We start from the raw sequence: 55,681 nt of genomic DNA, 5'->3' as shown, positions 1-55,681 counted from the left end.
CCTTGGAGCTGCATCCGGTGGCGGCGAGCAGCAGGGCGAGGGTGCCGGCGAGGACGGCCCCGGCGGCGCGGACGCGGGGGCGGCGGGTGTGTCTGGTGGTCACGGGGTGTGCTCCTTGGGTCGTGCGGCCGCGGCCGGCGGCGGGGGCGAGGGAACGGCGGTGTCCGGGGCGGTGGTCGGGGTGCGGCGGCGCCGCAGGCGGTCACGGGCCCGGCGGGCCAGACCGTGCAGCCCGTCGGGGGCGTACAGCAGGACGAGGACGATGGCGGCGCCGTAGAGGTAGCGGGCGGCCTCGGTGGGGCCGACGGCGCCGTCCGCGGAGCCGGGCGCGGCGACCAGCGGAAGCTGGTCGGCGTAGCGGGTCATCAGCAGCGGCAGCGCGGTGACGAACACGGCGCCGGCGGTGGCTCCGGCGACCGAGCCGAGGCCGCCGATGACGATCATGGCGAGGTAGTCGACGGACAGCACCAGACCGAAGTAGTCGGGCACCACCCGGCGGAAGGCGAGCGCCAGCAGCACCCCGGCGAGGCCCGCGTACATCGACGACACCACGAACGCGGCGGAGCGGTGCCGGGCCACGTCGACGCCCATCACGGCGGCGGCGGTCTCGCTGTCGCGCAGGGCCGCCAGCGCCCGGCCGGGGCGGGAGCGGAGCAGGCCGCGCGCGGTGAACCAGGTGAGCGCGAACAGCGCCAGGCCCAGGAACCACAGCCGTTCCTCCGCGCCGAACGGCACGCCGAGGACGTTCAGTCCACCGTCCGAGTCGAAGGTGAAGCCGCCGAGGGACAGCGGAGGCACGGAGCGGCCGTTGAAGCCGCCGGTGACCGACTCGGCGGTGAGCAGGACGTGGTGGCCGAGGAAGACCAGGGCGAGGGTGGCGATGCCCAGGTAGATGCCCTTGACCCGGCCGGCGACGGGACTGAACAGCCCGCCGGCGAGGCCCGCCATCAGCACCGCGAGAGGTACGGCGAGAGCGGTCGGCAGGCCCGGTCCCGGGTCGCCGGCCAGCCAGGTGTAGCCGTAGGCGCCGACGGCGAGGAAGAAGGCGTGGCCGAGGGAGAGCTGTCCCGCGGTGCCGCTGAGCAGAGCGAGTCCGACGGCGCCGATCGCGGCCGCCATGGAGAACAGGCCGATGCGCAGCCAGAAGGCGTCCAGGTAGAACGGCGGCAGGCACAGCAGCACGGCGACGACGAGCAGGGTGGCGCGGCGGCGGGTGAGGAGCGCGCGGATCCGGTCAGACACGGGCCGCCCCCTTCGCGCCGAACAGCCCGTTGGGCCGCACCAGGAGCACCAGCAGCATCACGGCGTACGGTGCGACATCGCCGAACCCGTCGCCCAGCACGTGCAGTTCGGACTGGTAGCCGACGACGAGCGCCTCGGTCAGCCCGATGACGAGACTGCCCGCGAGGGCGCCCGCCGGGGAGGCGAGCCCGCCGAGGATGGCGGCGGGGAAGGCGTTGAGCGCGATCTGGCCGGTGGTGCGCTCCAGGCCCGGGGCGGGGAACGCGGCGAGGAACACGGCGGCCAGCGCGGCGAGCGCGCCGGCCAGGCACCAGGCGCCCGCCCGCACCCGGCCGAGGCGTACGCCCATCAGCGCGGCGGCCTCCATGTCCTCCGCCGCCGCCCGCAGCGACAGGCCCCAGGAGGTGAACCGGAACAGGGCGAAGACCCCGGTGATGACGACGGCCGACACGGCGATCGCGGCGAGCCGGCTGTCCGCGACGGTCACCGGGCCGAGTTCGGTCACCGCGTCGCCCCACGGGTCGCCGAGCGTCAGCAGGTCGCCGCCGATGCGCCGGGCCAGTTCGGTGAGCAGCACGATGTCGATGCCGATGGTGACGATGGTCTGCACATGCGCGGAGTGGGCGTCGTGGCCGCCGCGCTGCAGGAGGAACCGGTCCAGCGCCCCGGCCAGGGCGGCCGTGACAACGACCGCGAGGGCGAGTGCCCCGGCGAAGCCCAGGTCGTCGTGGAGGACGGCGACCAGATAGCCGCCGAACAGCAGCAGGGAGCCGTGGGCGAAATTGAGGACGCCCGAGGCCTTGAAGATGACGACGAAGCCGAGGGCGACCAGCGCGTACACCGCGCCGAGGGCCAGTCCGCCCAGCAGGCTGTCCAGGAGATCCGTCATGCCGCGTCCTCCCCGGTCGCGTCGGTGCCGAGGTAGGCGCGCAGGACCTCCGGGTCCCGGCGGACCTCGTCGGGGGTGCCGTGCGCGATGGGCCGGCCGAAGTCCAGCACGGTGACCTCGTCGGCGAGACGCATCACCAGACCCATGTCGTGCTCCACGAGAACCACGGACAGGCCGAGTTCGGCGCGCAGCTGCGCCACCACCTCGGCGGTGCGGGCGCGTTCGGCGGCGTTCATGCCGGCCACCGGTTCGTCGAGCAGCAGCACACGGGGCTCCAGGCAGAGGGCGCGGGCGAGTTCGACGCGCTTGCGGTCGCCGTAGGACAGCAGGCCGACCGGTGCGTCGAAGTGGTTTCCGAGGCCGGTGAGTTCGGCGATCTCGCGGGCGCGGGCGAGGTGCTCGCGCTGTTCGCGCCGGGCGCCCGGCAGCCGCAGGGCGCTCGCGGTGAACCCGGCGCGGGTGAGGGCGTGCCGGCCGAGCATCAGGTTGTCGGCGACGGTGCCCTGGGTGGTGACGATGTTCTGGAAGGTACGGGCCACGCCGAGCGCGGCGATGCGGTGCGGGGCGAGCCGGGTCAGCTCCGTGCCGCCGAGGGTGACGGCGCCGGCGTCGGGGCGGCACAGGCCGGACAGCACGTTGAAGCACGTGGACTTGCCCGCGCCGTTCGGGCCGATGAGCGCGTGCACCGATCCGGGGGCGACGGTGAAGGACACCCCGTCGAGGGCGGTGAGGCCGGCGAAGCGGACGGTGACGTCGCGGACGGTGAGTTCGGGCGGGGCGGTGGTGCTGGTTCCGCCGGCGCGGGTCCTGGTGGTGCGGTCGTTCACGCCGCCCCCTGGTCCTGTGCCGACTCGCCCAGGTAGAGGCGGCGTACGGCGTCGGTGCGGGCGAGTTCCCCGGCGGGGCCGGACAGGCGGGTCTCCCCCACTTCGAGTACGTGGGCGTGGCTCGCGAGGGAGAGCGCCATGCCGGCGTTCTGCTCGACGAGGAGCACGGCGGTGCCCTGTTCGTTGATCTCGCGGATCACCTCCGCGATGCGGTGCACCATCTGCGGGGCGAGGCCCAGGGAGGGCTCGTCCAGGAGCAGCAGGCGGGGCGCGGCCATCAGGGCGCGGCCGATCGCGAGCATCTGCTGCTCACCGCCGGACAGCAGGCCTGCCTGCTGGTGGGTGCGTTCGGCGAGCCGGGGGAAGAGCGTGAAGACGCGGTCGCGGGCCTCCTGGACCTGGGCGCGTCCGCGGCGGCCGAGGCCGAGGCCGCCGGAGCGGAGGTTCTCGTCGACGGACAGCCCGGCGAACACCCGCCGTCCCTCGGGTACTTGGACGACGCCGGCGCGGACCGCGGCGACCGGGTCCTTGCCGTCGAGCTCCGTGTCGCCGTAGCGGATACGGCCGGCCGTGACCGCGCCGCGGTGCAGGCGGAGCGTGCCGGAGACGGCGCGCAGCAGCGTGGTCTTGCCGGCGCCGTTCGCACCGAGCAGGGCCACGACCGTGGCGGGCGGCACGGTCAGGGAGACGGAGCGGAGGGCGGACAGGGCGCGGCCGTAGGTCACGTCGACGTTCTCGACGTGGAGGGTGGGGCCGCCACCGTCCGGTGGTGCTTCGGGCATCACGACTCCTCGGGGTCGTCGCGTGGGGTCGCGACGGCTTCGGGGGAAGGGGTGCTTACGACAGCACGGGGGTGGGGAGGGGGTACAGCGGTCCGGGGGTGCACGCTGCGGTGTACCAATGGGGGTGGGGGCGGGTTGTGCGGGTGCCCATGCGGGGGCTTGTTGGTTTGGCGCGCCCAAGGGGCGGGTCGGCTCTGTTCGCGGGCGGCCGCGGGCCGGTGGAGGTTGGTCGCGCAGTTCCCCGCGCCCCGTTGAGCACGTCTGGCTGCGGGGCGGTCAGTGGATCCGCGTGCTCTGTTGTGTCGCGGGCGCGGGGCGGTGGGGGCTGGGCGCGCAGTTCCCCGCGCCCCTTGGGGGCGCTTTACGTTGCGCGTGTGGGGTTGAGGAGGTTGTGGGCTGTCAGGGCCAGGGTCGTTTCGACCAGGTCTGTGGGGCGGGAGAGGTTGCGGCCTGTCAGTTGTTCGTAGCGGCGGAGGCGGTTGAGGACCGTGTTGCGGTGGCAGTAGAGGCGGCGGCCGGCGCGCTGGGCGGAGCCGTCGCAGGCCAGCCAGGTGGCGAGGGTGTCGAGGAGGACCTCGGCGTCGGCGGGTTCCAGAGCGGCCAGGGGGCCGAGGAGCCGGTCGGACAGCGCCGCGGCGAGGTCCGGGTTCGACGCGACCAGCGCCGCCGGCAGGTGCTCCTTCAACCGGACCGTGCCGCCCGCCCCGGGGCACAGCCGCAGCGCCGTGTCCGCCTGCCGGCGCGCCTCCCCCAGGGCGGCCAGTCCCTCGACCGTCCCGCTGACGCCCACCCGCACCCCGGGCGGCTGCTCGTCCGGGACGAGCGCCGCCTCGTCGCCCTCGACGAGGACGATGCCGTGGTCGGCGTCCACACCGGTGTGCCAGTGCACGCGCACACCCGGGGCGAGGGCCGCCTGGGCGCCCGTACAACCCGGGGACCGCGTCCCCTCGACGGCGACGACGACGTACCGGCCGTGCTCGGGCAGGTCCAGCGCCTCCGCGGCCTCGGGCAGGTCGGCGATCCTGCTGGTGCCGTCCAGCAGCGCCGCGGCCAGCAGCCGCACCCTGTTCTCCCTTCGCCACGCCATCTGCCGCTCGGTCTGCCGGTAGGCGTCCGCGACGATCGTGCAGTGCTCGTCGACGAAGTCCCACACGTCGGACGCGACATGCACCAGCAGCCGTACGTCCTCCGGCGCCGCCCGCGACGTCTCGTCGACCAGGCCCTGCCACACCAGCGAGCCGCCCAGCCGGAAGGCGTGCAGCACCGCGTCCAGCGGCAGTCCCTGCTCGGCGCGGCAGGCGCCGATCTTCCAGGAGCAGCGGCGCGCCCCGTCCCGGGCGCCCCGCGGATCCAGCAGCGAGGAGATGCTGTGCCGCAGCGAGCGGTGCACCTCCTGCCAGGTGGCGACGGCGTCGCCCTCCACGGCGGTGCGGTAGGCCGGCTCCTGCTCCTGGAGCACGGCGACCAGCCGGTCGGTGAGCTGCGGCAGGTCGTCGAGCAGAACGCGGGCGGCCCGGTGCAGCACGCGCAGCGCGTCCGCGTCGATCAGCGACCGCACGCGTGGCGTCCGCGACCGGGGTGCGGGCACGGGTCCGGGACGCAGCAGGGTTCGTGGCCGTACGGCGTGAGGCATCGCGCATTCCCCCCAGGGTCGGGCTGTCGGGCGGTGCCCGTGCGGCGGCCCCGTACCGGCGCCCGGCAGGTACGGGGAGCCCGCGGGCCGGCCGCCGTCGGACTCGTCCTGCCCCGAAGGATGGCATACCGTCCGGTCGGTCCCTAGAGTCGTGCACCGGTCTTTTCCTCCTGCTCGACCAGACGCACCAGCTCGACCCGGGAACGGAGGCCGAGCGTGGCGAACACGTTCCGCAGGTGGTAGTCGACGGTGCGGGTGCTCACGGAGAGGCTGAGGGCCACCTCCCGGTTGGTGGCTCCCGCGGCGACGTACCGGGCGATCCGCAGCTGTTGCGGGGTGAGGCGGGCGAGGTCGCCGGCGCCGGAGGCCGTGGCGGGGGCGGCCGACGGGGCGGCGCCGCCGGCGCGGAGTTCGGCGGCGGCCTGCTGCGCCCAGAGGCGGGCGCCGCAGCGTTCGAAGCCGAGGCGGGCCTCCTCCAGACGGGTACGGGCCTCGCGGAGGCGGCGTCTGCGGCGGAGCCACTTGCCGTAGAGGAGTTCGGTGCGGGCGCGTTCGAAGTCGCCGGCGGTGTCGTCGTGCCGGTCGAGGGCGCGGAGGTACAGCTCGTCGGCGGTGTCGGGGCCGGCCAGGAGGGCGCGGCAGCGGAGGAGTTGGGAGGGCGCCTGCGGGTCGGCGCCGCAGGCCGCCCACAGGGCGAAGTCCTCCACGACCCCCGCCGCGTACTGGGGGCGTCCGGCGGACGCGGCGGCCTCCACGAAGCAGGGAGCGGCGAGCATCCACACCGCGAAGTGGCCGCGGCGGGCGCCGGGGCGGACCAGCGGGCCGAGCCGCTGCGCCGCCTCGGCCGGCCGGCCGGCGCCGAGGTCCGCGCGGGCGGCGGCCCAGTGCGCGAGGGTCGCGGCCTGGGCGAGCCCATGCCGGCGGGCGATGCTCAGGGCCGCCTCGGCGTGCTCGGCCACGAGGTCCGCCTCGCCCTCGATGGACGCGGCGAGGGCGAGGACGGCGTGGTGGTGGGCGGCGGTGTTGCACTGCCCGGCGCGCTCGGCCGTGCGCAGGCCCTCCTCGGCATGGGTGCGGGCCAACTGGTGGCGCCCGGCGCGGAGTTCGGCGTAGGCGAGGTATTCGAGGGCGCGGGGTTCGAGGGCGGCGGAGCCGGAGGTACGGGCGGCGGCGAGGGCGCGGGCGCCTGCGCGGCGGGCGGAGGGGATGTCGCCGAGCAGGAGTGCGGCTGCGGCCGCGCGGAGGAGGGGGTCGGGGGTGGTGCCCTGGAGGCCGGTTTCCACTACGCGGCGGAGGGGGGCGGCGGCCAGGTCGAAGCGGGCCAGGAGGACGGCGCGCATGCCGTCCTGGTGGTCGCGGTGGGGGTCGGCCACTGCGGCAGCGCGCTCCGTGCGGGGTGCCGTGGCGCCCGCCCTCCCCCACTCTCGGCTTCGCCCGAGCGGGGGGACCCCCATCGCCCTGCGGGGCGACTGCCCGCCACTCTCTTGTGGGACTCGGACGCAGGCCTCCGCAAGAGGGAGTGTTGGCGGTGTGTGGGTGGGGGCCAGGGCCGACAGGCAGGCTGTGGGGTCGCCTGCGGACCAGGCCGCATCCGCCGCGCCCAGGGTGGCGCGGGCCGCCGCGGGTGGGGGCAGGAGGTCCGCCGCCAGGAGGAAGGACTCGCGGGCGTCCTCCACCGGGCCGTCGGCCAGGAGCACCGCGCCTCGCAGAAGTTCCGCGCCTCCCCGCACCGAGGCCGGTGCGGTACGGCCGCGTGCCCGGTCCAGCAGGCGCAGGGCGTCGGAGGTCTGGCCGGCGAGGAGTGCCTGCTCGGCGGCGGCAAGGTGGTGACAGGCGCGTTCCGCCTCGTCCGGGGTGAGGTCGGCCGCGCGGGCCAGGGCCCTGCGGCGGAGGGTGGGGGGTGCCGTCGATGTCGGGTCGGTGGCCGCCGAGGCCAGGGACGCCGCCGTGCTGGGGGCGGGGGCGGTGACCGCCCAGGCGCGGTGGAGAAGCGGGAGGAGGGCGTCCGGGTCCGTCGCCGCCTCGGCCAGGGCGAGGTGCGCCGCACGGCGGTGTTCGGCGGGCGCCGTGACGTACACCGCTCGGGCCAGCAGCGTGCTGCGGAAGCGGAGCCGGCCCTCGGTGTGGGCCAGCAGGTCCGGGAGATCCTTGCCTGTCGTGCGGCACGCGCGGAGGACGAGTGCCGCGTCCGCGTCCTCCTCCCCCGTCGCCCGTGTGGCGGCCGCCGCCGTCAGCAGCAGGCCGCCGGGGTCGTCGGGCAGGCGGTCACCGGCCACGTCGGCCAGTACTTCGGCGTCGACCAACGGTCGCGGCAAGGCGCGTCGCCCGCTCAGCTGGACCGGTGACAGACGCCGGACCAGCGCCAGCAGCAACGCGGGGTTGCCCTCCGCCGCCGTGATCAACTCCTCCCGTACGGCGGGGGCGACGGCGCCCTCCGCGCGCTCCCGGATCAGCGGCGCCGCGTCGCCCGGGGTGAGCGGGCCGAGGCGCAGGAGGGGCAGGTCCGCCAGTTCGGGGGGCGGGGTACGGTGGTTGGCGACCGTCATCAGGAGCGTCGCGCGTACGGTCGACGCCCGTATGCGTGCGGCGGTACGGGCGAGTACGGCTCGGGACGGGGAGTCCCACAGGTCGGCGTCGTCCACGCAGAGGAGGAGCGGGCCGGCCGTACGGAGGGCTTCCTCCAAATCATCGGCGCCGTCGGCGCGTACGTACCGCACCGGGCCCTCGCGGAAGAGGCGGGCGGCGTGGTCGAGGAACGTGGTGCGGCCGCAACCGGGTTCACCGGTCACGACACGGACGCCGCCGTCGGTGCGCAACGCGTCCAGCAGCTCGGCGGTCAGCCGCTGCCGCGCGGTCGTGTGTCCGGTCATTCTCGCGACCTTACTCACGCGTAAGGTCGCGCGGAAGGTATACGGCCGGCGACGGATGAAACATGAACGGTCGTGTCACCAGCGGCTTTTGCGGTGTGACGTCCACCCTGGACTGTGCCGTGGCCCAAGTACGGCGGCCGCCCGCGGTGCCCGCGCACAACGGCGGTGGCGGCCCGCGCCGTGCGCGGACCGCCACCGGTCGGTGTGCGTCAGGAGGTGTGCGGGCAGTTGCCGCGCGACTCCTCGATGGTCAGGCTCGGCTGCGGCAGCGGGCAGAGGAACTGCTCGTACCGGGTGTCGTTGTCGATGAAGCGCTTCAGCCACGAAACGCTGTACTTCGCGATCGTCGTGTTCGACGAGTTCGGGGTGAAGTGCGTGGCGTTGTTGAGCTCCAGGTACGCCCGGTCCAGGGAGGACGGCAGGTTGTTGTAGAACGGCTCGGCGTGGCTCGCGACCGGGGCGACGGAGTCGCCGTCGGCGCCGAAGATCAGCGTGGGTGTGCGAAGTTCGGGCCAGGTCTTGTCGAGGTTCCAGGGCGTCAGCGGGATGGCTGCCTGAAGGGACGGCCGGGTCTTGGCCGCTTCGAGGGAGCCTCCGCCGCCCATGGAGTGGCCCATGACGCCCAGTCGGCTGCTGTCGACGCGGTTGCGGACGGAGCTGCGCTGGGTGAGGTAGTCCAGCGCGGCCAGCAGCTGGTCGCCGCGGGAGCCGGGCTGGTCGAGGGTGGTGAGGGTGTCGATGGTGAACACCACGAAGCCCTGGGAGGCCAGGCGCGGGCCCAGCCAGGAGATGGAGGACTCGAGGGCGGTGTACCCGGGCGAGATGGCGATCGCGCCGAAGGTGCCGTCGGCGGTGGTGGTGGGGTAGTAGATCGTGCCGCCGCCGAAGCCGGTCGCGGAGAGCCGGGAGACCGAGGTCTGCGAGACGGCGTAGGGGCCGCGCAGGGCCTCGATGCTGGACTCGGTGGGGGCCGGGCCGCGCTCGTAGGGGTTGTCGGCGGCGTGGGCGCCGGGGCCGGTGAGGGTGCTGAGGCCGACGACGGCGGCGAGCGCCGCGGTGAGGGCGGCCAGGCGGCCGGTCCTGCGGCTGGTGGTGTGGGGGTGCTGCTGCACGACGAGTGGTCCTCTCTGTCATGGGGTCGCCCTGCCGGCCGGTGCACGGGGTCACTGCGTGGGCTGGGGAGCCGTGCGGTTGCCGGGGGCGGTGCCTTTGACTGGCGGTGCCACTGTCGGTGGGGTGGGGGTGGGTGGGGATCGGTGAAATCACCGGTCTTGTGGGGAGGGGGTGTGCGGGGTGGGGTCACCGCGGGCCGGTCGGGGTCTGTCGCGCAGTTCCCCGCGCCCCTGAGGTGTCTACGCCACCGTGTACCGGGGGCATCCGCATGCTTGAGCTCGGTGCGTACCCGCGGGCCGGTGGGGGCTCGGCGCGCAGTCCCCCGCGCCTCAGGGCGGCGCTGCATGGAGGCGCCCGGGCGGGGTACCCGGGCGTGTGCGGTTACCGTCGGAGTCGGCGCTGACGGTGGCTTCGGCGGCGCTCCGGGTTCGGGGCGCCGCCGCTCTATGCGGCGTCGTAGACGTGTGCGCGGCCGCCGACCCACTTGACCCAGGCGGAATCGTCCAGGAGCCGTTCGCCCTCGGGGAGGCCGACCCGGCGCAGGAACTCGACGACGTCCCGGTCGGAGTAGGCGAGGCCGACGATCTCTCCGCGCACGGTGACGCGCCGGCCGCCCGTGCCGAGCGGCGGGTGTACCACGATCGGAGGCTTCCTCATCCCTCCAGGATCCGTCCGTGCCGTCGCGTATGCATGCCGGGACCCCGTGTCACCCGACTGGCCCGCCGGACGAGCCGGACGGACGCCCGCCGTGCTGGTATGGAAGCGGCCTCCATGCCTACCCGGAGGGAGCTGGGAATGCACGAGATGTGGTGCGGTGCAGACACTTCGGGGGAGCCGGTCTGGCACGTTCTCACCCCGGACAAGACCTCGACGCTGTGCGGGGTGGAGAAGGAGGAGGAATCGCCACGACGCGACACGACGGACCGGCACTGCTTCACCTGCATGAAGTCGTTCCAGGCCGTCGTGGCGTCCCGCTGAGAGCCACGGCCGCCCCCGCCGGCGGGCCCGGACCCCGTCCGGGCCCGCCGCCATTCCCATAGAAGCCGCCTCAATGGCAGGCGTGCTCCCCCACACCATGACCGTGCTCCCCCGGCTGCGGGTGGTCCTGCGTGTCGATGCGGCAGAAGCAGGACGCGTGGACCGGTACGTCCGCCAGCGCCGCCGCCTGCCGCAGCTGCCGGGCGACGATCGCGGCCTCGCCGGTCTTGCCGGTGCGCAGCAGGCACTCGTGGAAGCCGTGCAGCGCCCAGACGTTGTTCGGGTGCTGGAGCGGCCGGGGCAGGGTGTCGTCCAGGCCCAGGTCGGCCCGGTAGACGGCCTCCGCCTCGGCGACCCGGCCCTGTTCGAGCAGCAGCGCGCCGAGGGCGTGCCGGGTGGGCTGCATCCAGCCCCACGGCTCGTCGTACGGCAGGGTGTCGTCCCGTTCGACGGCCAGTTCCAGCGCGGCGAAGGCGGTGTCGTAGTCACCCTTGCGGTAGGCGAGTTCGCCGTCGAGCATCGCGGAGGCGATGGCGAGGATGTCGTGGCAGGTGTTGTTGAAGAGCATCCTGCTCTCGGGCACCCGGTCCACGGCCGCGCGGAACTTCTCCCGCTCGGCGCCGGCTGCGTCCGAGTCGCCCTTCACGCCGAGGGCGATGCCGCGGGCGTAGTGCAGCATCGCGGTCGTGACGGAGTACAGCTCGGGGTCGTCGGGGAACGGCAGGACGAGGATGTCGTCCCAGCGGCCGAAGCGGATCAGCACGTGGAAGCGCATCGCCAGGAACGCCTCCAGCCAGTCCGCCATGGGCGGGGACTCCACCCGGAGCAGCTTCTCGGGCACCGCGGCCTCGAGCTGGGCGGCGGCGTCCAGCGCCACCTGGGACTGTCCGGCGAACATGGCGCCGTAGATCCGGAAGTGGTGGTTGTGGCAGCGGTAGAGCGTGTAGAAGTTCATCGCGCCGGCCCGCTGGAGGTACTTGTCGTCGGCGGCGATGGCGGCGGTGTTGTCCGAGACGACGCGGCGGTAGTCGCCGCACAGCACCTCGAGGTGCGAGGGCATGTGGAGCAGGTGCCCCGCGTCGGGCGCGGCGCCGCGCAGCCGGTCGGCGACGGTGAGCGCGGCCTCCGGAGTCGGGGACATCTCCATCAGGTGGACGTAGAGGTGCACGATGCCGGGGTGCGTGGCGCCGACGTCGGTGGCGAGGGCGCCGTCGAGCACCTCCTTGGCCTCCACGGTGCGGGCGCCGTCGGCGGGGCGTCCGGTCTTCAGGTCCCACAGCTGCCAGGGCGTGAGGTTCATCAGCGCGTCGGCGCACAGCGCGGCCACGTCGGGGTCGCCGGGTGCGCTCTCGTACACGGCGAGCATGCGGTCCGCGTACGGTTCGTTCCAGACGGAGCAGTCCTCCTCGGGGCGGTCCTGCGGGTAGCGGGCGCGCAGGGCCTCGACGAGGGCCCGTTCGACGGGGGTTGCGCGCGCCTCGGCCGCCCGGTGGGCGCGTTCGACGGCCGCGTGGGTGCGCTCGACGGTGCGGTTGAGGTCCTCGGTGTCGAAGGCCTCCCAGGGTTTGTTGTAGTTCGGGCCGAGGGCGTAGGCGATGCCCCAGTGGGCCATCGCACAGCCGGGGTCGGCGTCGGCGGCCTTCTGGAAACAGACGACCGCCTCCTCGTGGTTGAAGGCGTAGGTCCACATCAGCCCGCGGTCGAACCAGAGTTGGGCCTCGGGGGAGGTCGTCGACACGGGCCGTCCGTAGGAGCCGAGGTCGTAGTAGCCGTCCATGGTGCCCGCCTCCCGGGGGTTCCGGTCGGGCCGGCCGCCGCCCGCCGGCGGCCGACGTCCCGTGGGGACGAAACCGACGATAGCGGGGCAGGGACGGTCGCGCAGGCGCGCCGGGAAACCCGTCCCGGGGCAGGTCAGACACTCACCAGGAGCTGCGGCGAGAGCACCTTGATCATCGTGTTGGTCCAGCGCATCTGGCGCAGCGTCCGGGGGTGGCAGTCGGTCGCGAGGTCGAGCAGGGCGCGGTCGCGGATGGCCTGCGCGGTCTGGGCGAGCATCTCCCAGTGGAGGCTGTTGCGGGCAGCGGCCAGGTGCAGGTCGCGCAGGTCCTCCAGGAGGAGCAGCCCGGTCTCCGGGCGCCGTCCGAGGGCCTGCGCGGCCTTCTCGCGCAGGGCGGTGAGGGCGCCGGGCGCGGTGTGGTCGCGGGGGCCGGACAGCTCGACGCCGTGGTCGGGGCCGAGGGCGGCCAGCCGGGCCGCGTGCTCGCGGGACCAGCGGGCGACGTCGGTGGCGACGTGGTGCACCTCGTGCTCGGTGCGGTGCCGCTCGGCGACGGCGAGGAGGTCGGTCTCCAGGTCGCGCTCGCCGTCGTGGAGGGCGCGCAGGGTGATGCCGATGCCGTTCATGCCGTGCTTCCCGTCCTCGTGTCGTCCGTGGCCCGCTGCTCGTGCGTCCCGCGCCGGGCGACCAGGGTGACGCGGGCCGCCGCCGTCTTAAACAGGGGCTGCTTGGACAGCGGGTCCCAGTCGGTGATCGTGGTCTCGTTGGCGGCGCGGCCGGGGAGGCCGTCGGGCGGCCGGTGCCCCGCGGGGGTGTCCCAGTAGCCGTAGTGGAACGGCACGAACACCACGCCGTCGCGGATCGCCACGGTCCGCAGCCGGGCCCGCAGCGCCCCGCGCGGGGTGGTCACCTGGACCAGGTCGCCGTCGGCCAGGCCCTGCGCGGCGGCCTCCGCCGGGGAGATCTCCGCCCAGACGTCCGGGGCGGCGGCGTTCAGCTCGGGGGCGCGGCCGGTCTTGGTGCGGGTGTGGAAGTGGTGGACGGTCCGCCCGGTGATCAGCTGGAGCGGGTACTCCGGCGAGGCGTCCTCGTGGGGCGGGAGGTACTCGGCGGCCTTGATCACGGCCTTGCCGTCCGGGTTGAGGGAGCGGTACTCGACGGGGGTGACGGGGGATCCGGTGACCATGTCCTTGCCGTAGCTCTCGCACCGGTCGGGGTGGGCGTGGTCGAAGCCGTCGGTGTAGAGACGGGCGGTGCCGTCGGGCGCGTCCTCGGTGCACGGCCACTGGATGCCGCCGCCGCGCAGCTTGTCGTAGCTGAGGCCGGTGTAGTCGCAGGGGCGGCCGGCGCTGCACCGCTGCCAGGCGGCGAAGGCGCCCTGCGGGTCGGACCAGGGGATCAGCGGGCCGCCGTCCTTGTCGCGGAAGTCCATACGGTGCGCGAAGTCGAGAAAGATGTCGAGGTCGGCGCGGGCCTCGCCGGGCGGGTCCACGGCCTTCTCGGAGAGGTGGACGGTGCGGTCGGCGTTGGTGAAGGCGCCGGTCTTCTCGCCCCAGGTCGCGGCCGGCAGGACGACATCGGCGAGCTGCGCGGTCTCGGTGAGGAACAGGTCCTGCACCACCACGAACAGGCGTTCCTGCGCGAGGACCGAGCGGATCCGGCCGAGTTCGGGCAGGGAGACGGCCGGGTTGGTGCCGGAGATCCACAGCATGCGCAGCGAGCCCTGCTCGGCGTAGCGGAACATCTGCATGGCGTGGGTGGGCGGGCCGTAGTGCGGGATGCCGTCCGGTTCGACGTTCCAGATCTCGGCCAGTTCGGCCACATGCTGGTCGTTCTGCCAGTTGCGGAAGCCGGGGAGGTCGCCGTCGGCACCGCACTCGCGGGTGTTCTGGGCGGTGGGCTGGCCGTTCATCTGCATGAGTCCGCAGCCGGGGCGGCCGAGCATGCCGCGGATCAGGTGCAGGTTGTTGACCTGCACGGCGGCGGCGGACGCCTGGTGGGACTGGTAGACGCCCTGGAGGACGGTGGAGGTGAGCCGCTTCGCGTCGCCGAGCAGGTCGGCGGCGCGTTCGATCTCGGCGGCGGGGACGTCGCAGATCTCCGCGGCCCAGCGGGGGGTGCAGTGCTCGACACCGGCGGCGAGTTCACCGTAACCGACGGTGTGCGCGTCGAGGTAGGCCCGGTCGACGCGGCCGGTGCGGACGATCTCGTGGAGCAGGGCGTTGAGCAGGGCGACGTTGGTGCCGGGGCGCGGCGCCAGGTGGATGTCGGCGCGGCGGGCGACGGGGGTGTACCGGGGGTCCACGCACAGCAGCCGGGGCGGGTCGGAGCCCTCCAGCCGGTCCAGGACGCGCGTCCAGAGGACCGTCTGCGTCTCGGCCATGTTGTGCCCGAACAGGGCGATCGTGTCGGCGTGGTCGATGTCCTCGTACGAGCCGGGCTGGCCGTCGGAGCCGAAGCTCTCCTTGAGGGCCTCGGCGGCGGTGGCCGTGCACAGCCGGGTGTTGCCGTCGAGGTGGTTGGTGCGGACGCCGGCGTGGGCGAGGACGGAGAGGGTGTAGTACTCCTCCAGGAACAGTTGTCCGCTGGTGTAGAAGCCGACGGATCCGGGACCGCGGTCGTCGAGCAGGGTGCGGGTGCGGGAGACGACGCGGTCCATGGCGGTGTCCCAGTCGGTCTCGACCAGGCGGCCGTTCTCCCGGACGAGGGGGCGGGTGAGGCGGTCACGGGAGTGGTTGGCCTGCCAGCCGTAGAGGTCCTTGGGGCCGAGCCGCCCGCGGTTGACCCGGTCGGCCGCGCGGCCGCGGACGCCGACGATACGTCCGCCGCGTACGGCGATGTCCATGGCGTCGCCGTTGGAGTGCAGGATCGACGCGGACGGCACCCACCGCTCGACGTCCTCCTCCGTCACCCCGTCCGCGAGGTGCTGGTCGGTGCGGACCGGCCAGGGCTCGCCGGGTGCGTAAGGGGTGCGCGCGCCCCAGGGGTTGGCGATCCGGTCCGGCGAACTGTCCACGGTGGTCCGACCTCCTCGGTACGGGGATGCCGCGGGGCGGGTACCCGCGCCTCCGGGAGCCAGACCATCACGCATCACACACATCACGCCACTCACCGTGACGACCTGACGCTCCTTCACCATTCCTTCGTGGTCATGTTCGCCGACGGACTGGCAAGGGCCGTACGGCCCTCCCTAGGATGTATTTCCTGTCCAGCCAGTCCAGTTGGCGCGGCACTCCGCAGGGGGAACGATGCACACCGGTAAGCAGCTGTCCACCGAGATCGACGCAACCGTGCCGACGGCCGCGCGTATGTACGACTACTACCTCGGCGGCAAGGACAACTACTCTGCGGACCGCGCCGCGGTCGAGGAGCTCGACAAGGTCGTCCCGAGCACCCGCCGGCTGGCGCTGAACAACCGCCGTTTCCTGCAGCGCGTGGTCCGCACGCTCACCCAGGAGTACGGCATCCGCCAGTACCTGGACCACGGCTCCGGCCTGCCCACGCAGGACAACGTGCACCAGGTGGCACAGCGCATCGACCCCACCACCCATGTGGTGTACGTCGACAACGACCCGATGGTGCTGGTGCACGGCCGGGCCCTGCTGGAGCAGGACGAGCGCACGGTGGTCATCCAGGCCGACATGCGCGACACCGACGGGATATTCGGTCACGCCGAGACGCAGCGGCTGATCAACTTCGACGAGCCGGTGTGCGTGCTGTTCAACTCGGTGTTCCACTGCATCCCGGACAGTGACACCGACGGTCCGCTGGCGGTCGCCAACCGGGTGCGGGAGCGGCTCGCGCCGGGCAGCTTCATGGTGATGTGCCAGCTGGTCAGCGAGGACGAGAAGGTCCGCAAGTTCGTCACCGACTTCATGGACCAGGCGACCCAGGGACACTGGGGCCGGGTCCGCCAGCAGAAGGACGTCGAGGCGCTCTTCGAAGGACTGGAGATCCTGGAGCCGGGCCTGGTGGAGGTCTCCACCTGGCGTCCGGACACCGAGGTGGCGCCCCGTCAGCTCACCCAGGAGTGGATCGAGTTCGGCGGAGTGGGCCGGCTTCCCTCGTAACCCTCACGACAGCGCGACGCCCCTCCCCGGACCTCGTGGCGGGGAGGGGCGTCGGTTCTGACGGGAAGCGAGTGGTCCTGGTCAGGAGGAGAGCGCGTAGCGCTCGTCGATCGTGCGGCGCAGCATCTCGACGGACTCACGGGGTGTGAGCGCCTCGTCGGCGAGACGGTCGAGCACGATCCGGTACTCCTCGGTCTCGTCGCGGTCCTCGAGGAAGTTGGCGCTTCTGATGTGCTCCAGGTAGACCACGTCGGGCAGGTCGAGTCCGCCGAAGCGCAGATAGGTCACCGGGATGGCGGGCGCCGAGGCGTTGGTGACGTTCAGCGGGACGATCTGCAGGGTGACGTTGGGCCGCTCGGCCATCTTCGCCAGGTGGTCGAGCTGGTCGCGCATCACGGTGCGGTCGCCGAGGACGCGCAGCAGGACCGACTCGTCGATGACGGCCCACAGCTGGGGGGGCGTCCTCGCGGAGCAGCAGCTGGGCGCGGCGCATGCGCAGCTCGACGCGGCGCTGCACCTCGCTCGCCGGGGCGTTGGGCAGTCCGCGCTCGACGACCGCGCGGGTGTAGTCGGCGGTCTGCAGCAGTCCGGGGACGTACTGGATCTCGAACGTACGAATCGTGGCGGCGGCCTCCTGCAGTCCGACCAGGCGGTCGAACCACTCGGGCATCAGCCGCTTGTCGTACCGCTGCCACCAGCCCGGCTCGCCGGCCCGCTTGAGCAGCTTGAGGAGGACGGAGGCCTCGTAGCCGTCGGTGCCGTAGAGCTCGAGCAGCGCCCGGACGTCGGTCTCGGTCGGGGGACGGCGGCCCTTGCCGGACTCGATGCGGGACAGCTTGGCCCCGCTGAAGCCGACGGAGCGGGCCGCCTGGTCCTGGGACAGTCCGGCGTCCTCGCGGAAACCGGCCAGCTGCACGCCCACCAGCATCTTGAGCAGGGTCGGCGCGGGCTCGGGCCTGTCCAGGTAGGGTTCCAGACGGGAGATGCGATGCGACGCGGCGGACATCCTGACTCCCAGCAGACCGGCACAAGGGCGATTCACACTATCGCATCTGACGCTGCCTCACCGCATCCGGATGTGAAATGCCGATCGAAGTGGGACAGTTGGACTCCGCTTCGCCGGCGCCGGCGCACCCGGTGAGGGTCCGGCGCCGGCCGCGCGGGTCAGCGGGCGCGGCGGCCCGTCGTACGGACGAGACGACCCGTCATACGGACGGGGTGCCCCGCCGTCCGACCAGGTGGTCGAACTCGCCGTCCTTGGCGCCCGCCAGGAAGGCGGCCAGCTCGGCGGCGGTGTACACGAGGGCCGGACCGTCGGGGTCGCGGGAGTTGCGCATCGCGACGTCACCGCCGGACAGCGGTGCGACCTCGACACAGTTGCCTTCGGCGTTGCTGTGCCGGCTCTTGATCCAGCGGGCGTCCAACTGGGAGGCCCGCACTCCGTTCCGCACTCCAGGCACCGCTGTCTCCTTGCTGCTGTTCTCGTCCCGCCCCGCACGGCCGTCGCCGCGCTTGGCGAAAATTCTCGCGCAATTTCCCGTGCAATTGCACGCGAGCGCTGACAGCGTGGATAATAGCCGTGGCGTCAACCCCCGTGGGAGCGCCCCGTCCTGACGTCGCATCGAGGAGATGCCGTGTCATCACCTGTGCACTTGACGCTCCGGCCGACGGCCTCGGCCGTCTTACCGGCAGGTGGTGGCGGCGCCGGGTCGTTCGGCCCGCTGCCCGCGGTGCCGCACGAGGACGGGTCCCCACTGCAGACGGTGCCCGCCGCCGCCCCCCACGCGGCGGTGAGCATCGCCTGCAGCAGGGAGGGCCTCGCGCGAGTGCGGTCCTTCACCCGCGACACCCTCGGGGACTGGTCGCTGCAGCAGTGCTGCGACGACGCCGCCTTGGTCATGACCGAGCTGGCCGCCAACGCCGTCACGCACGCGGCGTCACGCTGCCCGGGTGAGCCGGACGTACGGCTGGGGTTCCGCCTGGAGCCGGCGCACCTGCTGCTCACGGTCACCGACCCCGACGACCGCCCGCCCGTGCGGCGGCCTCCCGGCGGCGACGCCCACCTGGAGGAGCACGGCCGGGGGCTCCGCATCGTCGACGCCCTGTCCGAGGCGTGGGGCTGGTTCCCCGCCGTTCCGGCAGGCAAGACGGTGTGGGCCCGGTTGTCCACCCGCCCGCCCACCTGACACGACTGCCCGCGGAAAGGCACCCACGCCATGCGCAGCGCTTCTACGGAACAGCCGAGCAGCGAGCGCCCAGTGCGCCACACGTCCCCCACCGGAGTGGCACGGTCCACGCCCCTCGCGGCACTGTCCCAGGTGCCGTGGGCCGACATGCAGGACTCCACCGGATCGGCGGCCGCCATTCCCCTGCTGCTGAACGGCATCGCCTGGGGCGACGCCGACACCGCCCGCGCCGCCCTCGAGGATCTGAGGAAACGGATCTGCCAGTACGGCTTCGTCACGGAGCAGGCGACCGCCGCGACGGTCCCCTTCCTCTGGGAGCTGGCGCAGCTGCCGCACGTCACCGTGCGGGCGGGGATCATCCAGCTGCTCAAGGCCATCGCCGACGCCCGGCAGTGGGAGAGCACCGCTGCCGCGTACCCGAAGCTTCTGAACCGGCGGGAGAACCCCGTGGTGTGGGAGCGGGCGGCCCGGCAGGCGGTGCGGGCGCGGCGCGGGGAGCTGAACCGGCTCCTGTCCGAGCCGGACACGGAGGTCGCGCGCGCCAGCACGGAACTGGCGCGGGCGCTGGCCGACTGAGCGCGGAGTTCTTTGGACTCCGGGACGCCTTTGTGACGGGCGTGCCCGGACAGGATGACGCGCGACTGCTCGGGGGACGAGTCGCGCGTCGGGGGGAGGGTCGCGCGCGGCCAGGGGGAAAGGCCGCGCGCGACCCGCACACGTGCACTTTTTCGAACCTGCGGTTCGCCCCACCTCCCTAGGGGCGCGGGGAACGGCGCGACCAGCCACGACGGCGCGGAGGCCGCACCTCTGCCCCAGGTGGCACCTTGCCGGTCGGGTGCGGCGCAGTGGGGGCTGATCGCACAGTTCCCCGCGCCTCTGAAGGGGCGAGCCGCGCCCGAGGCACGCAAGGTTCGGGGGCCGGCGCGGCGCCGTCGGGGCCGGGCGCGCAGTTCCCCGCGCCCCTGGAGCGGGTGGGCGAACCGCAGGTTCGACAGGGGCCGCCCTCGGCCTACCCTCGCCTCGTTTCGCCCGGCAGTGTAGACATGGCACATGGTCCGACTCATGGGTCGATCCCGGGCCCGGTCGCCCCAGCGGTCCGGCGCGGCGGCATCCGTGCGGCGTCGTCGACGGCAGGAGAGCGGCCGCTCCGGGTGGCATCCGATGGCGGGGCTGCGGTCGGTGCTGAGCGGGCGCAGCGTCGCCGGACAGGTGTTCGTCCTGCTCCTGGTGATGGTGCTGCTGCTGGTGGTCGCGGCCGTCGTGGCGCTGGTGCTGCAGGTGCAGCGGGACAGCGCCGAGGAGGCCCGCAACCGCTCCCTCGCCGTCGCCGAGGCCTTCGCCAACGCCCCCGGCACCATCGAGGCGCTGGACTCCCCCGACCCCACGGCCGTGCTCCAGCCGCGCGCCGAGGCGGCCCGTGAGCGGTCGCACGTCGACTTCATCGTGGTGATGAACACCGACGGCATCCGCTACACCCACCCCCGCCCCGACCGCATCGGCAAGCAGTTCGTCGGCACGACCGAGCCCGCGCTGAACGGCGAGCCGGTCGTGGAGGAGATCGAGGGGACCATCGGCCGGCTGGTGCAGGCCGTGGTGCCGGTGGAGAACCCGGACGGGGAGGTCGTCGGCCTGGTGTCGGCCGGCATCACGCTGGAGAACGTCGGCGGCGCGGCCGAGGCGCAGCTCCCGCTGGTGCTGGGCGCGGCGCTCGCCGCGCTGGCCCTGGCGACCGTCGGCGCGGCCCTGATCAGCAGACGTCTGCTGCACCAGACCCACGGTCTGGGTCCGCACGAGATGACCCGGATGTACGAACACCACGACGCCGTGCTGCACGCGGTGCGCGAGGGCGTGATGATCCTCGACGGCGACGGCACCCTGCTGCTCGCGAACGACGAGGCGCGCCGTCTGTTCAGCCTCCCCGAGGACGCCGAGGGCCGGCACGTGCGGAAGCTGGGTCTGGATCCGGCCACGACGGAGCTGCTGTCGTCGGGCCGCATGGCCACGGACGAGGTGCTTCCGGTGGGCGACCGGCTGCTGGCGGTCAACCAGCGGCCCACCGACCCGGCGGGCCGGCACCGGGGCAGCGTCACCACCGTCCGCGACACCACGGAGCTGAGGGCGCTGTCCGGCCGGGCGGAGGAGTCCCGCGAGCGGCTGAACATGCTCTACGACGCGGGCGTCGGCATCGGCACGAGTCTGGACGTGGCGCGGACCGCGCAGGAGCTGTCGGACCTGGCCGTGCCGCGGTTCGCGGACTTCGTCACCGTGGACCTGTTCGAGTCGGTACTGGCCGGCGGGCACCCCGACGCGGCCGCCGCGCTGCGCCGTACGGCCCGTACCGGCATCGCCGAGGACGCCCCTCTGTACCCGAAGGACCAGCAGATCCGTTTCGTCGAGTCGTCCCCGCAGGGCCGGAGCCTCGCAGGCGGCCGCGCGGTCCTGGAGCCGCGGCTCGACGAGGCCCCCGGCTGGCAGGCGCAGGACAAGGAGCGGTCCGCGCAGGTCGTCGAGTACGGCATCCACTCGCTGATCACGGTGCCGCTGCGGGCCGGCTCGCTGATCCTGGGCGTGGTCAGCTTCTGGCGGTCGCGCAAGCCGGAGCCGTTCGACGAGGAGGAGCTGGCGCTGGCGGAGGAGCTGGTGGCGCGGGCCGCGGTGTCCATCGACAACGCCCGCCGCTACACGCGCGAGCACAGCATGGCGGTGACGCTCCAGCGCAGCCTGCTGCCGCGCACGCTGCCCGAGCAGAACGCGCTGGAGATCGCCTACCGCTATCTGCCCGCGCAGGCCGGGGTGGGCGGCGACTGGTTCGACGTGCTGCCGCTGTCCGGGGCCCGGGTGGCGCTGGTGGTCGGGGACGTCGTCGGACACGGTCTGCACGCGGCGGCCACCATGGGCCGGCTGCGCACCGCCGTGCACAACTTCTCCGGGCTGGACCTGCCGCCGGGCGAGCTGCTCGCGCTCCTCGACGAGCTGGTCGGCCGGATCGACCAGGACGAGGCGCAGGACGAGCACGTCGCCCCGGTCATCGGGGCGACGTGTCTGTACGCGGTGTACGACCCGGTGGCGGGGCGCTGCACGGTGGCGCGCGCGGGTCATCCGCCGCCCGCGCTGGTCCGGCCGGACGGGCACGTGGAGTTCCCGGACGTGCCCGCCGGCCCGCCGCTGGGCCTGGGCGGGCTGCCGTTCGAGTCGGCGGAGCTGGAGCTGCCGGAGGGCAGCAGGCTGGTGCTGTACACCGACGGCCTGGTCGAGGACCGTGAGCACGACATCGACGTCGGTCTGGAGCGGCTGCGGGAGGCGCTGGCCGGCGCGGGGCAGTCCCCGGAGGAGACCTGCCGTGCCGTGCTGGACTCGCGGCCCCCGGGGAAGGCGGCCGACGACATCGCGCTGATCGTGGCGCGGGCCCGGGCGCTGCCGGCCGACCGGATCGCGGAGTGGCCGGTGCCGGCGGACCCGGCGGCGGTGGGCGAGCTGCGGGCGGCGGTGACGCGGAAGCTCACCGAGTGGGGTCTGGAGGAGCTGACGTTCGGCACGGAGCTGATCCTCAGTGAGCTGGTGACGAACGCGATGCGGCACGGCGGCGCCCCCATCCAGGTGCGGATGCTGTACGAGCGTCATCTGATCTGCGAGGTCTACGACAGCAGCAGCACCGCCCCGCATCTGCGGTACGCGACCATGACGGACGAGGGCGGGCGCGGGCTCTTCCTGGTGGCACAGCTCGCGGAGCGCTGGGGCACCCGCTATCTGCCCGCGGGCAAGGTGATCTGGGCGGAGCAGAACCTGCCGTAGGATCCCGGCGTCATGTCATAAGATCACCTCGGGACATGGCATAAGGTCGGCTTATGGGCTCATAGGCCGGACCCGCGTACCAGGTAAGGCAAGCCTGAGTTTAGGCTTCCCCACGAGACGCTTGTCATCGCTCGAAGGGAACCTGACCATGCCCCGCCCCCTGCGGGTAGCCATCGTCGGATCCGGCCCCGCCGGGATCTACGCCGCCGACGCCCTGCTCAAGTCCGACGTGGCCGCCGACCCCGGCGTGTCCATCGACATCTTCGAGCGCATGCCGGCGCCGTTCGGACTGATCCGTTACGGCGTCGCCCCCGACCACCCGCGGATCAAGGGCATCATCACCGCCCTCCACCAGGTGCTCGACAAGCCGCAGATCCGGCTGTTCGGCAACGTGGACTACGGCACCGACGTGCACCTCGACGACCTCCGCGCCTTCTACGACGGCGTGATCTTCGCCACCGGCGCCACGGCCGACCGCGCGCTGCCGATCCCGGGCATCGACCTGGACGGCTCCTACGGCGCCGCGGACTTCGTGTCCTGGTACGACGGCCACCCGGACGTGCCCCGCACCTGGCCGCTGGAGGCGGAGAAGGTCGCGGTCCTCGGCGTCGGCAACGTCGCCCTGGACGTGGCGCGCATCCTCGCCAAGACGGCCGACGAGCTGCTGCCCACGGAGATCCCGCCGAACGTCTACGAGGGCCTGAAGGCCAACAAGGCGATGGAGATCCACGTCTTCGGCCGCCGCGGCCCGGCGCAGGCGAAGTTCAGCCCGATGGAGCTGCGCGAGCTGGACCACTCCCCCAGCATCGAGGTCATCGTCGACCCCGAGGACATCGACTACGACGACGGCTCGATCGCCACCCGGCGCGGCAACAAGCAGGCCGACATGGTCGCCAAGACCCTGGAGAACTGGGCGATCCGCGACGTCGGCGACCGTCCGCACAAGCTGTTCCTGCACTTCTTCGAGTCGCCCACCGAGATCCTCGGCGAGGACGGCAAGGTCGTGGGCCTGCGCACCGAGCGCACCGCCCTGGACGGCACCGGCAACGTCAAGGGCACCGGCGAGTTCAAGGACTGGGACGTCACCGCGGTGTACCGCGCGGTCGGCTACCTCTCCGACAAGCTGCCCAAGCTGCCCTGGGACATCGACTCGGGCACCGTGCCGGACGAGGGCGGCCGCGTGATCCAGGAGACCGGCGAGCACTTGCCGTCGACGTACGTCACCGGCTGGATCCGGCGTGGTCCGGTGGGCCTGATCGGGCACACCAAGGGCGACGCCAACGAGACCGTGTCGAACCTGCTGGACGACTACGCCCACGGGCGCCTCGGCACGCCCGCGTCGCCGGCCCCCGAGGCCGTGGACGCGTTCCTCGCCGAGCGCGGTGTCCGCTACACCACCTGGGACGGCTGGTACCGCCTGGACGCGGCGGAGAAGGCGCTGGGCGAGCCGCAGGGCCGTGAGCGCGTGAAGATCGTCGAGCGTGAGGACATGCTCCGCGAGAGCGGCGCCTGACATCCCCCGGGCCCTGACGGGGGCCCGTCCGCCGGGCGTCCGGCCGGTTCAGTGCCGGCCGGGCGTCCGGCGTCGTCATTCCAGCAGGGCGAGCCGGGCGGTCTCCCCGGGGTCCACGCGCACCGCGCGGTGGCCGGGCAGGTGCACCTCGATCGGGTAGCGGCCGGCGGACGGCACGGTGATCTCCAGCGATCCGCTCTCCAGGCGCAGCCGCACGCCCCAGTGGCCGTGGTAGCGGACGGTGATGCCGTAGGAGGACAGCTCCGGCAGCGGCACGGGGTCGAGCCACAGGGCGCCGCCCCGGGTCTCCAGGCCGGTGAGGCCGCGCTGCACCAGGTCGAGGGTGCCGGCCATCGCGCCGAGGTGGATGCCCTCGCCGGTGGTGCCGCCCTGGATGTCTGCGATGTCCGACTGGAGGGCCTCCTGGCAGAACTTCCACGCGTCCCTGCGGCGCGCCCGGGCCAGGACCCAGCCGTGCACCAGGCCGCTGAGTGTGGAGCCGTGGCTGGTGCGGTGCAGGTAGTAGTCCACCGTGCGCCGCCAGGCCCGCTCGTCCAGGCTGAGCCCCAGCCGGCGGAAGACGCCCTGGAGTTCGGCCGGTGAGAACAGGTAGCCGAGCATGAGGACGTCCGCCTGCTTGGACGCCTGGTAGCGGTTGACGGTGTCGCCCTCGGCCTCCAGGATCCGGTCGAGCCGCCGGATGTCGCCGTACCGGCGCCGGTAGCCCCGCCAGTCCAGCTCGGCGAGTTCTCCGTACCCCTCGAACTGGCTGATGACGCCGTCGTGGAAGGGGACGTGAAGGGTGCGGGAGATGTGGTCCCAGTGTTCGAGTTCCGCCTCGTCCAGGCCGGTGCGCTCGGCCAGCTCACGGCGGCGCGGCTCGGGCAGGTGGCGCAGCACCTCCAGGGTGCGGGCCAGCACCCAGGTGGCGGTGACGTTGGTGTAGGCGTTGTCGTCGAGGCCGGGGCGGTCGGCGTCCGGGTAGGCGTCGTGGTACTCGTCGGGGCCCATCACGCCCTTGATGCGGTAGCGGCCCGGCCGGTCGTCGTAGGTGGCGGAGTCGGCCCAGAAGCGGGAGATCTGCAGCAGCATCTCGGCGCCCTTGGTGTGCAGGAACTCCTCGTCGCCCGCGGCCTCGCAGTACTCCCACACGTTGTAGGCGATCGCCGAGCCCACGTGGTGCTGCAGGTGGGAGTGGTCCGGCAGCCAGCGGCCCGACCGCGGGTTGAGGTGCAGCTGCTGGGTCTCCTCCCGGCCGTCGCTGCCGGACTGCCACGGGTACATCGCGCCGCGCCGCCCGGCGTCGTGGGCGGCCGTCCGGGCGCGTTCCAGGCGCCGGTACCGGTAGTGCAGCAGCGCCCGGGACACCTCCGGGAAGTGCAGGTTGAGGTACGGCAGGACGAACAGCTCGTCCCAGAACACGTGCCCCCGGTACGCCTCCCCGTGCAGCCCGCGCGCGGGCACGCCCACGTCCAGGTCGGCGGTGTGCGGGGAGAGGGTCTGCAGCACGTGGAAGAGGTGCAGCCGCAGGATGCGCCCCACCTCGTCCGGCACGTCCGGCTCCGCCCGCCGCCACAGCTGCTGCCAGGCCGTCATGTGAGGCGGCAGCAGTTCGTCGAAGGGCCCGGCCCGGTGCACCCGGTCGACGGCGGCGTGCAGCGGGTCGCTGATCGCCGGGTCGCGTGAGGTGTGCAGGGCGACGATCTTGTCGACGGTGAGGGTCTTCCCCTCCGTCAGCTCCAGCCGGGTCGTCTGCACCGCGCGGGGCCGGTCGTGGGTGGCGGTGACGGAAGCGGGCGAGGTCAGCCGGGCGGCGTAGGCGATCCGGACGTCGGAGGTCCGGGTACGGCAGCGCAGCCACACGGCGTCCTGCTGGGAGGTGCCGGTGACCACATGGGTGAGGTGGCGGCCGTCCAGGTCGGCGTAGCGGGGCACCCCGGCGTTGGTGACGCTTCCGTCGAGCGCCGCCTCGACCACGAGCGGCCCGGAGAACCCCTCGGCGGTGAACTCGGTGCGCAGTCCCGCGAGGTGGGGGTCCGCCATGTCCACGAACCGCAGCTGACGCACCAGGAGCGCGGCGCCCGCCCCGAGCCCGAACCGGGTCAGGCGCTCCATCAGACCGGAGGACAGGTGCAGGGTGACCGCGTGTTCGAGGACGGGAGTGGTGTCGGGGCCGATCCAGGCGCCGTCGGGGCGGCGGAAGCGCAGGGGCAGCCAGTTGGGCAGGTTGACGACGTCCTCGTTCTCCACCTGGCGGCCGCCGACCGAGGAGACGAGCCGGTTGTAGACGCCGGCCGCGTAGGTGCCGGGGTAGTGCACGGTGTCGGCGGCGCACTCCGCGAGGACGCCACGGGTGGCGAAGTAGCCGTTGCCGAGGGTGCACAGCGATTCCCGCAGGCGCTCGTCGGCGGGGTCGTAGCCCTCGTACCGCCAGGTCCAGCCCGTCACTTCGCCGCTCCTCCCGCCGACGACCGCCGCGCACGGGGCCGTGCGGCCCGTGCGAGGGCGCCGGGGGCCGGCAGCGGTCCGGCCCCCGGCGCCGTCACCGGCGGCGAGTCCTCCCGGCCGCGGGGCCGGGCGGTCCCGCCGCGACCGGAACGGCGCACCGAGTACCCCCGGCCGGAGCGGAACACACACCACCGGGGACGGAGGGCTACTGCTCGCCCACCGGCACCCGCCACACCAGGGTGGTGCCGCCGCCCGGGGTCTCCGTGACCTCGAAGGAGCCGCCGAGCTGTCCGGCGCGCTCGGCCATGTTGCGCAGGCCGCTGCGGCGTCCGCCGGGCGGCAGGCCCACGCCGTCGTCCGCGACCGTCAGCCGCACCTCGCGCCCGTCGGTCTCCACGGCCACCTGGGCGCGGCTCGCGCGGGCGTGCCGGGCGACGTTGGTGAGCGCCTCGGAGAGCACGGCCACCAGGTGGTCGGCGGCCTCCTTGGACACATGGGTGTCGATCAGGCCCTCCATCCGCACGCTGGGCGCGAAGCCGAGCAGCGGGGCGGCCTCGCCGACGAGCCGGACGACGCGGGCCCGCAGTCCGGTCCCGGCGCCGCCGGCGGAGGCGCGGGAGCGCAGGCCGAAGATGGTCGAGCGGATGATCTTGATGGTCTCGTCGAGGTCGTCGACGGCCCGCAGCACCCGCTCGGAGGCCTCCTTGTGCTCGATGAACCGGCCGGCGCTCTGCAGGGTCATGCCGGTGGCGAACAGCCGCTGGATGGCCAGGTCGTGCAGGTCTCGGGCGATGCGGTCGCGGTCCTCCAGGACGGCGATCTGCTCGGCGTCCTGGCGGCGCTCGGCCAGTTCCATCGCCACGGCGGCCTGGGCGGCGAAGCCCCGCAGCGGTTCGATCTCCTTGTCCGTGAAGACATGGCCGCCGGCCGCGCGGACCAGCAGCAGGATGCCCCGCACCCCGTCCTCGCCGCCGATCGGCACCGCCACGGCGGGGCCCAGGCCGGTGAACGTCTGCGGGCCGGGGAACACCCGTTCGTCGTGAGCGATGTCCGCCGAGGTGACGGGCGCGGCGGACGCGAACGCCCGGCCGAGGAAGCTGCTCTCGACGGGCACGACGAGGCCGCGGTGCGTCTCGGCGTCCTGCCCGAGGGCGAGTTCCACGGTCAGCGAGCCGGTGCCCTCCATGGGCACGGCGACGACGGCGAGCTCGGCGCCGGTGATCTCGCGGGCCCGCTCGGCGACGAGCAGCAGCGCCTCGGCGCGCTCGCTGCCGGACATCAGCCCGTGGGTGATCTCGGCGTTGGCCTGGAGCCAGCGCTCCCGCAGCCGGGACTCCTCGTAGAGGCGGGCGTTGTCGATGGCGACGCCCGCGGCGACGGCGAGGGTCGACAGGACGGACTCGTCCTCCTCGTCGAACTGCGCCCCGCCGCGCTTCTCGGTCAGGTACAGGTTGCCGAAGACCTGGTCGCGGACGCGGATCGGGACGCCGAGGAAGGTGTTCATCGGCGGGTGGTGCGGCGGGAAGCCGTAGGAGGCGGGGTGCTCGGACAGCTTGGGGATCCGCAGCGGCTGGGGGTGGCGGATCAGCTCCCCGAGGATGCCGTGGCCCTCCGGGTAGTGGCCGATGCGGGCGATCTCCTCGTCGCTGACGCCGACGGTGTGGAAGGCGGACAGCCGCTTGCCGTCCGGGCCGATCACGCCGAGGGCGGCGTACCGGGCGTCCACGAGCGCGGCGGCGGCCTCCACGATGGAGTGCAGCGCCTGCTCCAGTTCGAGCTCGCGGCCGACGGAGAGGACCGCCTCGAGGAGGCTGCGCACCCGGTCGCGGGTGCCGCGGGCCGCGTCGATGCGCGCCTGCAGCTCCTCCAGCAGTTCGTCCAGCCTGAGCTGCGGCAAACGTACGCGCGCGCCCTCGTCCCGCTCCGGGGCCGTGTCCCGCCCGGCGTCTGTCACCCGTGTGCCTCCTGTCCCCACACTCCGGCACCGCCCGCCCGGCGTCCTCCGGGGGCGGGCGTCGGTAACGGTCCAGTAAACGTGACGGTACGGCATCCGGCGGGCCTCGCATCCGGCGGGACCGCCGTCGGAACGCCGCGCGGCCCCGCACGCCGGCGGGCGGGGCACGGGGCCGCGGACGGGCGGGTGTCAGACCTCCAGCTCGTTCTCGATGCGGCGCATCTGATGGCGCGCCATGGCCAGGTTGGCGCGGGCCGAGTCGAGCACCAGGTAGAGGAACAGGCCGTTGCCGCCGCGCCCCTTGAGCAGGCGGATCAGGTGGTACTGGCTGTTGAGGGTGATCAGGATGTCCTCGATCTCCTCCTTCAGCCCCAGCAGCTCCATGGTGCGCAGCTTGGACCGCACGACGTCGGTGTTGCCGGCGGCGGCGACCTCCAGGTTGAGGTCCTTGCCGCCGCCGAGGGTGCCGAGGGCCATGCCGCTCGTGTAGTCGACGAGGGCGGCGGCCGTGGCGCCGTCGATGGAGCTGAGGCATTCCTTGAGCGAGGTCTCGGTGTTCGCCATGGGTGGTGTCCTTTCCGGTTCGTGAACGGTGGTGCGGGGCCGGCGCCGGCGGTGTGCGGGCGTCCGGCCGGTGATGGGATCGGAGTGCGGTGCGGGTCAGCCGCCGGTCCTGGGCCGGTGGGCGGGCCGCTGCGGGGTGCGGACGGGGAGGGTGCCGATGGGCCGGGCCCGGTCGACGGGGTCCGGTCCGCCGTCGCGGTCGGCGGGCCGGTCGGCGTGGCGTCCGCCGCCGGGGCCGATGTGGGCGTCGACCAGATCGGCGATCCGGGCGCCGCTGCGCCGGCCCTCCAGGTGGAGCCGGCCGACGTTGACCCGGTCGTCGGCGAGGAGGGTGAGCACGGCGGTGGTGCCGGCCGCGTAGGTGGCGATGTAGCCGTGGGCGCCGCGGACCAGCAGTTCGCGGAAGTCGCCGCGCGCGGCCGCGTCCGTCATCCGGTGGGCGACGCCGAGCGCGGCGGCGGTGAGCGCGGCGAGCCCCTCGGGTTCGGTGCCGGGCACGTCGTGGGCGAGGACGAGTCCGTCGACGGTGGCCGCGAGGGTGCCCGCCAGCCGCGGGACGCGGGTGCGGAGCCGACGCAGTTCGTCCAGCACGTCGGTCTCGACGGCCATGAGCAGTCTCCTTTCGGCACGCTGCCGGCGCGTGCGGATCACAGTGCCTCCAAGGCGTCCAGGAGCCGTCTCAGCAGCGCTGTGTCGGGCTCGTCCCAGTCGGCGCGGCCCGCGCCGGGGACGGGGTGGACGGGCGGGGCGGGCGCGGGGGGTGCGGGGGCGACCAGTCCGTCGGCGGCCAGCCGGCGCAGCTCGACGAGGGTGTGGAAGGTGCGGTGGGCGAGGGCGGAGGCGATCTGCGCCGCGGTGCGTCCGCCGTCGACCAGGGCGAGCGCGCGGCCTCTGCGGGGCGGCAGCACGGCCTGGCCGGCGTCGGGGGTGCGGGTGAGCGGCGCGGTGTCGACGGCCGGGTCGGGGTGGATGCGGTCCAGCAGGGCGCGGCGGCGGTACGACTCGCGCAGCACGGTCGCGACGGGTACGGGGCGGACCGCGCCGAGCCAGTGGGCGACGCCGGGGCGGAAGCGCAGGGCGGTGCCGTCGTGGGCGAGCGCGAAGTACGCGGCGTCGAACAGCGCGCCCAGGTGGGCGAGTTCGAGGGCGCCTGCGGTGAGGCGGCCGCTGTCGACGAGCTGGCGGCCGACCCGCTGCCGGGCACCGGCCCGCTCGACGGCCTCCCACCAGCCGGCCGGGGCGAGGGCGCCGCTGCGGGTGAGCAGGTCGCCGAGGGCGGGGCTGTGCGCGGACTCGACGTGGACCACGTGTCCGGCGGCGAGGTAGAAGATCCCGGAGCGGGTGGTGAGGGCCCCGGTGGCCCGGTCGGCGGCGAGGGTGTCCAGCAGTGCGGGGGCGGATCCGTCCGCGCGGGCGGCGGCAGCGGTCATCCGAGCACCATCCGGTCTGCCATCTCGGCCAGCCGGATGCGCGCCAGGGCGAGGTTGCCGTCGGCGCGGTCCAGCGACAGGAACAGGAAGACCGTGCTGTCGAAGGTGGTGACGACGAAGCGCAGCAGGTGGAAGGCGTCCGCGGTGGTGAGGATCAGGTCCTCGACGGGCGGCTCCTTGCCCTGTCCGGCGTGCGCGGGGGCGAGGGCGCCGCTCTCCATCGCCAGGCGGGCCAGTTCGGCGGTCTCGGCGGCGGTCGCCTCCACGTCGCCGCCAGGCGCCTCGCCCACCGCGCCCAGGGCGAGCCCGCTGATCCAGTCGACCACCAGGGCGCCCCGCGCCCCGGGCAGTCGCATGGCTTCCAGCAGGCTCTCGTCGATTCCGGGCACGCCGGATCCCCCTCCTCGCACGGCTGTACCGCGAACGTGACGTCGACGCTACGGTGTGTGCTCGACCGAGGTGAGGGCTTTGGCTTTTTCCGGTGGAATATGCGACACGGGCGCCGGGACGCTGATAAGGTCCGCGCTTCTCGCGCTGTGCACGGGGCGGCACGCGGGGGTCGGACGGGCGGTTCCCGGAGGCGTGCGGGAACAGGTGTGCGTGTGAACGGGCGGGGTGGCGGCCGTCCGGGCGGGCCGCCCGCGGGCCGGGCAGCCGTACGGCGGAACCCGGCGTCCGGTCGTGCCGCCCGGGCGACGATACTGAAGGCAGCACGTGCCCCCGCTGACGACTGGACCCATGCCGATCTCTGCCACAGCCCGCCCCACCGTCCCTCCCACCGTCCGGACGACCCGCGGCCGCCACGTCGGGGAGCGGGCCGACGAGACGCTCCGGCGCAGCCTCGCCGCCCTGAAGGACGCCGGGAGCATCGACGACTTCCTCGAACTCCCGGAGGACGACACCAAGCCCGACCTGGTGTTCGAGTCCCGCACGCGGGTCGGAGACGGCGTCACGGTCCGCGCCCGCCTGGCCCTCTCCCCCGCCAGGGCGAAGGGACCGGACCGCGACTGGCTGCTGGTCGCCGAGGCGGAACGCCCCTGGGACCCCTCCTGGCCGTCCCCGGTCACGATGTTCTGGCCGCAGGAGCCGGACACCGCCTGGAACCACGACCCGGCGTCAGGACTGCGCCCCGGCGAGATCAACATGCTCCCGGAGGACGACAAGGACGTACGGCGCCGGCTGCGGGACTGCGCACGCGACCCCTGGTACATCCACGTGGTGGTCCACGAGGCGATGACCCCGGACGAGCGCGGCCACGTGCCGCTCGCGCACTGGCTGCCGCCGGGTCTGCGCCACCGGGTCGTCGAGCACCGGGCCACCCCGCAGCAGGCGCGGGTGACGAACTGGGCGCTGCGGGAGTTCGACGTGGAGGTCCCCCGGGGCGGCGCGGCGGTGCTGCCCGGCCGCCCGGCCCCCGAGGGGTACGAGCCGGACGCCTTCGCCGTGCGCGCGGTGTTCCTCGACGGCACGGAGCCCACGGACCTGGTGGACGCGGTGCTGCGCCACGACGCGCTGCCGAGGGAGCTGCCGGAGAGGGCGGAGCAGGCGCTGACCGCGCTGCGCGAGGACTGGCACCTGCTCACCCTCGCCGAGGAACTCGAGCGGGAGCGGGCGCTGGTGGCGATGTACGCCGAGGCGCTGGACGCGATGACGAAGTCCCGCGACCTGTACCGCGAGGCCGCGGAACGCGCCCACGAGGCGCTGGCCGCTTATCGGGAGATGGGCCTCACTCCCCCCGCCCCGGCCACCCAGCCGTCCCGCCCACGCACCCCGGCCCCGCTCCAGCACCTGACGCGAACTCTGGAACGCCTGAAGCCGGGGGCCTCCCGCCGCGGCCGGCCCGCCCCGGAGGAGACAGCTCCGGGGCCTGAGCCGGAAGCGGAGGCTCCGGACAAGGGCTAGCGCCCTTTCGGAAGACGTGGCCCCTTCGCCCGCGCCCGAAGCGGAACGCCGATCAAGGAGGCGTAAGCCGGGCGGCGGGCGGTGGAGGGGGCGCACCGTGGGTGCCACTCCGTCACCGCCCGCCGCCCGCGTCGGCCGGTCAGTCCGCCGCGTGGTGGGGTTCCGCCGGGGGCCAGGGGGACCAGCGGGAGCCCGGGGTCGGGGTGGCCGCTCGGACCACCAGGGCCGTCAGGGCCAGCAGGGCCGCCGCGATCGCGGCCGAGGTCGCCAGCCAGTCCGGGGCGAGGGCCAGGTCGACCGCCCTCGGCAGCGTCGCCTCCGTGAACGAGCCGCCGTAGGCGTGGGCGACGGCCAGTACCGTCGCCGCCACCACCCCCGCCGCGAGCACGACCACCGCCGGGCGTACGACGAGGATCAGCGCCAGCACCGTGCACAGCACGGACAGGCCGACGGCGAGGGCGTGGACGTTGAGTGACACGCCGTCACGTTGCAGCGGGAAGTGGGTCACCGCGCAGACCGCGAGGGCGACGGCCGCCAGCCAGCTGGTCCAGATCGCCGCCCGGGGCACGGGGCGAGAGGGACGGGTGCGGGCGGCGGGGCGGGGACGGCGCACAGGCCGCAGCTGGCGGCGGCGCCCGATCCGCAGTGCGCCGCCACGGGAGGCCGGGGCACGCTCCGGCTCGGGCCGGAACTGCTGCCGCGCCTCCTGCTGTCCAGCGGTCTCCTCCGCGTGCCCGGCCGCCTCCGCGACGGCCGCGCGGAGGAGGTGCTCGGGGGGACGGTGCGCGGCCAGACGGTCGATCAGTTCGACCAGTTCGTCGACGGACCGGCCGGTCGCGGCGGCGCGCAGGGCCTCCTCGCGGCAGTGCGGGGAGAGCGGCTCGTTGTGCAGGAGCGCGACGAGGAGGGTCACGTCCTCCACCGAGCGGTGGGCGGCGGCCGCGCGGATCGTCTCGTCGGCGCTGGCGGCGTCACGGGGCGGACGGGTCAGCAGGGAGACCAGTCGGGTGACGTCCTCCACGGACCGGTCGATGCCGGCGGCCCGCAGCGCGTCGACGACCGCGCGGGTGTGCTCGGGGGACCGTTCGAGCGCGGTGATGAGGTCGACGACATCTTCCAGGGGCCGGTCGGACACGGCGGCGTGCACCAGGTCGGTGACGGGGTCGGCGTACACCCGCCCGGAAGGCCCGACGGGCGTTCCCGGGTCCGCACCCGGCGGCCCGGCGGGGGCATCCACGGTGGACACGGGATCCACCAGGTCGACGAGCGCCACCGGGTCCCGGGACCCTTCCGCCCCGGCGGGCTCGCGCGGCCGGTCGACCGGGTCGCGCGGATGATTGCCGTGCACGGGATCGCGGGAGTAGCCGGCGTCGGCCTGACGGACCGTGCGGTCCGCCCCGGACGGATCGCGCGAGGGCGCTGTGTCCGCGCCCGCGCCGGCCGGGTACCGCGCCTCGGCCGGAGCCGTGTGGTCCGCCGTCCGGTGGCGCGCCCAGGCCGGTTCGGGCCGGTGCGCGCCGGTCGCGGCGCCCGTCGTGCCGACGGGCGGGGCCGCGGCCGTATCCACGGGTATGCCCGGTTCGTTGGAGGGGGACGAGGAGAAAGTGGTCATGATCGACTCCAGGGGAAGACTGATGACCATTACTAGGCTCCCCCACCGCGTGCTGCCACTTGACTGAGCCGCAGGGATGACCTGCGACGATTCCGTGTTTCGGGTGTTGTTCACGGGGCAACGGTCGGCGAGCGCGCATGGCCGGTCCCCGCCGCCATACCGGGGCCCGGAACGGGAATCCGTTTCCTCGAGGACTGTGTCGGGGGGCGAGGCCGCGGCATCGCGGCCACCGGGAGGAGGGCAGTGACCTTGGACACAACGACCGTGGTGTGGGGCGTCGCGGTCCTGGCGGCCCTGGTGCTCGCGGGCGCCGTGGCCGTGCTGGTCCGTCTGGTCCGCACACGGCGGGAGTTGCGGCGTGCGGGACTGCCCACAGGACCCCGATGGGTCTTCTGGGGCGCGGTGCTCTATCTGGTGCTTCCTGCCGATCTGGTGCCCGACCCCGTGTACCTGGACGACATCGGCGTCCTGCTGCTCGCTCTGCGCACCATGCGTGGTTCCCTCGGCGCGGGGACGCCCGGAGTGCCCGGAAGGCGCCCGGGACGACAACCCGCCGATGATTACGCTCCGTGAGGAAACCAACCACCCGTTCGATTCGTATAAGTCTCTGGAAGCCAACGCAAGTCGGCGGACCAAGCGGCGGCGCACAGACGGCCGTTGCCTGATCGGCGCAGCACCGACGAGGGAGAGACGATGCAACCGTTCGCGCTCAACTACGCCCGTCCGGCGGTGGAGTTGGCCGTTGCCACTCCGTATGCGTATGACTCCGGACTGCAGTTGAACGTCCTCGGTGACGGGCGGATCGCGGCCTGCGACCATGCCCTGTTGCGCGAGGTGGGGACGACCACGTCCACCGCGGGCTCCAAGACCCACTTCGACGACTGAACGCGGACCGTAGACCATGACCGTGCTGATCCTCACCTGCGAGGAGGATGTGACCGCCGACATGGTGGTGGTGCATCTGAACGGCGCAGGGGTGCCGGTGGTCCGTCTCGACCCCGCCGATCTCACCGGCGGCGTCTCGCTGTCCGGCGAGTACGTCCACGGCCGGTTCCGCGGCCATCTGTCCGCCGGCGGACGGCTGGTGAGCATCGGCGGGCTGCGGTCGGTGTGGGTGCGCCGCCCCGGCACTCCGGCCGAGCGCGCCCCGCAGCCTTCCGCCTGGCTCACCGAGGAGGCGTCGCAGGCCCTCTACGGCATGCTGCGCGGCTGCGACGCGCGATGGATGAACCACCCGGACGCCGCACGGCAGGCCCGCCACAAGCCGTGGCAGCTGCGCCTGGCCCAGCGCTGCGGGCTGCCCGTGCCGGCGACGGTGATCACGACGTTCCCCCGCGCGGCACGGGAGTTCGCGGAGCGCTTCCCCGACCTGGTGGTGAAGCCGGTGTCGGGGGCGCATCCGCAGGATCCGCCGCGGGCGGTGCCGACGAGCAGGGTGGCGCCGGACACGGACTTCTCGGCGGTGGCCTACGGGCCGACGCTGCTGCAGCGGCGGATCGCCAAGCGGGCGGACATCCGGCTCACCGTGGTGGGCGACGTACTGCTGGCGGCCCGCAAGGCGACGGCGCCGGACACCGACCCGCAGGTGGTGGACGTGCGGTTCGCCGCGCCCGGCCCGCCGTGGGAGCCGGTGGAGGTCCCGCCGCGCACCGCGGACGCCGTGCTCGAGTACATGCGCCGGGCGCAACTGGCGTACGGCGCCTTCGACTTCGCCGAGGACGCGGACGGGATGTGGTGGTTCCTGGAGTGCAACCAGTCGGGGCAGTTCGGGTTCGTCGAGGTGGAGACGGAACAGCCGATCGCGCGGACCATCGCGGAGTGGCTGTCCCGTCCCGTCCCCGAGGAGCCCACCGAGCCGGCCGGTTCGGTCACCACGGCGCGATGAGCTGGATGCATCGCGCCGACGCGGGGGTCTGTACGCGGGTCAGTGCGGCCGGGGTCCGGGCAACAGGGCGGCGCGCTGCCAGCCGTTGCCGGGGGCCTGGTGCGGCCGGTCGAGGCCCGGGCCGTAGCCGGGCGACCGCAGGGGCCGCATGACCGACTCCAGTTCCCTGGTCACGCGTTCGGCCTCACGGCGGACCTGTGCGGGCACGTCGCCGCACTCCGCGATGAGTCGGTCGTAGATGGGGGAATCCTGGAACACCCGACAACGCGCCTTTCTGCTCGGCGTCCCCGGAGCGGGGCCGCGACTGCCGAGTGTATGCGGCCAACGGGGGTGAAGTGCGCGTTCCGGACGTCAGGCGCCCGTCGTGGAGCCGGGCCGCACGATCATCAGGACGGTGACGGTCGCCCAGAGCAGGTTGAACACGCCGGTGAACATGGCGAGTTGGACGGTGCCGCGGTGGTCGACGGGACGTCGCTCGGTCACCTGCGCGACGAGTTCCTCCTGACGGGGGAGCACCAGGGCGAAGAGCGTACCGGCGGCCACGGCGGTGAGGACGATCGAGGCGACGAGCCACGCGTCGCCGAGGACGCCCATCGCGAGACCGGTCGCGAGGCCCAGCACCGGTACCAGCACGCCGACTCCGGCGTAGACGCGGCAGATCCGGTGGAGCAGTTCCACGGTGCCGGCCGCGCGCGGGCCGGGGTCGGTCCCGTCAGCGGGGGCGGCGCGGCGCGCGGCCGGCGGGAACATGCTGGCGGCGACGGTCACCGGACCGACGGCGACGATGGCGGCCAGGACGTGGAGGGAGAGGAGCAGCTTGGTCACCGGGGCTCTTTCCTTGACGGGATCGGCGTGAACGGCGGGATGCCGGGTTCACGCTAGAAGCGGTCGCGGTGGCCGCACAGCGGCTGGATCGACAGATCCCCACGGATTCCCGCCAACGGCCGTGACCAGGCACGCCGTACACAGGACCGGGCAGGGACAGGTGGCGGGAATACGCCTAAAGTGGCGTTCATGCACTCCGTGGCGATCCTCGTACTGGACGGTGTGGTGCCGTTCGACATGGCGGCACCCATGCAGGTGTTCGACTTCACGCGGCTGCCCGACGGCCGGCACCCGTACCGCGTCCGGCTGTGCGCCGAGCGGCCGGAGGTGGCCGCGGACGGGGGCTTCACGCTGCGCGTGGACCGCGGCCTGGAGGCGCTGACGGACGCCGACACGGTGATCGTGCCGGGGCGCGCCCCCAACTCACCGCCGCCCTCCCCCGCGGTGCTGGCGGCGCTGCGGAAGGCGGCCGCGGCCGGCACGCGGATCGCGTCGGTGTGCGTGGGCGCCTTCGTGCTGGCGGAGGCGGGCCTGCTGGACGGGCTGCGCGCCACCACGCACTGGGTGGCCGCCGAGAAGTTCGCGCACCTGTATCCACGCGTCGAGGTGGAGCCGGACGTGCTCTACGTGGACAACGGCCAGATCCTCACCTCGGCGGGCGCCGCCGCCGCGCTGGACATGTGCCTGCACATGATCCGCCGTGACTTCGGGTCGGCGGTGGCGGCGAACGCGGCGCGCATGTCGGTGATGCCGCTCGAACGCGAGGGCGGACAGGCCCAGTTCATCGTGCACGAGCATCCGCCCGTGCCGCGCGGCTCGGACCTGGAGCCGCTGCTGGAGTGGATCGAGGACAACCTGGCGCACGAGGTGACGCTCGCCGCGATGGCGGCGCGGGCCGGGATGAGCGAGCGCACCTTCAGCCGCCGCTTCCGCGAGCAGACCGGCACCACGCCGCTGCAGTGGCTGCTGCGGGCCCGGGTGCGGCGCGCCCAGTACCTGCTGGAGAACAGCGACCACACGGTCGAACGGATCGCCCAGCAGGCGGGATTCGGCTCCCCCACGGCGTTCCGCGAGCGGTTCCGCAAGGTGGTGGGGACGACCCCGTACGCCTATCGCAGGTCGTTCCGGGGCGGGCGCGCCGCGGCCGTCCGGGCGGACGGCCGGGCCCCGGGCTCAGACGGCCAGCGACAGGCCGCTCTCCCCGTCCCCCTCGGGTGACCGGCGGAGGTCCCTGCGGGCACGGGTGAGCAGGTCGTCGGCGCGCGCGATGGCGTCGTGGATGCCGGCCGTGCCCATCGTCACGCACAGCCGGCGGGTGACGTCCTCCAACTCCTTGGCCACCGCCGCCGTCTGCCGTTCCGCCTGCGCGATCCGCAGCGTCGCATACCGCGTCAGCAGCTGCCTGACGACCTTCGGATCCGGTACGAGCACGTGGCTCCCCTCTCGTGTTTTCGGTGCGCATGCCCGAAGACGACGAAACCACGCACATCTCGCGCCCTGCTGTTCGAAAATGACCGAAAATATTCGCTCTGCGACCGGACCGCCCGAGCAAGGCACGGCGGCTCAGGCCACCTGCCCGCTGTGCAGCGCCGTGTACGCACCTCCCCGCCGCAGCAGCTCCTCGTGCGTGCCGACCTCCTGGATCGCCCCGTCGGCCATCACCACGATCCGGTCGGCCCCGCGCACCGTGGACAGCCGGTGCGCGACGACGAACGTGGTCCGCCCGCGCAGCAGCCGGGCCAGCGCCTCCTGCACCAGCGCCTCCGAGCGGGTGTCCAGGGCGGACGTCGCCTCGTCCAGCACCAGCACCCTGGGATCCCGTATCAGGGCGCGGGCGATGGCGAGCCGCTGGCGCTGACCGCCCGACAGCCGCGCCCCGCGCTCCCCGACGAGGGTGTCCAGGCCCTGCGGCAGCCGGTCGACGAACTCCAGCGCGTTGGCGTCGCGCAGAGCGGCCCGCACCGTCTCCTCGTCCGCGTCGTCCATGCCGTAGGCGACGTTCTCCCGCACGGTGCCGTCGAACAGGATCGACTCCTGGGGCACCACGGACAGGAAGCGCCGGTAGGTGCGCAGGTCCAGGGTGTTCATGTCGGTGCCGTCGACCAGCAGCCGGCCAGACGTGGGGCGGATGAACCCGATGACGAGGTTGAGCACCGTGGACTTGCCCGCCCCGGACGCGCCGACCAGGGCGACGGTCTCGCCCGGGGTGACGTCGAGGGTGAAGTCCCGTACGGCGGGGCGGCCGTCGCCGTCGTAGGCGTGCCCGACGCCCTCGAAGGTCACCGCGCCGCGCAGCGCGGTGAGCTCGGCCTTGCCCTCGTTGTCCTCCAGCTCCGGCGCCTGCAGCACCTCGCCGACCGAGCGCACGGACTCCAGCCCCTTGGTGATGACCGGGGCCAGACCCGCCAGCGTGGTGGTGGAGTTGGTGAGCGTGGTCAGGAAGGCGCTGAGCATCACGACGTCGCCGGCGGTGACGCCCCAGACGTCGTAGTACGACACCAGGGCGGCGCCGGCGAGCACCGTCACGCCGACCACGTTGAGCACCACCCACGCCAGCGAGCCGAACCGCCCGTTGACCAGGTCGAGGCGCATCCCGGAGGTGAGCAGCCGGTCGAGGGTGCCGTGCATGCGGCGCAGCGCCTTGCCCTCCAGGCCGTGGGCGCGGGTGACGGGGATGAGCCGGGTCATCTCGGTGACGCGGGAGGACAGTGTCTCGACCTCGTGCCGGAAGTGCTCGTTGTGGGTGCGCAGCCGCGCCCGCAGCCGGGCGACGAGCAGGGCCGCGGCGGGCACGACGACGAGGAAGACGGGCAGGAACTCGGGGGTGCGCACGCCGATGATGACCAGCCCGCCGGCCAGCACGGTGAGCGCGCCGAGTCCGGTCTCCGCGGTCTGCTGCACCATCTGCTCGACGGTCTCGACGTCGCGCACCACCTTGGCCTGGAGCACGCCCGCACTGACCCGGGAGTGGTAGCCGATGGAGAGCTGCTGCATCCGCGTGCACAGCGCGGAGCGCAGGGCGGTGCCCATGCGGCGGACGCTGCCGTAGAGGAGGCGGACGTACAGCACGTGCAGCGGGTAGTTGACCAGCAGGATGAACATGATGACGCCCGTGCTGGTCCACAGCCGGGAGACCGGCTGGTGCTGGACGACGGTGTCGATGATGGACGCGGTGATCAGCGGCAGCAGCCAGACAGGGCTGTGCTTGACGGTGAAGACGACGACGGCCGCGGCCAGCCGGGCGCGGTCCGCTCGGAACAGGTAGCCGAGCGTGCGGACGGGATGCTCGCCCCGGTAGCGGTGGTCGAGCGGTCTCATCTGCGGCGATGCCATGGGCGATGGTCCTCCCCCTGTGAAGCGCCGCCCCGGGCGGATCGCGGCGCACGAACGGCGCCCGGCGCCCGTCAGGGGGCGCCGGGCGCGGGTGGTGCGGCCTCTCAGGCCGCGTCGAGCTCCGCGATCTCCTCGGCGCTCAGCTCGAGGTCGGCGGCGCGCACGGAGTCCTGGACCGACTCGGGGCGGCTCGCGCCCGGGATCGGCACGACGACGGGCGACTTGGCGAGCATCCAGGCGAGGCACACCTGGTGCGCGCTCACCCCGTGCTCCTGCGCCACGCGTGCGAACGGCGCGTAGGCCGAGCCGAGTTCGCCGGCCTTGGAGATGCCGCCGAACGGGCTCCAGGGCAGGAAGGCGACACCGAGCTCGTCGCACAGCTCCAGCTCCGGCTCGCTGGAGCGGAAGGCGGGCGAGAACTGGTTCTGCACCGAGACCAGACGCCCGCCGAGGATGTCCTGGGCCTGGCGGATCTGCTCGGGGTCGGCGTTGGAGATGCCCGCCATGCGGATCTTGCCCTCGTCGAGCAGGTCACGGATCGCGCCGACGGACTCGGCGTACGGGACGTCGGGGTCGGGCCGGTGGAACTGGTAGAGGCCGATCGCCTCCACGCCGAGCCGGCGCAGGGACGCCTCGCAGGCCCGCTTCAGGTACTCGGGGCGCCCGTCGAGGGTCCAGGTGCCGTCGCCGGGGCGCAGATGTCCGCCCTTGGTGGCGACCAGGACGTCGCCGCCCCGCTCGTGGGTGGAGAGCGCCTTGGCGATCAGGCTCTCGTTGTGCCCCACCTCCCCGGCGTCCCGGTGGTAGGCGTCCGCGGTGTCGATCAGGGTGACACCGGCGTCCAGGGCGGCGTGCAGGGTGGCCAGCGAACGGGACTCGTCGGGCCGCCCCTCGATCGACATGGGCATCCCGCCCAGTCCGATCGCGGACACCTCGACCTCACCGATACGACGCGTGTGCATGTGCGCGAAGCCCCTTCCGGCTGTCGTGCTGGCGTAGATGGAAAGCGCATACCAGCCTCGCCGCCAGGTGCCCGGAAATCCAACAGGGAAATCCGAACGCATTCATCGGACCGGTCGCTGAATCGGCCCCGCACGCACCGGCCGTGTCCACCGCGCGCCCCTCCTCCCCCGGCGTTACGCTGCGCGAAACCGACCCTTTGCTCCCGTACCGGAGGTTCCGATGGCCCCGCTGCTCAATCCGTACCTCAACTTCGACGGCAACGCCCGGCAGGCGATGGAGTACTACAAGGAGGTCTTCGGCGGGGAGCTGAGCACGCACACCTTCGGGGAGACCGGCGGCGCCGGGGAGGAGTACGCCGACAAGATCATGCACGCGATGCTCACCACCCCCGACGGCTTCACGATCATGGGTTCGGACGGGCCTCCCGGCATGGAGTACGCCTCCGGCAACAACTTCGCCGTGAGCCTCAGCGGCGAGGAGGAGGACACGCTGCGGGGCTACTGGGAGAAGCTGTCCGACGGGGGCCAGGTGTCGGTGCCGCTGGAGCGGCAGATGTGGGGCGACATCTTCGGGATGTGCACGGACCGCTTCGGCGTCCCGTGGATGGTCAACATCAACACGCGGCAGGGCTGAGGCGGCCCGGACGGCCGGTGGTTGACACGGCGTTCCGGCTCGGATCACCGTGCAGGCCTGGCGCGCGCCGGCGGGGCGCGGCGCGGACACGGGCCCGGTGTCGCGAGGCGGCCCGGGGAGAGGCGGCGGCATGCGGATCGGACTGCTCGGCACCGGACCCTGGGCGCGGGCGGCACACGCCCCCGCGCTGGACGCACACCCCGGCCTGGACTTCGTCGGTGTGTGGGGCCGCAGGCCCGAGGCCGCCGGGGAGCTGGCCGCGGTGCACGGCGTCCGGGCGTACGACGACGTCGACGCGCTGCTCGCCGACGTGGACGCCGTCGCGGTGGCGCTGCCGCCGGCCGTGCAGGCGGAACTGGCGGTGCGGGCCGCGCGGGCAGGACGCCATCTGCTGCTGGACAAGCCGCTCGCGACGACGGTGGCGCAGGGGCGCGCGGTCGTGGAGGCCGTCGACGCGGCGGGCGTGGCCTCCGTGGTCTTCTTCACCACCCGCTTCCAGCCGGAACCCCAGGCCTGGATCGAGGAACAGGCGCGCGTCGGCGGCTGGTTCACCGGGCGGGCGCAGTGGCTCGGCGCGGTGTTCACGTCCGAGGACAACCCCTTCGCCGCCTCGCCCTGGCGGCAGGAGAAGGGCGCCCTGTGGGACGTCGGCCCGCACGCCCTGTCCGTGCTGCTGCCGGTGCTGGGCGAGCCGCGCCGGGTGACGGCGGCGGCGTACGGGCCCGGAGACACCGTGCATCTCGTGCTCGACCACTCCGGCGGGGCGTCGAGCAGTACGACGCTGAGTCTGACCGCTCCCGCGGCCGCGGCGGGCGCCATGGTGGAGCTGCGGGGCGAGTCCGGGGTGACCGTCCTGCCGGAGGCCCGGGGGGACGCCGTCCCGGCGCTGGGCCGGGCCGCGGACGCGCTGATCGCCGCGGCCGGCTCCGAGGAGCCGCACCCGTGCGACGCGCGGTTCGCCTTCACGGTCACCCGGATCCTCGCCACCGCGGAGACGCTGCTGCACAGCGGCACCCACTGAGAGCCACGGGCCGGCCCGCGCGGTGCGACACCCTGCGGAGTGCGGCCGGTGCGGTGCGTGTCCGGTACGCTCCGGACGGCTTAACCGATCCTTAAGGACCGGTTAAGCGATCGTGCGCGCTTTGTCATCCATTGAAGTAGCCGCAGGTCAGGGCGTGTTGGGGACAAGTCGGACCCGTTGGCAGGTCCGGTCCTGGTCCCTACCATCGGTGCCGCGTACCGGTCCCGACGCACGGTCTGAGAGCGCTCTCACTCGCTCCCGGACCGGTCGGCCGGTGTGCCCCCACCGAACGCACCAGCACTCTGGAGACCCCCCACATGACTCCTCGGCACCAGCGCACCCTCGGCCGCCGCAAGCTGCTCTTCGCCCTCGGCGGAGCCGCCGTGGCGCTGCCCGCGGCCGCGGCGATCGCCCCCCACGCCCTCGCCGGCCAGTCCGGTGAGGACGGGTCCGGCACGAAGGCGGCCGGCTCGCTGCCGCTGACGATCGTCAACGACAGCGGCTCCTTCGACAACGCCTCGGTGCACCTGTACGTCGTGGGCAACGCCGACGGCCGCCAGGTCCGGCTCACCCCCGACGGCACGCTCGCCCCCATCGACCTGGCCGACAACGGCGAGGACGGCTTCACCGACTACGCGATCAGCCTCTCCGGCAACGAGACAACGCTGTCACTGCCGTACATGTCCGGCCGCATCTACGTCGCGCTCGGCGAGAAGCTGAAGTTCAAGGCCGTCGCGGACGGCAACGGCGCGGCCGCGCTGCAGTACCCGGCCGGGTGGGTCTCCTCGGACCCGAACTTCGGCGTGCTGCACGACTGCGCGGAGTTCACGTACAACTCGGCCGGTCTGTTCTGCAACACGACCATGGTCGACATGTTCAGCGTGCCGCTGGCCATCCGGCTCACCGGCGCCGACGACCAGACCACGGGCACGGTCCGCCCCGGGGGCCGCGCCGCCGCGTTCGCCGCCGTCAAGGGCGCCGAGGGCTTCGACCGGCTGGTGGTCGACGACACACGGATCGTCGCGCCCGGCCACGGCCTGGACGCCGGGCTGTTCGCCGAGGACTACTTCGCCCCGTACATCGACGAGGTGTGGAGCACCTACACCGGCCGGGACCTGAAGGTCACCACCAACGCCGGCACGTTCACCGGGCGGGTGCGCGGGGACCGGTTCACCTTCGACGGGCCGGCACAGGTCGCGTTCGACAAGCCGTCCACCCGTGACGTGCTGTTCTGCGACGGCGCCCTGGCCGCGCCGAACGACGGCACCACGGGCCCTGTCGCCGCGATCCTGGGCGCCGGCTTCAACCGCTCGACGCTGCTCAGCCACCCCGAGCAGCCCACCGCCGACCCCGCGGAGTTCTACCTGACCGAGCTGACCAACCACTACGCGAAGGCCATGCACGCGGCCACCGAGGACGGCAGGGCGTACGGCTTCGCCTTCGACGACGTGGCGGACTTCGCCTCGTACATCCAGGACACGGCGCCCACCGCGCTGCGGCTGACGCTCACTCCCTTCGAGTGAGTCCGGCTACCGGGTGAGCAGGTTTCCCCGGGGCGGGGCACGGTACTCCGGCATGCACGGGGAGGCCCCGCACCCGGGGCCTCGGGCGCTCGACGGCGGGCGCCGGGGCGCTCCGGATGCACGGCGGGCCTCCGCGGTGAAGGCTGAGTACGGGACCGGCGCCCCGGCGCCGGGCCGTATCAGCGATCCGGACCCGAGGAGCCCGAAGATGTCGACGTCCCAGCCCGACGCGTCCCGGCAGAGCGAGGACCGCGCCACCCCGGACAGCCTGCTCCACACCCGCACCGGCACCGACGTGTCGCCGGAAGACCTGGTTCTCGCCAGCGGCAAGGACCTCACCCCGCAGAACATCGAGTGGGCCAGGAAGAAGCTGGCCGAGGAAGGTCCCTCCGCGATGGAGAAGATCCTTCCGTAGACCGCCGCGCGGCCCGGTCCCCGCTCCCTCGGCAGCGGGACGCCGTCGGGCCCGGTGCACGCACCGTGCACCGGGCCCGACGGCGTTCGTACCTGCGATCGAAGCGCCTAGGAGCGGTCGTCGGGGAACACCGTCTCGTCCTCCACGACGTGCATCGCTGCCTCCTCCGCTCCCGCCGCGCCGCCGTCGATGCCGACGTCGTCGGCGACGGACTCCTTGGTGATGTCGGTGTGTACGCCCTCGTCCGGCGCGACCAGGCGTCCCGCGCGGGCGGTACCCGCCTCGGGATCGACCGGCTCGCCCTCGCCGCCCGGCAGGTCGCCCACTCCGTCGCCGGGCTCCGCGGCGGGGTCCGGCACCTCCTGGGCCAGCCGTTCGTCGAGGGTCTCCCCGTCGTGCTGCTCGGCGGCCGTGACGCCGTGCTTGACGACGCCCACCGGCTTCTCCGGCGGTGAGTAGCCCTCGTCGAGCATCTCGTCGTAGTCAGGCTCGTCGAGAGCGTCCTGCAGGTCGAGCGGGGCGCCATCCTCCTGCTGCTCGTTGGTCCCGGTGGGCTGGTAGACGTCGTCCCCCATCGGTTCGGAGCCCATGGCGTCCTCCCTGTCGTGCTGCGTCGGCCGGTGCCGACCCGGTGTCCGATCCGCGTTTCCCGTCAGACGGCCTCTAACCCCGTGAGCGGCCCGGCCTGCGGAAAAACCGGCGGATCTCACTCCCGTGGTGTGTCCGGGGCGGGCGCGACGCGGATGTCGTAGTCCTCGACGCGGTGGACGGGCCAGGTGCGCGCGTAGCCGTTGGGCCTGCTGCCGACGCGGGTGATCTCGGCGACCGGGACCCGTTCGGCGGTGCGCCGGATCTCCTCGGCGGTCATGTTCTCGTTGTTGCCGGCGGTCGCGCCGGAGGAGCAGCCCGTGTAGTAGCCGATGGGGATGGACTCATGTCCGGTGATCAGGCAGGGCGGGGTGACACCGAGGCGGTGCAGTCCGCCGGCGGTGCGGGCCCAGTCCCCGCGGCTGGCGGCGGAGCGGTTCGCGGTGTGCACCGCCACGGTCAGCTGCACCGCCAGGTGTCCCGCGAGGCCCACCACGACCACCGTCCGCAGGACCGTCCGCCACCGCCCGCGCGGCGCCGTGACCAGGTACCACAGGGCCTGGGCGACGGGGATCGCGAGCAGCGCGTAGGCGGGCTGGAGGAAGCGGGGCGCCGCGTAGGAGATGGTGAACAGGTACGGCAGCGCGGCGGTGACGGCGCAGGCCAGCGGCACGGCGGTGCGCAGGGCGCGGCCGGCCCGTACGGCGACGACCAGGCCGAGCACGGCGAGCACCGGCAGCACGAACCACCACAGGGTGATCACCGGATGGGGCATCTCGCCGGTGCAGGGGCGGCACAGTGCGCGTCCGCCGAGGCTGCGGAGCTGGTCGTCGACGGCCATGTACAGGCCGAGCCTGCCCTGGATGCGGGACGCCTCGGCGAGCCGCTCGGAGAGGCCGCCGTACGACGCGTACGCCTCGGCCACCCAGGGCACCCCGCCGGCCAGCAGACCGCCCACGACGGCCGCGAGGAGGCGGGGACGCCGCCATACCGCCGCGAGGACGAGCAGCGGGATCGTGACCCACACGGCGTCCGTGGGCCGCATCAGGGCCATGAGCGTGGCCCCCGCGACGACGGCCCACAGCATGCCCGTGGACGAGGGGTCCTCGCGGTGCCGCAGGAACGCCCCCACGGCGATCAGCGCGCCGACGGCGACCCAGTAGTTGGGCATGGCCTGGGGGCCGTAGAAGAGGGTCACCCACAGGGAGGCGAAGAAGGCGCCGGCGACGACCAGCACGCGGGTGGGGAACAGGCCGCGCCAGACGCGCAGGGCGAGGTACAGGCCGAGTCCGGAGAGCAGCGCGAGGTAGAGCCGCAGCAGCACGGTGGAGTCGGACCAGGACGCGACGGGCGCGACCAGCAGGGAGACGCCACGGGAGCGGGGGGCGCTGAAGAAGGCGGCCGGGTGGTGGGTGGTGACCTGGCTGGTGTAGACGATCTCGTCCCAGCCCATGCCCAAGGTCGGTCGGGTCACGACGAGTTGGGCCAAGGTGAAGACAGCTGCGAGCACCGCGAGCGGCCACGCGTCCTGGGTTGCCTTCGGGCCGTCCGGCCGTGAGCGCTCCTCGCTCCGCCGGGTGACGGTCGGCGGGGCGCCGGCGCCGTGGGTCATCGTCCGTCCTTCGCTGCCGCCGGTCTGGAGTGCCATCCCCCACCATGGGCCCCATGGGCACCACGTCTTGAGGAAAACGGATATGAGGGAATCATGGCCAAAGCTAACCCGGACCGGTCGGCCGCACCGGCGATACACGGCCGAAAATCATCTGAACGCACTGTCAGTGCGGGTGAGGGCGGCGGGGTGAGGGCTGTTCAGGCGACCGCCTCAGGGAGACCGGCCCTCTCGCGTGGGTGGTCGGCTCCTCGCCGTGGTGACGGAAAGCCAGCGGTGGCCGCCCGGTCGGGGACGCCGCCGCCTGTCACGCGTCCCAGAGCTCGGACAGATCGCTGACGACCCGGTCGGCGCCGTGCGCGTACAGGGCGTCGGCCTGTCCGACGCGGTCCACGCCGACGACGTGGCCGAACTCGCCGGCCCGCCCGGCGTCCATGCCGGCCAGCGCGTCCTCGAACACCGCGGCCCGCGCGGGCTCCACGCCCAGCTCGCGGGCGGCGGCGAGGAAGGTGTCGGGCGCGGGCTTGCCCGGCAGGCCCCGCTCGGCGGCGACCACCCCGTCGACCCGTACGTCGAAGAGGTCCTCGGCGTCGATGGAGCGCAGCACGTCACGGCAGTTGGCGCTGGAGGAGACGATCGCGGTGCGCAGGCCGCGGGCGCGGACGGCGCGAAGGTAGCGCAGGGTGCTGTCGTAGGGCTCCACACCGTCGCTGCGGATCTTCGCGAGCAGCAGCTCGTTCTTGCGGTTGCCCAGCCCGTGCACCGTGACGGCGGACGGCGGGTCGTCGGGGCCGCCCTCGGGCAGCTCGATGCCCCGGGAGGCGAGGAAGGTGCGCACCCCGTCGGCGCGCGGCCTGCCGTCCACGTACGCGTCGTAGTCGGCGGCGGTGAAGGGTGCGTAGCCCTCGCGGTCCCGCTCGCGCAGGAAGGCGTCGAACATCTCCTTCCACGCGGCGGCGTGCACCACCGCCGTGTTCGTCACGACGCCGTCGAGGTCGAAGAGGCACGCCTCGATGTGTTCGGGCAGACCGAGATCCGTCATACCGTCACGGTTCCCCGTGCGGCGGGGCGGCGGGTGGCGCGGGGGCCGCACGGGTGGCGGAGTACGGCTTCCCGGGTGACACACTCTGCTGTGTGGCGCTGACCTTCGACGACCTCCTCCGCCGCGCCCGCGCCCTCCCCCGGGACGGGCGGCGCGCGATCCTCGGCATCGCCGGGAGCCCCGGCGCGGGCAAGTCCACGCTCGCGCAACGCCTGGTCCGCGAGCTGAACGGCACGGGCGAGCGCTGGGTGGCGTACGTCCCCATGGACGGGTTCCACCTGGCCGACGCGGAGCTGGAGCGGCTGGGCCGCCGGGACCGCAAGGGCGCCCCCGACACCTTCGACTCGGCCGGGTACGCGGCGCTGCTGCGCCGGCTGCGGGACGGGACCGAGGCGGACGAGGTGGTGTACGCCCCCGCCTTCGAGCGCGAGCTGGAGCAGCCGCTGGCCGGGGCGATCCCGGTGGACCCGGACGCGCGCCTCGTCGTCACGGAGGGCAACTACCTGCTGCTCGACACGGGGGCGTGGACGCGGGTGCGCCCGCTGCTGGACGAGGTGTGGTTCTGCGCGGCGGACGAGGAACGGCGGGTGCGGCGGCTGATCGCCCGCCACGAACGGTTCGGCAAGTCGCACGAGGAGGCGGTCGCCTGGGTGGAACGCTCCGACGAGCGCAACGCGGCCCTGGTGGCGGCGACCCGCGACCGCGCGGACCTGGTGGTGCCGGCGGAGGAGCTGACCTGACGGCCGGGTCCGGGTCCGGGAGGCGTAACCGGTTGGACGCGGAGGCGTCCCGCACAGCAGGCTCTCGTCCATGATCAGAGCAGCCACCGAGCACGACCTCCCCGAGATCCACGCGATGATCCGCGAACTCGCCGCGTACGAGAAGGCCGCCGAACAGGCCCGTGCCACCCAGGACCAGTTGCGCGCCGCGCTGTTCGGCGAGCACCCTGCCGCGTCCGTCCTCGTCGCCGAGGACGACGCGACCGGTGACCTAGTGGGCTTCGCGCTGTGGTTCCCGCGCTTCTCGACCTGGACCGGCACGCGCGGCATGCACCTCGAGGACCTGTACGTCCGCCCCCACACCCGGGGCGCCGGGCACGGCAAGGCGCTGCTCGCCGCGCTGGCGGCGATCTGCCGGAAGCACGGCTTCGAGCGGTTCGAGTGGGTCGTGCTGGACTGGAACCAACCGGCGATCGCCTTCTACAAGTCCCTGGGCGCGGAGCTGCTGGAGGAGTGGACGGTGTGCCGGCTGACCGGTGCGGCGTTGGAGCAACTGGCCGCGCAGGCACCGCCCTTGGCGGAAACGGGACGGTGACGCACACCGGGGTGCGCCGGTGTCAGTGTGGGGCGTCGTCGGGTGGTGCGGGCACGGCAGTGCGGCGTGCCGGGTGGTGCGGGGGGTGGCTCAGCCGTCGGCCGGCTGGGCGGCGCGGCGGAAGCCGACCGCGCTCACGTGCCGCATGACCGTACTGGCCACGCGGTAGCGGCCGTTGGGCACCTCGGCGGAGCGGCGGACGTGCACGGTGAGCGGGCCCGCCCACTCGTAGCCGTTGCGGGCGGCGTGCCGGGCCAGCCGGTCGGTGAGCACCTGGCCCACGCTGTCGCCGCGCCGGGTCAGCTCCTCGTGCACGGGGGCGGACAGCTCGACGTCGTAGGCGTTGGGCACCATCACCCGGCCCGCGCGGCACACGACCGCGTTGCTGTCACACTCGCGCCGCAGGGCGTCGACGAGTTCGAGCGGATCACGGCCGGACATCCGCGCCCACAGGGCCTCCCATCGGTTCTCCAGTGCCGTTTCCAGCGCGCTGAGTGCGCTCATGCTGTCACCTGCCGAAACTCGGTCGCGTCGGGACGGGGGGTGGGTGGGGGGTGGTTGAGCGGGTGGTGCGGCGGGGGCATGACGTTCGGACCGGGCCGCGCGGCCCGGGGACCCGAGGGTTCCCGTCCCGCGCGGCGTGATCCGAACGGCAGCCCCTACCGCTCCTCGAAGTCGTCGGGCTTGATCTCGGCCTCCTCCAGCGCCTCGCGCATGGTCCGGCCCGTGCCGCCCTGCGCCTGCGCGTCACCCTCGCGCCGCGGCTCGAGGGTCTCGTCGGTGTCGTGCGTCTTCGGCCGGTTCTCCTCGGGGACGGTCATGTCCGCGGTGCTCCTCGTCTTGCAGGGGTGTCTTGCAGGGGGTTGCGATGTCGCTGCGCGGCCGTGGCGTGATGTCACGGTGTCGCTCTGCAGCGCTGAGTCGCCGGGTTCCCTGAGCGGGCGGGGATATCCCCCGTGAGGCTCGGGCGATCTACGCCGCGGGCTTTGCGGACGGCGTCCGGGTGCCGTCCCCGCGCTTTTCCGGCGCTTTCCGAGCGCCGGACGGAGGGCGACGTGCCGGCCGCCGGCGGTCGCGTCCCGTGGCCGGTAACCGTCGGTGACCGCGCTGGTCGAGCGAGGGGTTGGGCTATGTTGAACCCTCGTGGGAGACAAGGGAGGCGCACCGGTGCCATCGCCGCAGCAGGCACGCGCACAGGCATCCGCGATCACCTCGGCCAAGGCGGGTCCGGAGACGGAGCTGTCGCCCACGGCCCAGCTCCGCGCCCTCTTCGACCGGCCCCGGCTCTCCCCCGGCCAGCGGCGCATCGCGCAGTACTTGATCGAGCACATCACCGAGGCGGCGTTCCTGTCGATCACCGATCTCGCGGACCGGGTCGGGGTGAGCCAGCCCTCGGTGACCCGGTTCGCGTCGGCGGTCGGTTTCAGCGGCTACCCGGCGCTGCGGGAGAAGCTCCAGTCGATCACCCTCGGCACCCGGTCCGGCGGCGGCGCCGGTCCCGACGAGGAGCACGGGGGCAACGAACTGCAGGCGGCGGTCGACGCCGAGATCGAGAACCTGGAGAACCTGCGCCGCGACCTCGCCGACACCGACCGTGTCATCGAGGTGGGCCGCGCCCTGTCCGCCTCCACCCCGCTCACCGTGCTGGGCCTGCGCATCTCCGTGTCGCTGGCCGAGTACTTCGCGTACGCCGCCCGCCGTATCCACCCGGACGTGCGCCTGGTGACGCTCGGCGGCAGCGTGGCGTACGACGCGCTGCTGCAGTCGCGGGAAGCAGGCGGGACGTGGGTGCTGGCGTTTTCCATGCCTCGGCACGCCCAGGAGACGCTGACGGCGGTGCGGGTGGCGCGCAGCGCCGGGTTGAAGGTCGCGCTGATCACCGACCTGGCGCTGGGGCCGCTGGTGGACGAGGCGGACGTCACCTTCGCCACCGGCACCGGCTCCCGCCTGGTCTTCGACTCCTACGCGGCGCCCGGCGTGATGTGCGCGGCGCTGCTCCAGGCGATGACGGACGCGGATCCCGAGCGTACGCAGGCCCGGCTCGAGGACTACGAGCAGGTGGCGGACGAGCACCACTTCTTTCTCCGGGACTGAGTCCCGCGCGCTGGTTACCGCCCGGTTCACCAGGGCATCGCGCACTTTGAATAAGGCATGAATGTTTTCATGCGCCTTGCCAAGCAGACGGCATATATAAATACTGCTCACGGATCGCGGGCCCGGCCGCTCCGGACCGCGCTCCGATCACCGCACCCGCCCGCCCGGAAGGCCGAGGGCCCGCCATCCGCCGCACCCACGTGTCGCCACGGCCACCCGCACAGGTTCCTTCCGGGCACCCGCACGAACACCCGGGGCCGTCGGTCTCCACCCGCTCCGGCGGCCAGGGTGTTCGGCCGGGCTTCCCCTGCCCGGCCACCCGTGGCGGTCCCGGTCATCCCCTAGACCGGGACCGCCCCACCTCGTCGCCCGTGCAGGCGACGCCGTACACCCGGAAGCGAAGATCATGCCTGTGACGACGTCCACGCGCCTCGGACCCGACTGGCCCTGCCAGGTGAAGACCCCCGGGAGCTACGACTGGGAACGCTCGGCCGCCAAGTGGCTGCGCGAGCTGGTCCCGGCGCGCTACGCGAGCTACCCGGCGTTCGTCCGGCACCCCGTGCTGCTGGCCCGGCACGCCCAGATCCAGGTCGAGCACGAGATACGCGTGGCGCGCACCGCCCTGCAGACCGCTCGCGCGGACCTCCCCCGCCTCGGCCTGCACGAGGGCGCCATCGAGCACACGATCAAGCTGTACGCGGCCGAGCTGATGCAGCTGCAGCACATCGCGAGGAGCGTGCGAGCGGTCACACAGGCGCTGGGCGAGAGCGGACGCTGAGGCGCGTTCGCGCGGCGTGAGCGGGGGGGACGCGCTCCCGTACCCGCGCACACGGCCGGGCGTCCCCGCTCCCGCACCCGCGTTCCCGCTCCCGGCCGCGCACGGGGTTCGGCGCTCCGCCCGTCCTCGTGACTTCCGTCACCGCCTACCGCGACCCGGCATCCGCGTCCCGCTCCCGGCCGCGCATCCGGTTCGACGCCCCGCCCGTCCTCGCGTCTTCCGTCACCACATACCGCGACCCGGCACCCGCGTTCCCGCTCCCAGCCGCGCATCCGGTTCGACGCCCCGCCCGTCCTCGCGTCTTCCGTCACCACATACCGCGACCCGGCATCCGCGTCCCGCTCCCGGCCGCGCATCCGGTTCGACGCCCCGCCCGTCCTCGTGGCTTCCGTCACCGCGTACCGGAATCCGCGTAGCCGCCAGGGCCGCGCGTCCCGGCCCCGGCAGCCTGCTCCCGTACGTGGGCACCACGGCCCCGCGGGCCACACTGCCCCGCGCACCAAGGCCCAGCGTCCCGCGCCGGTCTCGGGCGCACGCCGCACGGACCGCTCAGGCTCCGTCCACCCTGCGTACGGACCCGGCCAGCCCAGCCCGGCCCGCGCCGTCCCCGTCCCGCGTCTGCCGGCCCGGTACTGACCGCCCCCACACGTCCCCGACCGGCGATACGAGGTCACAAGCCGGTCAACGAATACGCGCAGGTGTGCAATGCTCGACGAGTGAAGAGCGATCGCTTTGCCCCGGCCGAGTCCGGCAGCGTCCCGGACGTGGTCGAGCTGGCGAGGGTCGTCGCCCAGCAGCGCGCCGAGATGGACCGGCTGCGTGAGCAGGCCGCCACGACCGTCGTCGTGGAGCGCGCCAAGGGCGTCGTGATGGCTCTTGCCGGCTGTGGCGCGGACGCCGCCGAGGAGATCCTGCACCAGCGGGCCAAGGCCGCCCGCCGCACTCTCCTGGAGGAGTGCTGGGTCACCCTGGGCGAGCTGACGCCGGCCCGTCCGCACGACGAAGCGGCCGCACCCCGTCCGCGGACGGACACCGGGGCCGCGGCGGCCACCCCGTCCGCCGGCGACGCCCCGACACCCTTCGCCGCGCCCGACGACATCGCCGACGCACTGAGCCGCCTCGGCCGCGCCCTGGTCCATGTGGACACGCACCAGGCCCTCGCCCAGTGCCTGCTGGACCACCTCGCCCCGGAGCTGGACGCCGAGTCGGTGATGATCTACGTGCGCCGGCCCGGCGGCGGTCTGGAGCTCGCCGGGCACGCCGGCATCGACGACGGACTGGCCCACCGCTGGCGTCAGGTCCCCCCGTTCAGGGGGATGGCCGTGGTGGACGCCCTGCGCGCCGGTGAGCCCTGCTGGCTGGAGAACTTCCCCCGCGACAGCACGCGCTACCTGCTGATCGGTGAGCCGCCCGAGCGGTGGCAGTCCCGGGTCTGGCTTCCTCTGCGCGCCGCGGACGGCTCCGACGTGTGCATAGGCGTGCTGCGCGGACGCCCTGGCGCCTTCACCGAGCGCGACCGCGCGCATCTGCGGGGCGTCGTCCGGCTGTGCGCGGGACGTCTGCGCAGTTTCACCTCCTCGACAGTCCCGCTGCAGGGCGCCGAGGCGGACGCGGTCCAGTCGCTGTTCGCGGCGCTGCCGGTCCCGGCGATGCTGCTGACGCCCGTCACGTCGTCCTCCGGTGACGTGGAGGACTTCCGCGTCGACGCGGCCACCGGCCAGGCGGCCGACCTCCTCGGCGGTTCCTCCGGCGACCCGACCGGGCGGCGGCTGCGGGAGGTGCGGCCCGACCTCACGGACCTGCCGGTGTGGCGGGGCTGCCTGGACACCCTGGCGGGCGGCGGGCCGTACGAGAGCGAGCCGTTCGCCCACCAGGAGACCGTGGACGGCGCCCTGGAGCTGGCCACGTACTCGGTGCGGGTGACCCGTCTGGAGGACGCGCTGGTCGTCGCCTGGCTGCGGCACGCCTCCTCGGACCGGCAGGAGCAGCGGCTGGCGGAGCTGCAGCGGCTGGGCAACATCGGCTGGGCCAACTGGAACCTGTCGCGGGACGAGGCGTCCTGGTCGGCGCAGGTGTTCGCGATCCTCGACCGTGACCCGGCGGACGGCCCGGTCCGGCTCGACGGCCTCCCGGAGCTCGCCCTGCCCGAGGACCGGCCCACGCTGCGGGCCGCCGTCGAGGCACTGCTGGACGAGGGCCACCCGATCGACGCGCCGTTCCGGATCCGCGGCGGGCGGGGCGTACGGCACCTGCGGCTGGTCGCCGAGGTGGTGGCGGACTCCCACGGCACTCCGTTCGAGGTGCACGGGGCGGTGCAGGACCTGACCGCGCGGCGGCGGGCGGAACTGGCGCTGGTGGAGAGCGAGCGGGCGATCCTCACCCAGCACGACGTGCTCCAGTCGGAACGGGTCCTGGTGGCCCGGCTGCAGAACGCGCTGCTGCCGCTGCCCGACAAGGTGATCGACCTGTCCGGGCTGCGCGCGGAGGTCGCGTACCTGCCCGCGCAGGCCGGCATCCATGTGGGCGGGGACTGGTTCTCCGCGATCGAGCTGCCCGACGGGGACGCCCTCTTCGTCATCGGGGACGTGGCCGGTCACGGCGTGGACGCGGTCGCCACGATGGCGCAGCTGCGCTTCACCGCGAAGGGCATGGTCAGCACCGGCTCGTCGCTCACGGGCGCGCTGTCCCGGCTGAACTCGCTGCTGCTGCACTCCCGGGACGCGCACGGCACCGCGACGATGGTCATAGCCCGCTACCACGCGGCCGACCGCCGGCTGGTGTGGGCGCAGGCCGGCCACCCGCCGCCGCTGATGCTGCGGGACGGCGAGGCGACGTATCTGCGCCGGCCCGGGGGCATCCTGCTGGGCGCGACCTCGGCCCCGTACTTCGAGGAGGCCGAGCACCGCCTCGAACCGGGCGACCGGCTGCTCCTCTACACCGACGGCCTGGTCGAACGAGCCCCGGAGAACATCGACGCCGGCCTCGCCCGCCTCGCCGACGCGGCGGCGGCCCACCCCGAGGACACCCCCGGCTCCCTGGGCACCCTCCTGGACGTGATGCTGGTGGACGAACGGCGCGACGACGTGTGCGTGCTGGACATTCGCGTGCCCCGGGAGATGTGAGGGGCCCGACTCAGGCCGCGTTCCCACCCCCCGGCCCGCCCGTGCGCGACTCCAGTGCCTGGCGGGTGTCGTCGCCGTAGACGCCCTCCTCGTCGCCGCGGATGCCGTACCAGAGCTGGAAGCGGGCGACCGCCTCGCGGAGGGTGGCGTCGTACTGCCCGTCGGTCGTGCCGTCGCGGTAGACGTCGGGGATGCGCAGCAGGCGTTCCTGGAGGGCGGCCACCTCGGGGCCCGCGTCGCCCTCGCGCAGGAAGCCGTCCTCGGCGGGGACGGCCGTGCGCGGCGGCGCTGGTGCGGCGGACGCGGGTGACGAGGCAGGGGCGGTGGCGCGGTCGTCGGCGGGCCGCTCGGTGAACAGCAGCGCCCCGCCGAACCCGGCCAGCGCGGCGACGGCCACCACGAGGGCGGGCGCGGCCCTGCGCAGCCGTGACGGCCCGGCGTACTCCGGCGGCGGGCCGCCCGGCACCGGCGGAAGCTCCTGCGTGACGTCCTCCGCCCCCTCCGGTGGCCGGGCCGGCGGCACCTCCTCGTGCTCCGCGTCGCCCCGCTCGACGTCCCGGAACAGTTCGGCGAGCGCGTCGGTGCGGCGGGCGCGCAGCACGCGGACGGGTTCGAGGGGCGGCCCCTCGGGGGGACCGGACCCCGGTGCGGTGGTCACATCGCTCTCCTTCCGTGCCTGACGCGGGAGTTGAGCCGCCTACGGCGAGAGATACGTGACCGGGGCGCGGCCGGTTCAGCCGCGGGAGCCGCCGCTCTCCCCCAGGAACCGGTGAAGCGAGGCCACCATCGAGGAGACGAACCCGTCCCGGGTCGTGTCGTCGAGGGCGTCGAGCGACAGGTAGGGGTTGAGGTCCTCCAGCTCGACCAGCAGCAGCTCCCCGCCCGGCGCCCGGCAGGCGTCCACCCGCTGGATGCCGTGGCCGAGGGTGTTCCACTCGACGAACCGCCGGGCGA

52 protein-coding genes and 1 pseudogene (2 of these 53 cut by a window edge) are annotated in these 55,681 nt (G+C 73.6%); 20 read left to right on the top strand and 33 right to left on the bottom strand.

Going from position 1 to position 55,681, the window contains the following annotated elements:
• The 9 genes from ACQY0Z_RS29740 to ACQY0Z_RS29700 form a co-directional block, all read right to left on the bottom strand.
• Positions 1 to 103: the beginning of an ABC transporter substrate-binding protein gene (locus ACQY0Z_RS29740; protein WP_381728784.1), read on the bottom strand. It extends 1,178 nt beyond the left edge of the window; only the first 103 of its 1,281 coding nucleotides appear in the window; its start codon is at positions 101 to 103; its stop codon lies beyond the left edge, outside the window.
• Complete coding sequence (locus tag ACQY0Z_RS29735) at positions 100 to 1,242, bottom strand: branched-chain amino acid ABC transporter permease (protein WP_381731262.1); 1,143 nt, start codon at positions 1,240 to 1,242, stop codon at positions 100 to 102. Before ACQY0Z_RS29735 ends, ACQY0Z_RS29740 begins: the two co-directional genes overlap by 4 nt.
• Positions 1,235 to 2,131, bottom strand: coding sequence for a branched-chain amino acid ABC transporter permease (locus ACQY0Z_RS29730; RefSeq protein ID WP_439813110.1), 897 nt, complete (start codon positions 2,129 to 2,131; stop codon positions 1,235 to 1,237). The genes ACQY0Z_RS29735 and ACQY0Z_RS29730 overlap by 8 nt, the downstream gene beginning before the upstream one ends.
• Positions 2,128 to 2,958 (bottom strand): ABC transporter ATP-binding protein, encoded by an 831-nt coding sequence (locus ACQY0Z_RS29725; protein WP_189900540.1) that lies wholly within the window; start codon positions 2,956 to 2,958, stop codon positions 2,128 to 2,130. The genes ACQY0Z_RS29730 and ACQY0Z_RS29725 overlap by 4 nt, the downstream gene beginning before the upstream one ends.
• Entirely contained in the window at positions 2,955 to 3,740 is a 786-nt protein-coding gene (locus ACQY0Z_RS29720; protein WP_439813109.1) for an ABC transporter ATP-binding protein, read from the bottom strand. The genes ACQY0Z_RS29725 and ACQY0Z_RS29720 overlap by 4 nt, the downstream gene beginning before the upstream one ends.
• 361 nt (positions 3,741 to 4,101) lie before the next feature.
• Complete coding sequence (locus ACQY0Z_RS29715) at positions 4,102 to 5,373, bottom strand: helix-turn-helix domain-containing protein (protein WP_189900536.1); 1,272 nt, start codon at positions 5,371 to 5,373, stop codon at positions 4,102 to 4,104.
• Positions 5,374 to 5,516: 143 nt separating this feature from the next.
• On the bottom strand, positions 5,517 to 8,243 hold the full coding sequence (locus ACQY0Z_RS29710) for a LuxR C-terminal-related transcriptional regulator (protein WP_439813108.1): 2,727 nt from the start codon (positions 8,241 to 8,243) through the stop codon (positions 5,517 to 5,519).
• A gap of 209 nt (positions 8,244 to 8,452) precedes the next feature.
• On the bottom strand, positions 8,453 to 9,355 hold the full coding sequence (gene bdeA, locus ACQY0Z_RS29705) for a bis(hydroxyethyl) terephthalate hydrolase (RefSeq protein WP_189900532.1): 903 nt from the start codon (positions 9,353 to 9,355) through the stop codon (positions 8,453 to 8,455).
• Between the two features lie 445 nt (positions 9,356 to 9,800).
• Positions 9,801 to 10,013, bottom strand: a complete 213-nt coding sequence (locus ACQY0Z_RS29700) for a hypothetical protein (protein WP_189900530.1) — start codon at positions 10,011 to 10,013, stop codon at positions 9,801 to 9,803.
• 138 nt (positions 10,014 to 10,151) lie between these two features.
• Between ACQY0Z_RS29700 and ACQY0Z_RS29695 the strand changes: the two genes are divergently transcribed.
• Positions 10,152 to 10,334: a hypothetical protein gene (locus tag ACQY0Z_RS29695; RefSeq protein ID WP_242590836.1), complete on the top strand. Its 183-nt coding sequence runs from the start codon at positions 10,152 to 10,154 to the stop codon at positions 10,332 to 10,334.
• A gap of 70 nt (positions 10,335 to 10,404) precedes the next feature.
• On the opposite strand, the gene ACQY0Z_RS29690 is transcribed toward ACQY0Z_RS29695, so the two are convergent.
• From ACQY0Z_RS29690 to ACQY0Z_RS29680, 3 genes are all read right to left on the bottom strand, one after another.
• Complete coding sequence (locus ACQY0Z_RS29690; protein WP_439813107.1) at positions 10,405 to 12,111, bottom strand: tetratricopeptide repeat protein; 1,707 nt, start codon at positions 12,109 to 12,111, stop codon at positions 10,405 to 10,407.
• Between the two features lie 134 nt (positions 12,112 to 12,245).
• Positions 12,246 to 12,737: a hypothetical protein gene (locus ACQY0Z_RS29685; RefSeq protein ID WP_254587637.1), complete on the bottom strand. Its 492-nt coding sequence runs from the start codon at positions 12,735 to 12,737 to the stop codon at positions 12,246 to 12,248.
• Positions 12,734 to 15,127: a molybdopterin oxidoreductase family protein gene (locus ACQY0Z_RS29680; protein WP_439813106.1), complete on the bottom strand. Its 2,394-nt coding sequence runs from the start codon at positions 15,125 to 15,127 to the stop codon at positions 12,734 to 12,736. Before ACQY0Z_RS29680 ends, ACQY0Z_RS29685 begins: the two co-directional genes overlap by 4 nt.
• Positions 15,128 to 15,359: 232 nt before the next feature.
• Between ACQY0Z_RS29680 and ACQY0Z_RS29675 the strand changes: the two genes are divergently transcribed.
• Positions 15,360 to 16,181, top strand: coding sequence for an SAM-dependent methyltransferase (locus ACQY0Z_RS29675; protein WP_189900523.1), 822 nt, complete (start codon positions 15,360 to 15,362; stop codon positions 16,179 to 16,181).
• Positions 16,182 to 16,262: 81 nt separating this feature from the next.
• On the opposite strand, the pseudogene ACQY0Z_RS29670 reads toward ACQY0Z_RS29675, so the two are convergent.
• Positions 16,263 to 17,187, bottom strand: a pseudogene (locus ACQY0Z_RS29670) (helix-turn-helix domain-containing protein).
• Positions 17,188 to 17,386: 199 nt separating this feature from the next.
• Complete coding sequence (locus ACQY0Z_RS29665) at positions 17,387 to 17,641, bottom strand: DUF397 domain-containing protein (RefSeq protein ID WP_189900521.1); 255 nt, start codon at positions 17,639 to 17,641, stop codon at positions 17,387 to 17,389.
• A 174-nt stretch (positions 17,642 to 17,815) separates the two neighbouring features.
• On the opposite strand from ACQY0Z_RS29665, the gene ACQY0Z_RS29660 reads away from it, so the two are divergent.
• From ACQY0Z_RS29660 to ACQY0Z_RS29645, 4 genes are all read left to right on the top strand, one after another.
• Positions 17,816 to 18,367 carry an ATP-binding protein gene (locus ACQY0Z_RS29660; RefSeq protein ID WP_439813105.1) on the top strand — a complete coding sequence of 184 codons (552 nt, stop codon included), beginning with the start codon at positions 17,816 to 17,818 and terminating at the stop codon, positions 18,365 to 18,367.
• Between the two features lie 30 nt (positions 18,368 to 18,397).
• Positions 18,398 to 18,943 carry a hypothetical protein gene (locus ACQY0Z_RS29655; RefSeq protein WP_026244182.1) on the top strand — a complete coding sequence of 182 codons (546 nt, stop codon included), beginning with the start codon at positions 18,398 to 18,400 and terminating at the stop codon, positions 18,941 to 18,943.
• Positions 18,944 to 19,528: 585 nt separating this feature from the next.
• Positions 19,529 to 22,159 (top strand): SpoIIE family protein phosphatase, encoded by a 2,631-nt coding sequence (locus ACQY0Z_RS29650; protein WP_439813104.1) that lies wholly within the window; start codon positions 19,529 to 19,531, stop codon positions 22,157 to 22,159.
• 148 nt (positions 22,160 to 22,307) lie between these two features.
• Positions 22,308 to 23,672: an FAD-dependent oxidoreductase gene (locus ACQY0Z_RS29645; RefSeq protein ID WP_381731677.1), complete on the top strand. Its 1,365-nt coding sequence runs from the start codon at positions 22,308 to 22,310 to the stop codon at positions 23,670 to 23,672.
• Positions 23,673 to 23,747: 75 nt separating this feature from the next.
• Here ACQY0Z_RS29645 and ACQY0Z_RS29640 read toward each other — a convergent pair whose 3' ends face one another.
• The 6 genes from ACQY0Z_RS29640 to ACQY0Z_RS29615 form a co-directional block, all read right to left on the bottom strand.
• On the bottom strand, positions 23,748 to 26,120 hold the full coding sequence (locus ACQY0Z_RS29640; RefSeq protein WP_439813103.1) for a glycoside hydrolase family 65 protein: 2,373 nt from the start codon (positions 26,118 to 26,120) through the stop codon (positions 23,748 to 23,750).
• A 205-nt stretch (positions 26,121 to 26,325) separates the two neighbouring features.
• Entirely contained in the window at positions 26,326 to 28,074 is a 1,749-nt protein-coding gene (locus tag ACQY0Z_RS29635) for a sensor histidine kinase (protein ID WP_254587632.1), read from the bottom strand.
• 189 nt (positions 28,075 to 28,263) lie between these two features.
• Positions 28,264 to 28,638, bottom strand: coding sequence for a hypothetical protein (locus ACQY0Z_RS29630; protein WP_189900142.1), 375 nt, complete (start codon positions 28,636 to 28,638; stop codon positions 28,264 to 28,266).
• Between the two features lie 96 nt (positions 28,639 to 28,734).
• Positions 28,735 to 29,247, bottom strand: coding sequence for a roadblock/LC7 domain-containing protein (locus ACQY0Z_RS29625; protein WP_347226015.1), 513 nt, complete (start codon positions 29,245 to 29,247; stop codon positions 28,735 to 28,737).
• 38 nt (positions 29,248 to 29,285) lie between these two features.
• Positions 29,286 to 30,068 (bottom strand): hypothetical protein, encoded by a 783-nt coding sequence (locus ACQY0Z_RS29620; protein WP_189900146.1) that lies wholly within the window; start codon positions 30,066 to 30,068, stop codon positions 29,286 to 29,288.
• Positions 30,065 to 30,457, bottom strand: a complete 393-nt coding sequence (locus tag ACQY0Z_RS29615) for a hypothetical protein (RefSeq protein ID WP_019527252.1) — start codon at positions 30,455 to 30,457, stop codon at positions 30,065 to 30,067. Before ACQY0Z_RS29615 ends, ACQY0Z_RS29620 begins: the two co-directional genes overlap by 4 nt.
• A gap of 349 nt (positions 30,458 to 30,806) precedes the next feature.
• Between ACQY0Z_RS29615 and ACQY0Z_RS29610 the strand changes: the two genes are divergently transcribed.
• On the top strand, positions 30,807 to 31,970 hold the full coding sequence (locus tag ACQY0Z_RS29610) for a hypothetical protein (protein WP_347226016.1): 1,164 nt from the start codon (positions 30,807 to 30,809) through the stop codon (positions 31,968 to 31,970).
• Positions 31,971 to 32,109: 139 nt separating this feature from the next.
• Here ACQY0Z_RS29610 and ACQY0Z_RS29605 read toward each other — a convergent pair whose 3' ends face one another.
• Positions 32,110 to 33,582 (bottom strand): hypothetical protein, encoded by a 1,473-nt coding sequence (locus tag ACQY0Z_RS29605; RefSeq protein WP_439813102.1) that lies wholly within the window; start codon positions 33,580 to 33,582, stop codon positions 32,110 to 32,112.
• Between the two features lie 249 nt (positions 33,583 to 33,831).
• On the opposite strand from ACQY0Z_RS29605, the gene ACQY0Z_RS29600 reads away from it, so the two are divergent.
• From ACQY0Z_RS29600 to tgmB, 3 genes are all read left to right on the top strand, one after another.
• Positions 33,832 to 34,155: a DUF1232 domain-containing protein gene (locus ACQY0Z_RS29600; RefSeq protein WP_189900152.1), complete on the top strand. Its 324-nt coding sequence runs from the start codon at positions 33,832 to 33,834 to the stop codon at positions 34,153 to 34,155.
• A 120-nt stretch (positions 34,156 to 34,275) separates the two neighbouring features.
• Complete coding sequence (gene tgmA, locus ACQY0Z_RS29595) at positions 34,276 to 34,467, top strand: putative ATP-grasp-modified RiPP (protein ID WP_004935783.1); 192 nt, start codon at positions 34,276 to 34,278, stop codon at positions 34,465 to 34,467.
• 16 nt (positions 34,468 to 34,483) lie between these two features.
• On the top strand, positions 34,484 to 35,467 hold the full coding sequence (gene tgmB / locus ACQY0Z_RS29590) for an ATP-grasp ribosomal peptide maturase (RefSeq protein WP_347226017.1): 984 nt from the start codon (positions 34,484 to 34,486) through the stop codon (positions 35,465 to 35,467).
• Between the two features lie 39 nt (positions 35,468 to 35,506).
• On the opposite strand, the gene ACQY0Z_RS29585 is transcribed toward tgmB, so the two are convergent.
• Entirely contained in the window at positions 35,507 to 35,725 is a 219-nt protein-coding gene (locus ACQY0Z_RS29585) for a hypothetical protein (protein WP_189900155.1), read from the bottom strand.
• Positions 35,726 to 35,818: 93 nt separating this feature from the next.
• Complete coding sequence (locus ACQY0Z_RS29580; RefSeq protein WP_189900156.1) at positions 35,819 to 36,292, bottom strand: hypothetical protein; 474 nt, start codon at positions 36,290 to 36,292, stop codon at positions 35,819 to 35,821.
• Between the two features lie 189 nt (positions 36,293 to 36,481).
• On the opposite strand from ACQY0Z_RS29580, the gene ACQY0Z_RS29575 reads away from it, so the two are divergent.
• Complete coding sequence (locus ACQY0Z_RS29575) at positions 36,482 to 37,510, top strand: helix-turn-helix domain-containing protein (RefSeq protein ID WP_189900157.1); 1,029 nt, start codon at positions 36,482 to 36,484, stop codon at positions 37,508 to 37,510.
• Here ACQY0Z_RS29575 and ACQY0Z_RS29570 read toward each other — a convergent pair.
• The 3 genes from ACQY0Z_RS29570 to ACQY0Z_RS29560 form a co-directional block, all read right to left on the bottom strand.
• Entirely contained in the window at positions 37,466 to 37,723 is a 258-nt protein-coding gene (locus tag ACQY0Z_RS29570; protein WP_189900158.1) for a DUF5133 domain-containing protein, read from the bottom strand. The two genes, ACQY0Z_RS29575 and ACQY0Z_RS29570, sit on opposite strands and share 45 nt — an antisense overlap.
• 132 nt (positions 37,724 to 37,855) lie before the next feature.
• Positions 37,856 to 39,625 carry an ABC transporter ATP-binding protein gene (locus tag ACQY0Z_RS29565; RefSeq protein WP_189900159.1) on the bottom strand — a complete coding sequence of 590 codons (1,770 nt, stop codon included), beginning with the start codon at positions 39,623 to 39,625 and terminating at the stop codon, positions 37,856 to 37,858.
• 104 nt (positions 39,626 to 39,729) lie between these two features.
• Complete coding sequence (locus tag ACQY0Z_RS29560) at positions 39,730 to 40,587, bottom strand: aldo/keto reductase (RefSeq protein WP_189900160.1); 858 nt, start codon at positions 40,585 to 40,587, stop codon at positions 39,730 to 39,732.
• A 220-nt stretch (positions 40,588 to 40,807) separates the two neighbouring features.
• On the opposite strand from ACQY0Z_RS29560, the gene ACQY0Z_RS29555 reads away from it, so the two are divergent.
• The 4 genes from ACQY0Z_RS29555 (at position 40,808) to ACQY0Z_RS29540 (ending at position 44,180) form a co-directional block, all read left to right on the top strand.
• Positions 40,808 to 41,221 (top strand): VOC family protein, encoded by a 414-nt coding sequence (locus ACQY0Z_RS29555; protein WP_439813101.1) that lies wholly within the window; start codon positions 40,808 to 40,810, stop codon positions 41,219 to 41,221.
• 130 nt (positions 41,222 to 41,351) lie between these two features.
• Positions 41,352 to 42,242, top strand: coding sequence for a Gfo/Idh/MocA family protein (locus tag ACQY0Z_RS29550; RefSeq protein ID WP_189900162.1), 891 nt, complete (start codon positions 41,352 to 41,354; stop codon positions 42,240 to 42,242).
• 317 nt (positions 42,243 to 42,559) lie between these two features.
• A complete protein-coding gene (locus ACQY0Z_RS29545) occupies positions 42,560 to 43,765 on the top strand; it encodes a glycoside hydrolase family 64 protein (protein WP_381729002.1) in 1,206 nt (401 codons plus the stop codon).
• Positions 43,766 to 43,973: 208 nt separating this feature from the next.
• On the top strand, positions 43,974 to 44,180 hold the full coding sequence (locus tag ACQY0Z_RS29540; protein WP_189900165.1) for a hypothetical protein: 207 nt from the start codon (positions 43,974 to 43,976) through the stop codon (positions 44,178 to 44,180).
• Between the two features lie 107 nt (positions 44,181 to 44,287).
• On the opposite strand, the gene ACQY0Z_RS29535 is transcribed toward ACQY0Z_RS29540, so the two are convergent.
• The 3 genes from ACQY0Z_RS29535 to ACQY0Z_RS29525 form a co-directional block, all read right to left on the bottom strand.
• The gene (locus tag ACQY0Z_RS29535) at positions 44,288 to 44,770 is read right to left on the bottom strand and encodes a DUF5709 domain-containing protein (protein WP_189900166.1); all 483 of its coding nucleotides are present in this window, start codon (positions 44,768 to 44,770) and stop codon (positions 44,288 to 44,290) included.
• A 116-nt stretch (positions 44,771 to 44,886) separates the two neighbouring features.
• Positions 44,887 to 46,380 (bottom strand): hypothetical protein, encoded by a 1,494-nt coding sequence (locus tag ACQY0Z_RS29530; protein WP_189900168.1) that lies wholly within the window; start codon positions 46,378 to 46,380, stop codon positions 44,887 to 44,889.
• A gap of 304 nt (positions 46,381 to 46,684) precedes the next feature.
• The gene (locus ACQY0Z_RS29525) at positions 46,685 to 47,419 is read right to left on the bottom strand and encodes an HAD family hydrolase (protein ID WP_254587648.1); all 735 of its coding nucleotides are present in this window, start codon (positions 47,417 to 47,419) and stop codon (positions 46,685 to 46,687) included.
• A 92-nt stretch (positions 47,420 to 47,511) separates the two neighbouring features.
• On the opposite strand from ACQY0Z_RS29525, the gene ACQY0Z_RS29520 reads away from it, so the two are divergent.
• Together ACQY0Z_RS29520 and ACQY0Z_RS29515 are read left to right on the top strand one after the other, a co-directional pair.
• Complete coding sequence (locus tag ACQY0Z_RS29520) at positions 47,512 to 48,159, top strand: nucleoside/nucleotide kinase family protein (RefSeq protein WP_189900172.1); 648 nt, start codon at positions 47,512 to 47,514, stop codon at positions 48,157 to 48,159.
• 70 nt (positions 48,160 to 48,229) lie between these two features.
• The gene (locus tag ACQY0Z_RS29515) at positions 48,230 to 48,733 is read left to right on the top strand and encodes a GNAT family N-acetyltransferase (RefSeq protein WP_189900174.1); all 504 of its coding nucleotides are present in this window, start codon (positions 48,230 to 48,232) and stop codon (positions 48,731 to 48,733) included.
• Between the two features lie 90 nt (positions 48,734 to 48,823).
• Here the strand turns inward: ACQY0Z_RS29515 and ACQY0Z_RS29510 are convergent, their stop codons facing one another.
• Both ACQY0Z_RS29510 and ACQY0Z_RS29505 read right to left on the bottom strand, forming a co-directional pair.
• On the bottom strand, positions 48,824 to 49,237 hold the full coding sequence (locus tag ACQY0Z_RS29510) for a DUF3662 domain-containing protein (protein ID WP_093769082.1): 414 nt from the start codon (positions 49,235 to 49,237) through the stop codon (positions 48,824 to 48,826).
• 155 nt (positions 49,238 to 49,392) lie between these two features.
• Entirely contained in the window at positions 49,393 to 49,554 is a 162-nt protein-coding gene (locus ACQY0Z_RS29505) for a hypothetical protein (RefSeq protein WP_189900175.1), read from the bottom strand.
• A gap of 346 nt (positions 49,555 to 49,900) precedes the next feature.
• On the opposite strand from ACQY0Z_RS29505, the gene ACQY0Z_RS29500 reads away from it, so the two are divergent.
• The 3 genes from ACQY0Z_RS29500 (at position 49,901) to ACQY0Z_RS29490 (ending at position 54,727) form a co-directional block, all read left to right on the top strand.
• On the top strand, positions 49,901 to 50,827 hold the full coding sequence (locus ACQY0Z_RS29500; RefSeq protein ID WP_189900176.1) for a MurR/RpiR family transcriptional regulator: 927 nt from the start codon (positions 49,901 to 49,903) through the stop codon (positions 50,825 to 50,827).
• A gap of 406 nt (positions 50,828 to 51,233) precedes the next feature.
• Positions 51,234 to 51,605 (top strand): hypothetical protein, encoded by a 372-nt coding sequence (locus tag ACQY0Z_RS29495; protein ID WP_254586848.1) that lies wholly within the window; start codon positions 51,234 to 51,236, stop codon positions 51,603 to 51,605.
• A gap of 716 nt (positions 51,606 to 52,321) precedes the next feature.
• The gene (locus ACQY0Z_RS29490) at positions 52,322 to 54,727 is read left to right on the top strand and encodes a SpoIIE family protein phosphatase (RefSeq protein WP_439813100.1); all 2,406 of its coding nucleotides are present in this window, start codon (positions 52,322 to 52,324) and stop codon (positions 54,725 to 54,727) included.
• A 10-nt stretch (positions 54,728 to 54,737) separates the two neighbouring features.
• Here the strand turns inward: ACQY0Z_RS29490 and ACQY0Z_RS29485 are convergent, their stop codons facing one another.
• Positions 54,738 to 55,385 (bottom strand): peptidoglycan-binding domain-containing protein, encoded by a 648-nt coding sequence (locus ACQY0Z_RS29485; protein ID WP_189900178.1) that lies wholly within the window; start codon positions 55,383 to 55,385, stop codon positions 54,738 to 54,740.
• Positions 55,386 to 55,460: 75 nt separating this feature from the next.
• Positions 55,461 to 55,681: the 3' end of a hypothetical protein gene (locus ACQY0Z_RS29480; RefSeq protein ID WP_254586849.1), read on the bottom strand. 625 nt of this gene lie beyond the right edge of the window; the window shows 221 of its 846 coding nt (coding positions 626–846); its start codon lies beyond the right edge, outside the window; it ends in the stop codon at positions 55,461 to 55,463.

Source organism: Streptomyces sp. P9-2 (assembly GCF_051903975.1).
Taxonomy (GTDB): Bacteria; Actinomycetota; Actinomycetes; order Streptomycetales; family Streptomycetaceae; genus Streptomyces; species Streptomyces cellulosae.
The sequence above is the reverse complement of the archived record's forward strand: the minus strand, read 5'-3'. Positions and strand labels throughout refer to the sequence as shown.

Excerpts from the sequence above, each read along its gene's own strand:
- ACQY0Z_RS29700 (WP_189900530.1), bottom strand. The coding sequence starts at position 10,013 with ATGAGGAAGCCTCCGATCGTGGTACACCCGCCGCTCGGCACGGGCGGC.
- ACQY0Z_RS29730 (WP_439813110.1), bottom strand. The coding sequence starts at position 2,131 with ATGACGGATCTCCTGGACAGCCTGCTGGGCGGACTGGCCCTCGGCGCG.
- ACQY0Z_RS29625 (WP_347226015.1), bottom strand. The coding sequence starts at position 29,247 with ATGGCCGTCGAGACCGACGTGCTGGACGAACTGCGTCGGCTCCGCACC.
- tgmA (WP_004935783.1), top strand. The coding sequence starts at position 34,276 with ATGCAACCGTTCGCGCTCAACTACGCCCGTCCGGCGGTGGAGTTGGCC.
- ACQY0Z_RS29675 (WP_189900523.1), top strand. The coding sequence starts at position 15,360 with ATGCACACCGGTAAGCAGCTGTCCACCGAGATCGACGCAACCGTGCCG.
- ACQY0Z_RS29710 (WP_439813108.1), bottom strand. The coding sequence starts at position 8,243 with ATGACCGGACACACGACCGCGCGGCAGCGGCTGACCGCCGAGCTGCTG.
- ACQY0Z_RS29630 (WP_189900142.1), bottom strand. The coding sequence starts at position 28,638 with ATGGCGAACACCGAGACCTCGCTCAAGGAATGCCTCAGCTCCATCGAC.
- ACQY0Z_RS29575 (WP_189900157.1), top strand. The coding sequence starts at position 36,482 with ATGCACTCCGTGGCGATCCTCGTACTGGACGGTGTGGTGCCGTTCGAC.
- ACQY0Z_RS29695 (WP_242590836.1), top strand. The coding sequence starts at position 10,152 with ATGCACGAGATGTGGTGCGGTGCAGACACTTCGGGGGAGCCGGTCTGG.
- ACQY0Z_RS29685 (WP_254587637.1), bottom strand. The coding sequence starts at position 12,737 with ATGAACGGCATCGGCATCACCCTGCGCGCCCTCCACGACGGCGAGCGC.
- ACQY0Z_RS29645 (WP_381731677.1), top strand. The coding sequence starts at position 22,308 with ATGCCCCGCCCCCTGCGGGTAGCCATCGTCGGATCCGGCCCCGCCGGG.
- ACQY0Z_RS29610 (WP_347226016.1), top strand. The coding sequence starts at position 30,807 with ATGCCGATCTCTGCCACAGCCCGCCCCACCGTCCCTCCCACCGTCCGG.
- ACQY0Z_RS29525 (WP_254587648.1), bottom strand. The coding sequence starts at position 47,419 with ATGACGGATCTCGGTCTGCCCGAACACATCGAGGCGTGCCTCTTCGAC.
- ACQY0Z_RS29495 (WP_254586848.1), top strand. The coding sequence starts at position 51,234 with ATGCCTGTGACGACGTCCACGCGCCTCGGACCCGACTGGCCCTGCCAG.
- ACQY0Z_RS29550 (WP_189900162.1), top strand. The coding sequence starts at position 41,352 with ATGCGGATCGGACTGCTCGGCACCGGACCCTGGGCGCGGGCGGCACAC.
- ACQY0Z_RS29720 (WP_439813109.1), bottom strand. The coding sequence starts at position 3,740 with ATGCCCGAAGCACCACCGGACGGTGGCGGCCCCACCCTCCACGTCGAG.
- ACQY0Z_RS29620 (WP_189900146.1), bottom strand. The coding sequence starts at position 30,068 with ATGACCGCTGCCGCCGCCCGCGCGGACGGATCCGCCCCCGCACTGCTG.
- ACQY0Z_RS29540 (WP_189900165.1), top strand. The coding sequence starts at position 43,974 with ATGTCGACGTCCCAGCCCGACGCGTCCCGGCAGAGCGAGGACCGCGCC.
- ACQY0Z_RS29650 (WP_439813104.1), top strand. The coding sequence starts at position 19,529 with ATGGCGGGGCTGCGGTCGGTGCTGAGCGGGCGCAGCGTCGCCGGACAG.
- ACQY0Z_RS29530 (WP_189900168.1), bottom strand. The coding sequence starts at position 46,380 with ATGACCCACGGCGCCGGCGCCCCGCCGACCGTCACCCGGCGGAGCGAG.
- ACQY0Z_RS29555 (WP_439813101.1), top strand. The coding sequence starts at position 40,808 with ATGGCCCCGCTGCTCAATCCGTACCTCAACTTCGACGGCAACGCCCGG.
- ACQY0Z_RS29565 (WP_189900159.1), bottom strand. The coding sequence starts at position 39,625 with ATGGCATCGCCGCAGATGAGACCGCTCGACCACCGCTACCGGGGCGAG.
- ACQY0Z_RS29510 (WP_093769082.1), bottom strand. The coding sequence starts at position 49,237 with ATGAGCGCACTCAGCGCGCTGGAAACGGCACTGGAGAACCGATGGGAG.
- ACQY0Z_RS29655 (WP_026244182.1), top strand. The coding sequence starts at position 18,398 with ATGCGCAGCGCTTCTACGGAACAGCCGAGCAGCGAGCGCCCAGTGCGC.
- ACQY0Z_RS29505 (WP_189900175.1), bottom strand. The coding sequence starts at position 49,554 with ATGACCGTCCCCGAGGAGAACCGGCCGAAGACGCACGACACCGACGAG.
- ACQY0Z_RS29690 (WP_439813107.1), bottom strand. The coding sequence starts at position 12,111 with ATGGACGGCTACTACGACCTCGGCTCCTACGGACGGCCCGTGTCGACG.
- ACQY0Z_RS29715 (WP_189900536.1), bottom strand. The coding sequence starts at position 5,373 with ATGCCTCACGCCGTACGGCCACGAACCCTGCTGCGTCCCGGACCCGTG.
- ACQY0Z_RS29560 (WP_189900160.1), bottom strand. The coding sequence starts at position 40,587 with ATGCACACGCGTCGTATCGGTGAGGTCGAGGTGTCCGCGATCGGACTG.
- ACQY0Z_RS29535 (WP_189900166.1), bottom strand. The coding sequence starts at position 44,770 with ATGGGCTCCGAACCGATGGGGGACGACGTCTACCAGCCCACCGGGACC.
- tgmB (WP_347226017.1), top strand. The coding sequence starts at position 34,484 with ATGACCGTGCTGATCCTCACCTGCGAGGAGGATGTGACCGCCGACATG.
- ACQY0Z_RS29545 (WP_381729002.1), top strand. The coding sequence starts at position 42,560 with ATGACTCCTCGGCACCAGCGCACCCTCGGCCGCCGCAAGCTGCTCTTC.
- ACQY0Z_RS29605 (WP_439813102.1), bottom strand. The coding sequence starts at position 33,582 with ATGACCACTTTCTCCTCGTCCCCCTCCAACGAACCGGGCATACCCGTG.
- ACQY0Z_RS29515 (WP_189900174.1), top strand. The coding sequence starts at position 48,230 with ATGATCAGAGCAGCCACCGAGCACGACCTCCCCGAGATCCACGCGATG.